Below are 57,671 nucleotides of genomic sequence, written 5' to 3' on the forward strand. Positions count from 1 at the left end.
TCACGAAGGTCACCCCGGATGACGTCATCAGCGCCCGCGCGGTGGGCGTGGATGAGGACTACCTGCGCGGGCTGAAGGCCGCCGGCTATACCGGGCTGAGCCTGGAGAAGCTGACGGAGATGCGGGCCGTGGGCGTGAAGCCGGAGACCATCTCCGAGCTGGCCAAGGCGGGCTACACGAAGCTGGACGCGGACACGCTGGTGGAGCTCCGGTCCGTGGGCGTCTCGCCCGACTACATCCGCGAGCTGCGGGAGGCCGGCCTGAAGGACCTCTCCACGGAGGAGCTCGTCGAGCTGCGCTCCATGGGCGTGAACTCGGACTTCATCCGGCAGATGCACGAGGCCGGCCTGGAGGCGCTGAACGTGAAGGAGCTGATCCGCCTGAAGAGCAGCGGCATCGACGCGGACTTCATCCGCCGCATGAAGCAGCCCAAGAAGTAGTCCGCGGTCCCCTCCCCTTCACCCTCACCTCATGCCCTCGGCCGCGCTCCCACCGAGCGCGCGCCGCAGGGCCGTGCCTTGCTCGCAGGAGCCCCAAGCCATGAACGCCCAGCAGCCTTCCCTGCCTCTCCTCGCGGCGCTGCTCCTGGCCGCCGCCCCCGTGCTCGCCGCTCCCTCGCGCACGGGCACCTGGTCCGCCAGCGTCGAGGACACCCGGCTCCAGCTCTCCCTCCGGACGAAGGGCGAGCGCGGCAACCAGATGAGCAGCCCGGTGCCGCTCACCGCCTTCCAGGGCCTGTCCACCGCCAACGGCAGCTCCGCGCCCTTCCAGCTGATTCGCGAGGCGGGCACCTTCCAGTTCGAGGGGAGCTTCTCCAACGGCGAAGGCGCGGGCCACTTCCAGTTCGAGCCGAGCGAGGCCTACGCCCGGAGCATGGCCTCCCTGGGCTACCCCAAGCTCACCCCGGACGAGCACTACCAGCTGGCCCTCTTCGACATCACCGCCACGAGGGTGAAGGAGCTGGCGGCGCTGGGCTACAAGGACATCCCCCTCGAGCAGCTGCTCCAGGTGGCCATCTTCCAGGTCACGCCCGAGTTCGTCCGGGAGATCCGGAATATGGGTTACCCGAGTGTCACCCTGGAGGACCTGGTCAAGCTGCGCATCCACGGCATCAGCCCGGAGTACATGCGCGCCCTGTCTGGGGGTAAGCTTGAGACACGCAAGAAATAATGAAATCGAGGGCACGCTCGTGCGTTCCGTGGACCGCACCGGGTGCCAGCGCGTGTAACCGCAGGGGTTCGAGTCGTGAGAACAGGGGGGGACGCTGGAATGCTGCGTCAAGGGCTGGGGCTCGCGATGCTGCTGTGTGCCATGACAGCTCACGCGGCGCTCGAGGGGCCGGGCCGCAACCAGTTCATCCAGGCCGCCCCCACCCGCGGGGACATCCACATCGACGGCAAGCTGGACGAGGAGGCCTGGAGCCAGGCTCCCGTCTTCGACGCCTTCGTCCAGCGCTTCCCCACCGCTGGCGCCGCCCCCAGCGAGCACACCGAGCTGCGCATCCTCTACGACTCGGACTACGTCTACTTCGGCATCGTCTCCCGGGACTCGAAGCCGGAGCTCATTGACAGGCGCCTGGGCCGCCGCGACAGCTCGCTCACCACGGACATGGTGCAGCTCATCATCGACTCCACGCATGACCACCGCACCGCGTACTCGTTCTCGCTGAGCGCCGGCGGCGTGCAGGGCGATGGGCTCTTCTACGACGACCGCAACTACACCTCGGACTGGGATGGGGTGTGGGACGGGGCCACGAGCAGCCTCCCGGATGGGTGGGTGGCCGAGTTCGCCATCCCCCTGGCCCTGCTGCGCTTCCCGGACGCGGAGGTGCAGACGTGGGGCTTCTCCGTGCGCCGGCAGATCGCCCGGCTCAACGAGGAGATTGAATCCGTGGACAACCCGCGCACCAGCAACGCGAACGTGTCGCGGCTGGGCCACCTCACGGGCATGAAGGGGCTGCAGTCCCGGCGCGCCGTGCAGGTGGTGCCGTACCTGGCCACGCGCGGTGTCCTCCGGCCGCAGCACTCGGACGCGGCCCTGCCCCAGCCCCGGCTGATGGACCCCACGCTGGATGTGGGGCTGGACTTGAAGGCGGCGCTCACCAGCGACTTGGCCCTCAACGCCACCATCAACCCGGACTTCGGGCAGGTGGAGGCCGATCAGCTCATCCTCAACCTGTCCACCTTCGAGGCCTTCTTCCCCGAGAAGCGGCCCTTCTTCACCCAGGGCCTGGAGCTCTTCCAGTCGGTGGGCAGTGACTTGGGGCAGGTGCCGCAGTCGCTCTTCTACTCGCGGCGCATTGGCCTGGACACGCCCATCCTCGGCGCGGCGAAGCTGACGGGCTCGGCGGCCAAGGGCGTGGAGGTGGGGGTGCTGGACGCGCTCGTCACCGGCCCCTGGCAGAAGCAGGACGAGGAGCTGCCGGACCGGCACTGGAGCCTGCACTCCAGCCGGCCCCTGCACCTGGGCCCCAACAGCTCGCTGCCGGGCAGCCCGCAGCCGCCCACCAACTTCCTGGCCGCGGTGGCGCGCTCCTCGGTGGGGCAGAACTCGCGGGTGGGCGCCAGCTTCGCGGCGGCCACGCCCCTGGTGAACGGGTGCACCCCGGAGCAGGCCGCGCTGGACGAGGAGGATCAACCCGCGCAGTGCCTGGCCCGAGGCGGCCTGGGGGGCGCGGTGGACTTCGATCTCAAGACTTCCAACAGCGAGTACGGCGTGCTGGGGCAGGTGGACTCCAGCCGCACCATGGGGGGGCTGCCCGAGCGCACGCTGCGAGACGGCACGGTGCTGCACCCGGGCTCCGCCGGCTACGGCGGCTACCTGCGCGCGGGCAAGTTCGGCGGCGAGGGCTTCCGCTGGGACATGGGCTATGACTTCTCCACGCCCACGCTGGACCTGAACGCCACCGGCTTCCAGCGCACGCAGAACGAGCACGCGCCTCGCGCCTCGGTGCGCTACCAGCGCGCCAACGGCTTCGGCCCCTTCAAGAACTTCTTCGCCAACCTCGGGGGCGGCAGCAGCTGGAGCTCGGATGGACGCGCCATCCACCGGGGGAGCTGGGTGGACGCCAACGTGGGCGTGACGCTGCCCAGCTTCGACTTCATCGGCCTCGAGGCCGGCGGGAACGCGGGCGGCTACGACATCCGCGAGCTGGACGACACGGGCGTCCCGCTGCAGCAGGAGCTCAGCTCCTTCTTCGTCTTCTTCTTCGAGAGCAACGGCAACCGGCCCCTCTCGCTCAGCGGCTTCGTGGCCCTGGGCCACCATGACCGGGGCCCGGCTCCGTCCCGTTCGGCCTGGACGGGAAACCTGGCCCTCTCGCTGCGGCCCCACCCGGCCCTGGAGACACGCCTGGAGGCGCTGACGGACCGCACCGAGTACGCGCCGCGCTTCGTGGACCGGCTGGGCGACAGCCGCTTCCTGCTGGGCAACCTGCAGTCCAACTTCGTCTCCCTCACGCTGCGCCAGCAGTGGGTCATCCGCCCGAACCTCACCCTGCAGGGCTACGCCCAGCTCTTCAGCGACTATGGCGTCTACGGCCCCTTCTACGAGGCCGAGTCCGACGCGGCACGCCGGCCCATCCGCTTCTCTGAGATGAGGCCCACCGAGGCCCAGGCGAACGACTACAACTTCTATGACGTGGCGCTCAACCTCAGCGTGGTGCTGCGCTGGGAGTACCGCCTGGGCTCCACGCTCTTCCTGGTCTACACGCGCTCGCAGCAGGGGCTGCCCACGGCCGGCGGCGAGCAGGTGCCGGCCACGGTGCTGCCTCGGCGCCTGTCCTCCGGCCCGGCCACGGACGCCGTGCTGCTCAAGTGGAGCTACTACTGGAACGCCTGAGCGGGCTGCCCGCTCAGAGATCGCACGAGTGCTGGACCTGGATGCGCGGGGCATTCATGGAGGCCGAGTCCTCCAGCACGCGGCGGCTCAGGGTGGTTCTCACTCGCTGAGCCTCCTCCGAAGGCAAGCCCGCGCTGTCCTGGTATGCGGCCGCCAGGCGGCCGTAGTCCTCGGAGAGGCGCTCCACCTTGGCACGGTAGGCCTCCACCGCCTCATGCAGCGAGGCGTCGCGGATCTCCAGCGCGCGCAGCTCCTCGGCCAGCTCGTGGAGCCTGCGCGCGTTGTGCTCGCACGCCCAGGGGTCCAGCACGTGGCGCTCGGTGCCATCCTCGGTCCGCAGCTCCTCCAGGACGTCGTCGTGGAGCGTGGTGCACGGCTCCGGCCTCAGCGTGCCGCAGGCCATCAGCGAGGTGGCTCCCCACAGGCAGCCGGTGACAAGGGCCCAGACATGAGGCGCCCGCAGGCGGCCCCGGTCGCGCGAGTTCTCCAGGTGCATGAGTCCGGTCCCCTCATCCGGATAAAGGGTGACTCTGCTCGACAGCGTCCCCCACGGCGCTGTTTTAACCAGACGCTCCCCAGCTTCTTCCTTCCCAGACAGCGACAGTATGTGAAACGTTGGAAATCGGAGGAACGCCCGAGGAGCCCTGCGGTTGCCTCAACTTCAGGCTGCCCACCGGGCGGCCCTGCCAGGCCTCCTCCTCCGAAAAGCATGAAGACTTTTTCCCCCGCCACGTCGGGGGCTGTAGGAGTCCTGAAAGGGTGGTTAGGTTTCCCGCCCCGATGAATCGTCCCGGGCGCGCCGGAGGCTCCGGGTCCAGTTGCAGGAGGAGGTAGCAAGCGATGGAGGCTCAGAAGAAGAGGCGCTGGCCCTATGTGCTCGGGGGCATCCTCGTCGTGCTGGTGGCCGCGGTGGCCATCCTGCTGTGGAGGCTCGACGCCATTCTGCTGAAGCAGGCCCAAGCCCAGGCGGCCACGCTCTCGCAGCAGCTGGGGCGCCCGGTGGAGGTGGGCGGCATCTCCACCAAGCTGTTCCCGCACGTGGGCGTGGACGTGGACGCCGTCACCATCGGCCCCGCCGAGGGCGAGGAGCTGCCGCTGACGCAGATGAAGAACCTGGACGTGCGCGTGGCGGCCATGCCGCTGCTGCGCTCCAAAGGCCAGGACATCCAGGTGCTCAACGCCGAGGTGACGGGCCTCACCGTCAACGTCATCCGCCTGCCGGACGGCACCACCAACGTGCAGCGGCTGATGGACAAGCTGGCGCAGCAGAAGAAGCCCGAGCAGCCGCCTGAAGAGGAGAAGCCGCCCACGGACTTGTCCGGCGTGCGTGTGGAGCGGGCCGCGCTCACCGACGCCACCATCCGCTTCGTGGATCGCTCGGGCGGCAAGGCGCAGGAGCTGGCCATCTCGGACCTGGACATCGAGGTGAGGGATCTGCGCGTGGGCCAGCCGCTGGAGGTGAAGCTGGCCGCGGCGGTGCTGGCGCAGAAGCAGAACCTGTTCGCCACGCTGGCGGCCGCGCCGCTGCCGCCCACGCTGGTGCCCACCCCGAAGAGCCTCACGCTGAAGGCGGAGAACATCGATCTCGCGCCGCTCGGCCCGTACCTGCCTCCGAGCGTGGGGTTCCAGGCCGGCACGCTGACGGCGGACTGGAAGGCGGAGCTGGGTGGGGCAGTGCCCGGGGGCCAGGGGCCCACGCGGCTGGAGGGCGTCATCAAGGCGCTCGGGCTGCGCTTCGCGGGCGCCGAGGGCGGCAAGGCGCTCGACGTGGTGCTGGATACGGACGTGAAGGCGGATCTCGCCGCGGGTGACCTGGCGCTCGACAGATTCAAGCTGGACTTCGGGCCGGCGGGGATCAGCGGCAAGGGCCGCGTGAAGGGGATGCTGGGAGGCTCGCCCGCCGTGGAGGGCTTCGAGCTGACCAGCCATGACTTGGATCCGGCGGTGCTCGCCGAGTACTACCCACCGCTGAAGAAGCAGCTCAAGGGGATGATCGCCGGCCCGGTGGGCCTGTCGGTGAAGGGCAGCGGCACGCAGGAGGCCCAGGCGCTCAACCTGGAGGTGGACCTCACGCCGGTGCGCCTGCGCATCCCCGAGCAGCTCTCCAAGGAGGCGGGGACGCCCATGCGGCTCACCACGAGCCTCTCGGGAGCGGCCGCCAGCGGCGGGGCCCTGCGCTTCAACGCGAAGGCGGACCTGGATGGAGCGGACCTGCGCCCCGGCCTGCTGCTGAACAAGGGGCCCGGGCAGAAGCTCGGCGTGGCCGCGGCGGGCACGTACCAGCCCACCAAGGATGGGATGAAGGTGGACCTCGGCCAGCTCACGATGAGCGTGCTGGAGGACACGCTGGGAGGCACGGCCTCGTTCGCGACGGCGGGCCAGGGCAAGAAGCAGACGACCACGTTCGCCATGGACCTGAAGACGCAGCGGCTGAACGCGGACGCGCTGCTGATGAAGGACGAGGAGATCATGGCGCGCAACAACGGCAAGCTGCCCGCTCCGACGGATGATCCCACGCGCTTCAACGGGATGCGCGGCGACATCAAGTTCCAAGCGGGCTCGGTGCACTACAGCGGCACGGACCTGTCCAACATGGTGGCCCACATCACCATGGTGGATGACCTGATCAAGATCGAGAAGTTCTCCTCGGTGGCCTACGGCGGCACGGTGGTGGCGGACGGGACGCAGGTGAACCTGGGGCCGCTGCCGGAGAAGCGGCCGTTCGTGGCCAAGGTGACGATGCAGAAGGTGGACGTGGCCTCGGTGCTGGCCTCGCGCACGCCCAAGAAGGTGATGACGGGCAAGTTCAACGGGGACGTGGACCTGCAGGGCGTGGGCTACACGCCGGACAAGCTGAAGGAGACGCTGCTGGGCGCCATCAACGGCAACCTGGAGGACAGCACCTTCCTGGGCGTGGACGTGTTCTCCAAGGTCTCCGAGCCGCTGGCCAAGGCGCTGCCCTTCGCGTCCAAGGCGCTCAAGAGCGGCGACGTGACGTCGCTGGGCGACAACCTGCCGTTCGGGGTGGAGATCAAGAACGGCGTGGCGCAGCTGAAGAAGCCCATCACCTGGACGCGGCCGGAGGGGGTGATGAACTTCGCGGGCGGCATCCGGCTGGACGGGGTGCTGGATCTCAACGGCACGGTGAGCCTGACGCCGCAGACCATCAACAAGCTCACGCTGGGCAAGGTGACGCCTACCGAGGCCATCCCGGTGACGCTGAAGGTGACCGGGCCCGCGTGGAGCCCGGAGGTGTCGGGGCTGGACGTGAAGCCAGCGGTCACGACCATCGCGAAGCAGGCGGCGGCGGGGCTGGCGGGCAAGCTGCTCGGCGACAAGGGCCAGCAGGTGCAGCAGGTCATCACCGGCGGCCAGCAAGCCGCGCAAGAGGAGGCCGAGCGCAAGAAGAAGGAGCTGGAGGCCAAGGCCGCCGAGGAGAAGGCCCGGCTGGACGCGGCCGCCAAGGCCGAGCAGGAGAAGGCGAGGAAGAAGGCCGAGGACGAGGCCAAGAAGCGCCTGCACGGCATCTTCGGAAAGTAGCCTGCCCCGTGGCCCCTGGCGCGTGACGGGGCGGCTCGTCGCGTGGGCCAGGGGCCGGGGCCTGTCCCACCGTCAGCCCAGGCGGCGCTTCAAACAGTCCGCCAGGGCGGCGCGTACCTCTTCCGGGAAGCCCGAGTACCCAGGCGTGTCGTTGCTCTCCAGCACGACGAACTCGCCGCCCTCCTTCTCGAGGAAGTCGAGCGCCAGTGTATCCGCGCGCAAGTGGTTCATCGCCGCGCGGGTCTGGTGGACGAGAACCTCTGGAGGCTCGATGACCCGGTACCTCCGCGTGTCGACATTCGCCTTCCAGCCTCGGCCCTCGCGCTCCATCGCCCAGAACCGATCGCCGACCGCCAGGCAGCGCACATCCCTCCGGTAGTCGATGTAGGGCTCGGCCGTCACGTACTCCTCGACGGCGAAGAGCAGGTCCGCCACATCCCCCCAGGACTCTTCGCCGCGCACCAGCGCCTTACCGAAGCCTCCATGGTGGTTGCCAGCCTTGACCACCAGCGGGAACCTCCGCCCGAGCCGTCGCGCCATGTCATCTCCTTGCGCGACGTCGAAGGGGATGACCTGCAACCCCGCCTCGCGCAGCTCCGCGAGCATGGAGAGCCGCTCGAAGCCGCGCAGCAGCACTTCCGCGGGGTTCACACACGGCACGCCGCTGAGCCGGATGATCTCCAGCGCCGTGCGATACCGCGGCTCGGGGCGGATGGCGCCCACTCGCCAGAGCACACCGTCCAGCCGGATCGCCGCCTCCCGGTCGATGCACCACAGCTCCCCATCCCGCAGCACCCACGCGCACTCCTGGATGCGGCGGTAGACGACCTCATCTCCAGGGAAGTAGGTGTGCCAGTACTGCTCGCCGTTGATGATCGCGATCGTGCGTCCCATGAGCGAAAGGTAGCTCCTGCAGGGAGAGTAGTCCCCGGCTCACACCCGGAACTCGGAGACGATCCTCCGGAGCTGGGACACGGTGGCGTTGATCTGCCCCACCGCCTCCTCCGCGGTGGTGGTGGCCAGCACCACGTCGCCCATCATCCCCGACAGCTGCGTCATCACGTCCGTCATCTGCGAGATGCCCGCGTTCTGCTGCGTCACCGAGGCGACGATCTGCCGCGCCGCGTTGCTGCTCTGCTGCATGACGCTGGCGATCTCCTTGAGCCTGTTCGCCGAGGAGAGCACCTGCTCGATGCCGGCCTCCATCTGCTTGCTGTCGCCTTCCGCGGAGGCCACGGCCTGACGGATGGCCGTGTTGATGTCGAGGAGGATCTTCCCGATGCGCTCGGTGCTCTGCAGCGACTGGCCGCTCAGGGTGCGCATCTCTCGCGCCACCACCGCGAAGCCGCGCCCGCCCTCGCCCGCCCGCGAGGCCTCGATGGCGGCGTTGAGCGCCAGCACGTTGCTCTGGTCCGCCAGGTCCTTCACGCTGCCGATGATCTCCCGCGCGTGGACGGCCTGCTCGGACAGCGCGCCGATGCTGCCCACCATCGCGCTCACGCGCTGGCGGATCTGCTCCAGCCCCTGCGCGCTCTGCTCAATGGTCTGATGGCTGGCGACGGTGAAGCCGTCGGCCTGCTCAGCCACCTTGAGCACCATCTCCGCGCGGCTGGAGGCCATGCTGGAGGTCTGAGCAATCTCGGCCATCGTCGTGCCGGCCTCGGACAAGCTGCGCGCCTGCTCGGTGAGGAAGTTGATCTGCTCCTGGCTCACCTTCGTCAGCCGCTCGGAGGCGGTGGCCAGCTCGCCCACCACGCCCTGCAGCGCCACCGGCACCGCGCGCAGCCGCTTGACCAGCGCATCCAGGCTGGTGGCCAGCCTGCCCACCTCGTCCCTCGCCGTCACGTCGATGGACAGCGTCAGGTCTCCCTCGATGGCGATGCGCGTGGCGATCGCCGCCAGGCTCACCAGCGGCTCGGCCACCTCGCGCACCATCCACCACGTCAGGCCCGCCAGCGACAGGATGCACAGCGCCACCAGCACGCCGATCAGCACCCGGCCTCGCGAGCCCGCCAGACTCGCCCGGAAGAAGGCATCGGACAGCCCGCGCTGATGCTCGTCCACCATGAGCTGGAGCCCCCGCTGCAGAGACTCGAAGCGCGTGCTCACCCGGGTGAGGGCCGCCTCGGCCTGCGCGTCACCTCGGATCTGAAGCTCCAGGGCCTGCTCCAGCTCCTGCTGGTACAGGCCGAAGTCCTGCTGGAGCACCATGAGGTGCTGGGGGCTCAGCACGGGGTTGCGGCGCGCCGTCTCCAGGTTGGCGGCCAGCTTGCGCGCCAGCGCCCGCATCGGCTCGAGCCGGCGCGCGTCCTTCAACATCACCGCGTCCCGCAGCTCGTGGTGGAGCGTCTGCAGCTCCGTCATCATCTCCTGGCTCTGGGCGAACGCCGGGGCGTAGCCCTGCTCGATGACGGCCTGGGCGTTGCTCGTCTTGATCCCGACCACGATGGACGAGGCCAGGATGCCCAGCAGGAACACCGCCGCCAGCACCGGCAGCAGGATCATCTTCTGCTTGAACGTCAACGTCATCACCGCTCACCCGGTACGAGGACACACGTCCCCGGGACGGGGCCACTCCCTGTGGCCTCGCTCGAACGCGTGAAGCGCGGCCCCACTCGAGGCCTGCTGCGCCAAACCATGTCTCGCTTCCTTCCAGAGCTGCCACAGCCCTTGGCTGCCACAGCGCAGGCACACCCTACCCCGCAGGATACCCAACCGCGCCCCCCACCGCTCAAGGACTCCCCACCGCGCATGCCGCACACCCAACCCCCGGCAGCACATCTCCACACAGCCCTGAGGACAGCCCTGAGGCAGCGGGGGCGAGCGTCCAACCCCGAGGGTCGCCCGGAGGCATGAGGGGCAATCAAGCGGAGGGCCTCAGGGCAGCGCATCCAGGCGCCGGCACCCGGGAATGGAGAGGACAAAGTCGGCGCCGAAGGTCCCCGCCGGGGTGAGGGCGCCCTGGGGCTTGCGGGCCAGCACCTCCTCCACCGCGCGCACGGCGGCCACGGCCGTGAAGGCGTAGCCCTCTGGCAGCTCCAGCCAGGCCTGGGCTCGGCGGCCGTCCGGTGCGCGGGCCTCGGCCCAGATCTGCGTGTGGTGCTCGTTGCGCGCGGTCTCGTTCGGCCCATGCATCCGGGACTCGATGAGGCGCTCGGCGCCGTGGCGGATGGCCTCCACCGAGAGCGCCCGCTGGAGCAGCGGATAGGTGAAGCGCACGACCCGGGCGGCGGCGCGCGGCAGGGCCATATAGGTGGTGATGTTGGGGATGCCCGTGGTGTGCCAGGCCGTCACCAGATCGCCCCAGGGGATGGGCGCCACGGTGCGCTCCGCATCGGTGAAGCGCACGCGGCGCAGGCCCTTGCCCATGGGCCACGGCAGCAGCGCGCCGCCGCGGCGCACGCGCCCGCCCGAGGGCACCTGCTCCAGCATGGACTTGGCGGTGCCGGGGCTCGCCTGGCCGGAGAAGACGATGGCCAGATCCAGCTCATGCGCCCCGGGCACGCGCTCGGCCACATAGCGCGCCATGCAGTCGGTGGGCACCACGTCGAAGCCCACCCCGGACATGAGGGCGATACCGCGGGCGCGCGCCTCCGCGTCATGGTGGAAGGTGTTCTCGAAGACGGGGATCTCCCCGGTGATGTCCAGGTAGTGCGCGCGGGTGGCCAGGCACGCCTGCACCATGGACTCGCTGGTGCGGATGAAGGGACCGGCCGCGTGGAGCACCAGGGGCAGGCCCTCCAGCGCGCTCACCAGGCCGCGCATCTCCTCCAGCCCCACGGCGGCCAGCTCAAGCCCCAGCCGCTCGGCCAGGGGCGCCAGCTTCTCGCGGGAGCGGCCGGCGAGCACGGGCCGGTGGCCCCGGCGCACGGCCTCTTCAGCGATGAGTTGGCCCGTGTAGCCGGAGGCGCCGTACAGCATCCAGCGAGGGGCGGAGGACGGAGGAGCGCTCACGGGCCGAGGCTATCACCCCTGGCGCCAGGGGCTGAACGGGGGCCCTTTCAGAGACGCTCAGTGCGTGGAGCCCTGGAGCGAGGGCGCCAGCTCCGCGCGGCAGGCCTCATCGCACTGGGGGAAGAGCAGGAGGAACTCGGCCCGCTGCCGGCATTTGCCCTCGGGATCGACCGGACCGGCGTCCCCGAGACAGTTCGCGCGCTGATCCGCCCACGCCTCTTTATAGAGCGCGTCGCGCTGCGCCGGAGCCATGGCCCGGATGGCCCCCCCGGTCGAGCTGTGGACCCACACCCACGCGCCAATGGACACCGCCGCGACGATGCCCAGCACCAGGGCCCGCCGCCACCAGGGCGAGCGAGCCGGTACGGCGAGATCTCGCGAGAAGAGTCCGTCACCCGATGGATCCGAGCCGTCCGTCATCTCTTGCTCCAGAGCATGCCCTCTCATGCCGCAGCGGGCGGGCGGTTGCCAGGACTCTCGACGCCGGGTGTGCGAGAGACGTCAGCCGAGCCCCCAGACGTACCTCCGGTGAATAAGATGAACACATGGACCCCCGGCTGGAAGTCACGCCTGTCGAGCCCAGCCCCATGCGGGTGCTGGTGGTGGACGACGAGCGCAACATCCGCAGCACCCTGCGCATCTGTCTGGAAGGCTTCGGCTGTACCGTACGCGAGGCCACCACGCCCGAGGCGGCCCTCGCGGCGCTCGCCCAGGGGCCGGCGGATCTGGCCTTCGTGGACCTGCGGCTGGGGACCGCGAGCGGGCTGGACCTGGTGCCTCGGATGCTGGCCGAGTCTCCCCACCTCGACATCGTCCTCATCACCGCCTACGCCACCTTCGACACGGCGGTGGAGGCGGTGAAGCGCGGGGCGCGCGACTACCTGCCCAAGCCCTTCACGCCCGCGCAGATCCGCCACGTGGTGGACCGGGCGCGGGCGCACCGCGAGCTGAGCTCCCGGCTGGGAGACCTGGAGGGGCAGCTGGCGCAGACGGTGCCGGAGGCCACGCTGGAGACGGCCTCGCCCGCGATGCACGCGGCCATTGGCCTCATCTCCCGGGCGGCGGCTTCAGACGCGGCGGTGCTGCTGCGCGGCGAGAGCGGCACGGGCAAGGGGGTGCTGGCGCGGGCGCTGCACTCGATGAGCCCGCGGCGGCGGCGGCCCTTCGTCACGGTGAACTGCCCCACGCTGTCCGAGCAGCTGCTGGCCAGCGAGCTGTTCGGCCACGTGCGCGGCGCCTTCACCGGAGCGGTGAGGGATCAACCCGGGCGGGTGGAGCAGGCGGAAGGGGGCACCCTCTTCCTGGACGAGGTGGCGGAGATGAGCCCGGCCCTCCAGGCGCAGCTGCTGCGCTTCCTCCAGGAGAAGCAATTCGAGCGGCTGGGCGAGGGGCGCACGCGGCGCGCGGACGTGCGGGTGGTGGCGGCCACCAACCGGGACCTGGAGAAGGACGTGGCCGAGGGCCGCTTCCGGGAGGATCTGCTCTACCGGCTGAACGTGGTGGAGGTGACGCTGCCCGCGCTGCGAGAGCGGCCGGAGGATCTCCTTCCCCTGGCGAGACGGTTCGTGGCCTTCTTCGCGCGTGCGGCGAAGCGCCCGCTGCCGGAGCTGTCGCCCGCGACGGAGCGGATGCTGCTGGCGTACGGCTGGCCGGGCAACGTGCGCGAGCTGCGCAACGCCATCGAGCGGGCGCTCATCGTCTGGCCAGCGAACGTGCTGGAGCCCCAGGCCTTCCCGGATCGGATCGCCGCGGCCTTGGGCTCGGGGGTGACGCTGGGCGGGCCGCACACGCTGGAGGAGGTGGAGCGCGAACACATCCTCCGGGTGCTGGCCAGCGCGCCCACGCTGGATGAAGCGGCGCGGATCCTGGGAATCGACGCGTCCACGCTGTGGCGCAAGCGTAAGAAGTACGAGTCCCCGCCCACCGAGTAGGGCCTCGGCCCGAGGATCAGCTCTCAAAGAGGCTGCGGCAGGGTGAACCAGAAGGTGCTGCCCAAGCCCGGCTCGCTCACCACGCCAATCTCCCCTCCGTGCGCCTGGACGATGTCTCGCGCGATGGACAGGCCCAACCCGGCCCCCCCGGCCGGAGCCCCAGGGGCCCGGTAGAACTTCTCGAAGATGCGGGCATGCTCCTCGAGCCGAATCCCCTCGCCCGTATCCTTCACCTCGAAGCGCACCCGCTGGCCCTCACGTGTCACCCGCACCGTCACCTCTCCTCCCGAGGGCGTGTGCCGGACCCCGTTGCCCACCAGGTTCGACAGCACCAACTGCACCCGGTCGGCGTCCACTTCGAGTTCCTCCGCCTCGGGCGCAATCTCCTGCTGGAGCCTCACGCCCCGGTCCTCCGCCGCGACCCGATGCACCCCCAACGCCTGCGCCACCAAGTCCCCCGTGGAGACCCGCTGGAGGTTCAGCGTCAGCCGTCCCGCCTGGATGCGAGACAGGTCCAGCAGATCATCCACGATGCCTTGCAGCCGCTCGCAGTCCTCGCGTGCCGCGAACAGCAGATCCGCCTGTTTCTCCGTCACCGGCCCCACCACCCCCTCCGCGCACAGGTGGATGGCCATGCGCAGCGACGTCAACGGCGTGCGGAACTCGTGCGCCACCGTGGCCACCAGATCATTCTTCAGCTCGTCGAAGCGGCGCAGGCGCGTCACGTCCTGGAGGATGACCGTGGCGCCCACCACGTCCCCGCTCTCGCCGTACACGGGACTGCCGCGCGGCAGCAGCCATCGATCCCCTTCCGCGGCCGTCACCCGCACCGCCTCCTCATACCCTCGGGGCTGGTAGCCGCCCTTGCCTCCCAGGACGTGGGTGCGCACTCGCTCGAGCACCTCGCGCACCTCCGGTGAAGTGCGCCCCAGCGCGTCTCCCGCCTCCAGCGATATCCGCAACACACTCTCCGCGGCGCGGTTGACGTTGAGCAGCGTACCCCCCGCGCCGAACACCATCACCGGATCCGGCAGGCTGTCGATGGCGGCCTGCGAGGCGGCCTGGGCCTGAAGCAGCTCGCCCAGGCTGCTCTGCCGGTACTGCTGGAGCCGCTCCGCCATGGCATTGAAGTCCTGGCTGAGCTGGGCGATCTCATCCTTGCCCTCGACCACGGCGCGCGCCGCCAGGTCTCCCTGTCCCAGCCGCCTCACCGCCTGCGAGAGCACGGACACCGGCCGGAGCGCCCGGTGCGTCAGCGAGGTGGAGGCAAACAGGCCCGCGAGGAACGCGGCCAGCACCGCCGTCACCATCAGCGTGTTGACGCGCTGGCTCTGCCGGCGCAGCGAGTCGCTCTTAAGCACCATGGCGTCCTGGTTCAGGTCCAGGATGGCGGCGGCGGCCGCATTGGCCTCGAAGAAGGCAGGCTCCAGGGAGGCGAAGTAGCGCTCGCGCGCGGCCTCCGGGCTCTTCAGCGCGAGGAAGCCGTTGTACTCGGTCTGGTAGCGCGTCCAGGCCTCGCGCAGCCGGCGGGTGGCCTCCGCCTCTCCAGGCTCGGTGATGTTGGCCTCCTGCACGCGCAGCTCGGTCTCCAGCTTCGGGCGCTGCACGGCCTGCTGCTCCTGCCCACGCTGACGCTCGCCCGCGACGATGAAGAGGGCGGCGCTGTCCATGCGCTCGAGCTCCTCCGTCATCCGCTGCGTGGCCAGCACGCTGCGGTAGTTGTCCTGGAGGATCTCCTGCCCGGAGCGCCCCACCTTTCCCAACGTCAGCACGGCCACCACCCCCACCCCCACGAGCGCGAGGGCCAGCGGGGCCTGGGCCAGCAGCAGGCGGCCACGCAGCGTCATGGGCGGCGCTCCTCTTGAGGTGAATCGAACGAGACGACGTGGATGTCGAAGCCCGTGCCCTCGCGGAGCAGCCGCACATCCGCGCCGCGTCCCAGCCACTGCTTCCACCAGGGCTGGTGTGAACGCCCCACGATGATGTGGCCCACACCATGGGAGCGCGCGAAGTCCAGCAAGGCCTCCACCGGATCCCTCGCGCGCAGGCGCACCACCTCCGCGCCCAGCTCCTTCGCCTTCTCGATGTTGGCCAGCAGGTGGCGCTGCGCCTCCGCGTCGATGAGGTGGGGGGCCTCGTCCGGAGTCTCCACGTAGACGACGAACCAGTCCGTGTTGAGCCGGCCCGCCATGCGAGAACCCCGCCGGAGCAGCGTCGCCGCGCGCGGCGGGTAGCTGGAGAGCGCCACCAACACCCGGCCCCAGCCGCCGCCCTTGGCCGAGGGCTCCTCGCCTCCTCGGGTCTGCTGGCCCGTGGTGGCGCGATCCAGGCTCTCGGCCACCTCGCGCAGGGCCAGCTCGCGCAGCGTGGAGAGGTTCTCCTGCTTGAAGAAGCTCTCCAGCGCGTGGGCCACCTTCTCCGGCGCGTAGATCTTCCCTGCTCTGAGGCGCTCGTGCAGATCCTCCACCGCCAGGTCCAGGTTCACCACCTGATCGGCGCTCTTGAGGAAGCTGTCGGGGATCGTCTCACGGACGGTGACGCCAGTGGCGCGCTCCACCAGATCATTGAGGCTCTCCAGGTGCTGCACGTTGAAGGCGCCGATGACGTTGATGCCCGCGGCGAGCAGCTCCTGCACGTCCTGGTAGCGTTTGGCGTTGCGGCACAAAGGAACGTTGGTGTGGGCCAGCTCGTCCACGACGGCCACCTGGGGCTTGCGAGCCAGCACCGCGTCCACGTCCATCTCCTCCACGGTGACGTCGCGATAGGTGAAGGACTTGCGAGGCACCGCCTCCAAGCCCACCACCAGCGCCTCGGTCTCCGGACGGCCGTGCGGCTCGACGAAGCCGAGCACCACGTCCACACCGCGCTTCTTCAGGGCGTGCGCCTCCTCCAGCATGCGGTACGTCTTGCCCACGCCGGCGGCGAAGCCGATGTAGAGCTTGAGCCGGCCGCGCCGCCCCCGCTCCACCAGCTCCAGGAAGTCCTCCGCGCGTGCGCGTTGCGTCCTCACCTCGGCGTCCCCAGTGGCTCGGAGGCCCTCTGCGTGGGGACAGGGGCCACTCCCACGGAAGGTCCTGGCAACTCCGGCCGGCCGAACTGCCGGTCCAGCGCGAGATTCAGTGCAAGCACATTCACCCGGGGCTCGCCCAGCACGCCCAGGGTGCGCCCCTCAGTCTCGGTCTCCACCAGGGTGAGGATCCGCTCGGGGGCCACGCCCCGCGCCCGCGCCACACGCGCCACCTGCCAGCGGGCGCCCTCGGGAGACAGGTGCGGATCCAGCCCGGATCCAGAGGTGGTAATGAGCTCCGCGGGCACCGGGCCCGGAGCGTCCGGGTTCTCACGGCGCAGGCGCTCGGTGCCGGCCAGGACGCGCTCCCGCAGCTTCTGGGAGGTGGGGCCCAGGTTGCTGCCCGAGGACGCGGTGGCATCGTAACCGCTGCCCGCCGCCGAGGGCCGGGGCTGGAAGTACGCGGGCAGGCTGAAGCCCTGGGCGATGAGGGCGCTGCCCACCACCTGGCCCCGCTCATCCGTGACGAGCGAGCCTTGGGCCTCGTGGCGGAACAAGAGCTGGGCCCCGCCCGTGACGATCAGCGGATAGAGCCCCCCGGTGAGCACCAGGGTGACGGCACAGGCGCGCAGTGCGGTGAAGAGTGCGGACAGCATGACGGAATCCTTTCTTGCACGGGTGGGCATGCAACGCTCCCCTCTTCAGGCCAGCCCCACGGCCGTGAGCAGCACATCGATGATCTTGATGCCCACGAAGGGCACGATGACACCGCCCACGCCATAGAGGAGCAGGCTGCGCCGCAGCAGCGCCGCCGCCCCCAGCGGCCGGTAGCGCACGCCCCGAAGCGCCAGCGGAATCAAGGCGATGATGATGAGCGCGTTGAAGATGACGGCCGCGAGGATGGCGCTGTAGGGCGAGGTCAGGCCCATCACGTTCAGCGGAGCGATCTCCGGGAACACCCCCATGAAGAGCGCGGGGAGGATGGCGAAGTACTTCGCCACGTCGTTGGCGATGGAGAACGTGGTGAGCGTGCCCCGCGTCATCAGGAGCTGCTTGCCCACCTCCACCACCTCCAGCAGCTTGGTGGGGTTGGAGTCCAGATCCACCATGTTGCCGGCCTCCTTCGCGGCCTGGGTGCCGGTGTTCATCGCCACGCCCACGTCCGCCTGCGCCAGCGCCGGAGCATCATTGGTGCCATCGCCAGTCATCGCCACCAGCTTGCCCTTGGCCTGCTCGGTGCGGATGAGCGCCAGCTTGGCCTCGGGCGTGGCCTCGGCGAGGAAGTCGTCCACGCCGGCCTCCTTGGCGATGGCCGCCGCGGTGCGCGGGTTGTCGCCGGTGATCATCACCGTGCGGATGCCCATGGCGCGGAACCGATCGAAGCGCTCCTTGATGCCGCCCTTCACCACGTCCTTGAGGTGGACGATGCCCAGCACCCGGGGGCCATCCGCCACGGCCAGCGGCGTGCCGCCCGCGTCACCGATCTTCCCGGCCGTCTGGACCAGCTCGGCGGGGACCCTGCCGCCCTGGCTCTGGACATGCTTGACGATGGCGTCCACCGCGCCCTTGCGGATGCTGCGCGGCTGCGGATCCACGAGATCGCACCCGCTCATGCGCGTCTGCGCGGTGAAGGGCACGAAGGTGGCATGGTGCGCCTGCAGCTCGCGAGGCCGCATCCGGTACGTGTCCTTGACTAGCGTGACGATGGAGCGGCCCTCGGGGGTCTCGTCCGCCAGGCTCGCGAGCTGGGAGGCCTCGGCCAGATCCTCCATGCGGACCCCGGGCATGGGCAGCAGCTCCGTGGCCATGCGGTTGCCCAGGGTGATGGTGCCCGTCTTGTCCAGCAGCAGCGTGTCCACGTCCCCCGCCGCCTCCACCGCGCGGCCGCTCATGGCCAGCACGTTCTTGCGCAGCAGCCGGTCCATGCCGGCGATGCCGATGGCGCTCAGCAGGCCGCCAATCGTCGTGGGGATGAGACACACCAGCAGCGCCACCACCGCCGTGCCCGACAGCCTCACGCCCGAGTAGAGCGCCATGGGCACCAGCGTCACGCACGCCAGCAAGAAAATGAGGGTGAGCCCCACCAGCAGGATGTGCAGGGCGATCTCGTTGGGAGTCTTCTGGCGCGCGGCTCCTTCCACCAGCCCGATCATCCGGTCCAGGAAGGACTCGCCCGGGTTGACGGAGATGCGCACGACGATGCGATCCGAGAGCACCTTGGTCCCCCCCGTCACCGCCGAGCGATCGCCGCCGGACTCGCGGATGACCGGAGCGGACTCTCCCGTGATGGCGGACTCGTCCACGCTGGCGATGCCCTCCACCACCTCGCCATCGCCGGGGATGAGGTCTCCCGCCTCGCACACCACGAGGTCCCCCTTGCGCAGGTTGGGCGCTGGCACGCGGTCCTCGCGCCCGCCCACGAGCCGGCGCGCGGTGGTGTCCTTGCGCATCTTGCGCAGCGCGCCCGCCTGAGCCTTGCCTCGGCCCTCGGCCACGGCCTCCGCGAAGTTGGCGAAGAGGACGGTGAACCACAGCCACAGCGTCACCCCGACGGTGAACCACACGGGCGTGCTCGCGGGCCCCGGAGTGGCGAGCTCCTTCACCAGCAGCACGGTGGTGAGCAGGCTGCCCGCCCAGACGACGAACATGACGGGGTTGCGAGCCACGTCCCTCGGGTGGAGCTTGCGCAGGCTGTCCACGGTGGCCTGCTTGAGAATCACCGGCTCGAAGAGCGAGGTGGACTTCGAGGAAGCGGAGGCCATGTCAGAACACCTTTCCGGATCCGCCGAGGAAATGCTCGACGATGGGGCCTAGCGAGAGCGTGGGGAAGAAGGTGAGCGCTCCGACGATGATGACGACACTCACCAGCAGCCCGGTGAAGAGCGCGCCGTGGGTGGGGAAGGTGCCCGGGCCCGCCGGCACCACCTTCTTGCCCACCATGGAGCCGGCGATGGCCAGCACCGGGATGATCATCAGGAAGCGGCCCATCAACATGGCCACGCCCAGGCTGAGGTTCCAGAAGGGCGTATTGGCGTTGAGGCCGGCGAAGGCGCTGCCGTTGTTGCCCGCGCCGCTGGTGTACGCGTAGAGGATCTCCGACAGGCCGTGCGGCCCCGCGTTGTTGAGCGAGGACGTGCCCTGGGGAATCACCGCCGCCACCGCGCTCAGCCCGAGGATGAGCAGCGGGAAGATGAGCACGTACAGCATGGCGAGCTTCATCTCGCGCGCCTCGATCTTCTTGCCCAGGTACTCGGGCGTGCGGCCCACCATCAGCCCGGCGATGAAGACGGCGAGCACCGCCATCACCAGGATGCCGTAGAGGCCAGCGCCCACCCCGCCGAAGATGACCTCGCCGAGCTGGATGTTCACCAGGGGCACCAGCCCGCCCAGCGGGGTGAAGCTGTCGTGCATGGAGTTGACGGCGCCGCACGAGGCATCCGTGGTGACGGTGGCGAAGAGCGCCGAGGCGGGGATACCGAAACGCACCTCCTTGCCCTCCATGTTGCCGGCCTGCGCCACCTGGGCCGCGGCCACGGCGGGGTTGCCCGAGGACTCGGCGGCGTAGGCCACGGCCACACCCACGAAGAACAGCAGGCTCATGGCCGCGAAGAGCGCCCAGCCCTGGCGCGTGTCCCGGGCCATCTTCCCGTACGTGTACGTAAGGGCCGCGGGGATGGCGAAGATGGAGACCAGCTGCACCAGGTTGGTGAGCGGCGTGGGGTTCTCGAAGGGGTGGGCGCTGTTGGCGTTGAAGAAGCCGCCGCCGTTGGTGCCCAGCATCTTGATGGCCTCCTGGGAGGCCACCGGGCCCATGGCGAGCGTCTGCTTCACTCCCTCCAGCGTCGTCAGCTCGCGGTAGGGAGCGAAGTTCTGCAGCACCCCCTGGGACACCAGGAAGAGCGCGTACACGACACACAGCGGCAGCAGCACATAGAGCAGGGACCGGATGAGGTCCACCCAGAAGTTGCCCAGCGTCTTCTGCCCCTCGGGCCCGGGGCGGCGGGTGAAGCCGCGCGCGAGCGCCAGCGCCACCCCGATGCCCGCGCCCGCGGACGTGAAGTTGTGCCACACCAACCCCACCATCTGGGTGAGGTAGCTCAGGGTCGACTCGCCCGCGTAGGACTGCCAGTTGGTATTGGTGGTGAAGCTGGCCGCGGTGTTGAAAGCCAGCGCCGGCTCCACGGGCGGAAACCCCTGCGGGTTGAGCGGCAGCACGTGCTGAAGCCGCTGGAGGGCATAGGTGATGAGGAGGCCGAGCAGGCTGAAGGCCAGCAGCGCCAGCGTGTACTGGCTCCAGCGCTGCTCGTGCTTCGGGTCGGCCCCACACAGGCGAAGCAGCAAGCGCTCCACCGGGCCGAACAGCCGTGGCAGGGGCTGGCGCTCTGCCTCGAACACCCGGAAGAGATACATGCCCAACGGCTTCGTCAGCGCGAGCACGAGCGCGAAGAACAAGAGGATCTGCAACCAACCGATGAGGCTCATGGCGAATCCCTAGAAGTGCTCCGGGCGGAGCAGGGCGTAGACGAGGTAGGCGGCGAGCAGCACCGACAGCACGGCACCGGCCGCGTATTCGAAGGTCATGGCGCGAGGTCCTTTCGCTCGTGTCACAGGCAGTCAGAGCATCCGCCGTACCAGGGTGCAGGCCTGCGCCGAGCAGCGGATCCGCGAGGTTGCGAGGCCTCCTGGCCCTTGCCGGTTGCAATCTGCAAGACCGGGGCAGCGGGGTCGTGCACGGTGAAAGCCCTGACAAGCGCGCGGAGTCACCGCAGAGGGCCAGCCAGCAGGGAGCGGCTCAGCGGCTCGCCCGATTGCTGAAGGAGTCAACCTGCTGACGGCAGTCCTCCTGGCATTCGGGAAACTCCTTGAGGAAGCGAGCCTGGTCGCCGCAGCGAGATACAAGGCCCGGATCCGCTTGCCCCTGACAGAGCAGCTCGAAGCCCTTCCACGTCTGTTGGAAGAGGAGCGCTCGCTCCTGAGGGGCCATCCGCTCGACGGCTCGCCGCTCTGACAGGGCCCCCCAGGTGATGAGGACCAAGAGCAAGGCGACCAGCAGGATCCCTATCAGCAGGAGCCGCTGCCACGGCCAGTCCTGGGGCGTTCCTTCCATGTCTCTACTGGAGGGGGGATGCGGGACCTGAATCGATGGAAGGAAGGGCATGCGCATGAGCCTCGATGACTGCAAGTCACGCGCCGACAGGGGAAGCGGTGCCCCCAAGGGAGCCGATCCGGTCAGGATGCGGGCGCTCCACCTCCCGCTCCGTAAGCAGCATCGATCCGGAACGCTCCGCGCTCCCTGGCGCTCACGGTCCGCTCACACGTCGGGCGAAGGGTCCCACCCATAGAAGCGCTTCAGCTCTTCGTACAGGTCCGGTGTCTTCTCCTTCATCTGCAGGGGCTTCTCGAAGAAGGACTCGGTGGCCACCGCGAAGAACTCCGCCTCGTTCTTCGCGCCGTAGTCGTCCAGCACCTTGCGCTCCACGGGCCGGCCCTGCCGGAGCGCCTGGAAGTGTTCACCCATCACCGAGGCCCACGCCCGGTAGTGCGAGTACTGCCGCAGCCTCGGGGTCCCATCGAAGGACCCGTCCGCCCCGTCGAGCGCATGGGCGAATTCGTGCGCCGCCGTGTCGTGCCCGTCTCGCGGGTTGCTCAGCCCAGCCAGCACGGCTGGCCACGAGAGGATGACCTGGCCCCAGTGCTTGGCCTCTCCGAGCACCACGCCGGTGCGCTCCGGCAGCATGAAGGCTCCAGGGTAGACGATGATCTCGCTCAGCCGATCGTAATACCGGAGGTCCAGGTAGAGGATGAGCTGCACCGCGGTGGCGCCCACCACGGCGCGGACCTCATCGGTGATGACGAACCCGTTGGCGCCGATGAACTCCTTCTCCCAGACGAACACCTTGAGCATGTCGAGGAAGCGCTGGCGCAGCGGGCGAGATAGCGTCCGGAAGAAGGGCACGCGCGCCTCGAGAGGGCCGAGCCACTCGGGAGGGAACGGGCGGCGCATCAACCGGCGGCGCCGGAGCCAGCGGAAGGGACCTGACATCGCCGAGGCAGCTTGCCACCCCGCCCCGGCGTCCACCACCGTCAGCAAGAACTACTGAACGTCCAAGATGCGGCCTTGACCATCCACCGCATAGACAGCTCCTCCATCAAGAATGATGTCTTTGACGCCGCATCAGGAATTCGGAAACTTTACTCGTGCCGCTTCTTCAGGCGTGGCCCACACGGCTTTCTCGTGCTTGTAATACCCGAAGAACGTACAGCCAGTGAGTGCGGTGGCACAGCAAAACGCGGCCCAGAAAGAATGCCTCATCACGGTCATACAAATATCACGGGCCACTGATGTTCTGGGCCTGTGAGCCGCTCAGGCTCCCGTTGGACGCTGAGAGCGTCACCGCGCCGGGCTGAGTCGCTTTGAAGTAGAAGGTCGCCGCGGCCTCGGGCGTGGACAGGGCTACCGAGTTCACCGACGTCCCTGCGCACGCTGCATCCGTGTAGAAGGCCAGCCCCTGGGCCGCGGCCCCGCTCGCCGTGAGGTTGAACGTCGCTGGCGTGGGCTTCGACAGGTTGCCCTTCGAGTCCTGGCCCTGCACCACCACCCGGCCGGAGCACGCCCCCACCGCTACCGCTCCGGGTGGAGTCAGGAACGCTACCTGGGACGCCGGCCCCGCCACCACGTCCACATCGAAGGTGGCGCCCGGCTGCGTGGTGGGATCGTACCCCGCGCCGATAATCGTATTGGAGTGGATGATGTTGCCGCCTCCCAGGTCCGAGATCCCCGCCTGATACGGCAACGCGTTCGTCACCCCATCGTTCCGCAGCGTGTTGTCGAGCACCTGGATCCGCGTGGGCGTCGCCAGCTCGCTGCCATCCGCCTCGGCCTGATCGAGATAGATGCCAACGTCGTTGCCCGTCAGCGTGTTGCCCTGAACGAGCGCGTCCTGCACCAGCGCGATGCCGTAGTAGGGTCCGCCCGCCACTATCAGTCCCGAAGCCACATCAGTGCCCCCGGTGTATGCGTATGCGTGGTTGGAGATCTGATTCTCCGTCACCTGCCCCGTCGCGCCGTCGCTCAGCTGCACACCGTTTTGCGCGATGTACGCCACCGGTCCCGCCCCCGTCACCGTGTTCTGGGCAATCGTGGCGTTCACGCGCCCGGCCACCAGGATGCCCACCTTCTGGTAGCCATTCACGCGGTTACCCCGAATCTCCACTTGCTGCTGCACGGAGGCATCCCGGTTGCGCACCTCGATGGCGTGCCCCTCCTGACAGCCTCGCGGCTCGCCCTCCGGAGAGCTCGCGGCAGGCTGGTTGCGGTGGATGTCCAGCACCTCGCTGTCCACGATGGATCCAGAAGCCCCCAGCCACAGGATGCCGCGCAGCCGGTCATCTCCCGCATCGCACGGCCCGTCCTTCAAGAGCCCTTGGGCCCTCAGCCTCAGATTGCGCACATGCGCCGTCGCTCCTTGATTGCGCAGGATGGCGCCGCGAAAGGAGCTGCTCGCTGGATCCACCGCCACCAGCTCATGCCCCGATCCATCCAGCATGAGCCCATCCGGGATGAACACCGGCGTGTCCGTGGTGCAGTCGGTCTGCAGCGTGAGCTCAGGCTGAGAGCGCTGATCGAGCTGAACGCTGCACGGGGGATGGCTACAGGCCGGCCCATTCCAGTTCACCTGGTAGCGGATGCGCACGCTGAGCCCCACCGAGTTGGTGACCGTCACCTCGATCGTCGGCGTGACTCCCGTCGGGACGCAGGACAGCGCTGTCCACGGCACCTCGCTCGTGTCCCCCGTCTGCACCGGGACTCCCAGAACGCCGGTGTTCGCCGTCCAGCGGTACGTCAACGCGCCACCGAAAGGATCCTCGGCCGAGATGCTCAGCTTCAACAGCTCTCCAGGGGTGGCGCTCAGCGCCGTGGCCGAGGTGCTCCGAATCGTGGGCGGTTGCAGGCTCTTCACGCACAGGCCCAGGCTGTAGCTCGCGCTCCCACCGTAGGCGTCCTCGATTTGCACGCTCACCTGGCAGTTGTCACAGGTCGTGGTGTCTCGAGGCAGCGTGGGAAGGAAGCGGAACATCGCGCCCGAGCCGTCCACCCGGCTCCCCTCGCACGTCGCCGTCCACTGGTAGGTGAGCGGGTCCGAGTCCGCATCCCCCGCTCCCTGGAGCTCCAACGTCACCTCCTGCCCCACGCCAACAATGCGCGGCGACAGAGAGACCAGACCTGCCGCTGCCGGCCACCGGTTGAGGACCACCGGGCCTTGCTGGTTGAAGCTCGCGGCTTCCGAGACCTCGAGCGTGAAGAGCAACGAGGTGACGCCCCCGCGCGAGTCCCTCACCACCAGCATCACCGTCTGCTGTCCCCCTGAAGCGGGGGCTGTCCACGTGGGTGCCACGGCGGAGGCATCATCGAAAGTGCCCTCGCCCGGCTGCCATGTGTACGAGAGCGCATCGTCCGCATCCGGATCGCGCGCCACGGCCCGCAGCCGGATCGTCTCTCCCGGTGCCACGGACGCCCTCGAGCCCACCACGGCCGAGATGGACGGAGGTGAGTTGCCCGAGGACGGCACGGCGGCGCTGGAGTCATCTCCCGCCAGGATGATCAGCCCGGGCCTGCTCGATTCGAGCGGCTCACGGGTCACCTCGGCCTGGAAGCGGCGCGTCCCCGAGGAATCGAAGGCCTCGGCCTGGAAGCCGGCGAGTGGGCCACCGGGGAGGGATGTGAACCAGCCCTGCCACAGAGTTCCCGAGCCCTGCAGCTCCACGGACTGGGCGCCCTGGTCCCCATGGGCGGTGGCCGTCACGCGCGCCACGGCGCCCTCGGGCGTGGTGCGTGGCAGCACGAACACCACTCGCGCCGAGCCCGGGCGCTCCACCACCTTGGGAGGATGACTCTCCTCACAGCCTGATCCGATCAGCATCCACAGCCCGACCAGCAACGACAGGTGCCTTGTGTCGACTCGGATCATGTCTCTCCGCCCCGGCTCAGTGCTCCGAGATGGAGCCACGATATGGGTCGGGTGCCACGCGTCAAAGATTGCCCCTGGGCCCCCATGTCGGTGGTTTGACTTCCCTAACGCCCAGTGACAGAGCTTCCGTCCATGCGAGTCCTCGTCACTGGCAGCTCGGGGCAGCTCGGCAGGGAGGTGTGCAGGCAACTCTCGGAGGCGCACACGGTGACGGGGTTGGACGCCGTCCCGGGTCCCTTCACCCAGGTGCTGGGCCTCGTGGAGGACCGGGCGCTGGTCTTCGAGCAGGTCTCCCGGGTGGACGCCGTGGTCCACGTGGCCTCGCTGCACGCGCCCCACAGGGATCAGCTCCCGAAGGCGCGCTTCGTCGACGTGAACGTGCAGGGCGCGCTCCACCTGCTCGAGGCCGCCGTGGCGCATGGCTGCCGGCGCTTCGTCTACACCAGCACCACGTCCGTGTACGGGCGCGCCATGGAGCCGCGCGGGGAATCCGCCGTCTGGGTCACCGAGGAGCTCACGCCCGAGCCTCGCGACATCTACGACGTCACCAAGCTGGCCGCCGAGCAGCTCTGCCGCCTCATCCACCAGGAGCACGGCCTGCCCGTCATCATCCTGCGCACCTCGCGCTTCTATCCGCAGCCGTACGAGGTGCTCGCCATTCACCGGCTCCACCGGGGGTTGGATGTGCGGGACTGCGCGGAGGCCCACCGGCTGGCGCTCGAGTCCCCGGTGCCGTTCGGCCTCTACAATGTCTCCGCGCGCTCGCCCTTCCAGCGCGAGGACCTGGTGGCCTTGTGGCACGACGCCGCGGGGGTCATCCAACGCAGGGCTCCGGAGGTGGCCGAGCTGCTCGCCCGGCGCGCCATTGCCCTGCCCTCGCGTCTGGATCGGGTCTACGTCATCGGCCGGGCCGAGGCGGAGCTGGGCTTCCACCCACGCTTCAACGCGCTCGAGTTCCTTCACGAGGGCTGAGCCAGCCCCGGACCGGCGGCCGGCTCATGGCTCCTCGGAAATCAACGACGGATCAGCGCACCGCGGCCAGCTGGTGGCTGCTGCTGGGGCGCGAGGCGAAGTTGCGGCGCCGGGTGGCGTCCCGGTCGGACAGCAGCGCCATCAGCGCCTGCATCCGCGTCTCGTGCTGGTTCACCGGGTGGCCGTGGAGCACGCCGCTGGTGCTGAGGAACATCCGCGTCATCTCGTCGCCGCCGTAGCTGTACGCGCGCTGGGTGTAGCGCTCCAGCACCTCGCGCCGGGCCTGCCCGAAGAGGCGCCCCGCGGTGAACGTCACCTCGAGCCCATCCAGGTCGATCAGCAGATCCACCTTGCGGCCGAACGGGGACAACTTCTCCTCCATGTCCGCCTTCCACTGCTGCACGTCCGCCGCGCTCACCAGCAGGTAGCGCGTGAAGCGCGCGTGCACCACGTCGTTCTGGGGGTCGTACTCGAAGGACATTCTCCCGGACATGGCTTCTCCTCCTCGGAGTCTTCAGGGCCAGAGAGTGCTGAGCCCATGACCACTGAAAGACGGTTTTACAGAAGAACCCTGACATGCAGCGAGTCACGGTAATTCCTGATTCCATTGTTTAACTCGTTTTGAAGGGGCGATCAACAGCCGCTGGCCGGATCAATTCATGAGCAGATCAGGGCATAGTGTGTGCGTCATGTCCCCTCGATGGGTGCTGCTCCTGCTGCTGAGCCTCTGCGGGTGCGCCGCGCTGACACTGCCTCCGAATCAGCCGCTGGCCCGGCCCGTGCTCTTCCGTGGCGCCTACGAGGAGTTCCCCAGCGGGCTGCGGCTGGTGGTGCACGAGGATCCGCAGGCTTCGCGGGTGGCGATGGACGTCTCCTACCGTGTGGGAGCGACGGATGAGCCCGAGGGGAAGGAGGGCCTGGCGCACCTGGTGGAGCACCTCACCTTCCTGTGCCGGCCCGGCGGGGCGCGAGCGCCTCGGCTGACCAGCCGGCTGCTGGCCTCGGGCGCCGAGTCCAACGCCTTCACCTCCTATGACGGGACGGACTACGTCTTCACCGCGCCGCCGGAGCAGCTCCCCCTGCTGGTGGCGCTGGAGGCCGCGCGGCTGAGGCAGCCGCTGGAGAACGTCACCGAGGAGGAGTTCCGGGTGGCGCGAGACGTGGTGGTGGCGGAGCTGCGCCAGCGCTACGAGACGAGCCCGGATGGAGCGCAGCAGCGGTGGCTCCACGAGGTGCTGCTCTCGGGGAGCGCGTACGGGCGCACGTCGGGCGGCACTCCCGAGTCCCTCCAGCGCCTCACCCTGGAGGACGCGCGGGCCTTCGTGAAGGCGCACTACACGCCGGCGCACGCGGTGGTGGTGGTGTCCGGCCCGCTGTCCTCGGAGCAGGTGCGGGGCGAGGTGAGGCTCGGCTTCGCGGAGCTCACGGACACGCGGCAGGGCCAGCCCGAGCCCCCGGTGCGCCGCGAGCCGCCGGCCTTTCCTCAAGAGTGGCCCCAGCGCTCGCCCAGGGTGGTGCGGCCCGGCGCCGTGGAATACCCGCGGCTGTGGCTGACGTGGACGCTGCCGGGGTTGTACTCGGGCAAGACGCCTCAGGCGCTCGCCGCGCAGGGCATGTTGCAGAACCGGCTGGTCACCCGGCTGTCGCGAGAGGACCGGGTCTACGACAGCGCCGTGTCCCTGGAGGTGATGGATGGCGTGTCGCTGCTCATCGCTCGCATTGATCTCATCGACGCGGAGGACGCCGACGAGGTGGCGGAGCTCGCGATGGATCAGCTCGTCGATCTGTTCAGAGACCCTCGGAGGCTGAAGGGGCTCACCGGCAGCGCGAGCTCCATGCTGCTCACCGAGGCCTTCTCGGACCTGGAGCACTTTCCGGTGAGAGAGGCGGCCCGCTTCCTGCGCGCCACCGGCCAGGCGGACTACGTGACGGGCTGGCCGCAGCAGATCCGCGAGGCGCTCTCCAAGGATCTCGGCCCCTACCTCTATCAGTACGTGCGGCGGGATCGCGCTCGGCAGCTGCTGGTGGTGCCGGAGGCGGGTGGGCCGGGGCGCTCCCAGGTGGCGGAGCGCTTCGCGCCATTGGCGGGCCCGGAGGACTTCGGAGACGAGGAGCTGAGCCTCCCGCCGGGAACACTGGACGTGAGACAGGTGGCGCGCGCCCCCGGGCTGGACAAGGCCGAGCGCTTCGTCCTCGGCAACGGACTGCGGGTGGTGGCGCTGCGCCGCGGGAGCATGCCGCTGGTGGAGGCCCGGCTCTGGGTGCACACGCAGACGCCTGGCCTCGAGGGCAACTCCCTCTCGCTGACGCGGCTGGCGCTGCACAGCTCGTACATGTCGGCGGCCCGCGCGTGGCGCCATGGAGAGAAGGTGGGCGCGCGCACGCAGCTCCAGCTCCGGGACGAGACGCAGCCGGTGCTCTCCGTGGCCGCGCCCTCGGGGAATTTGATCCACGTGCTGGAGGACATGCAGCAGTGGGTGCGGGACTCGGAGGTGGAGCTGCTGCCCTTCGAGGACATCCACGACTGGCAGGTAAGGCTGCTCGAACGAGAGGCTTCCCGCTCGGACACTCGCGCGGACCGGGTCTTCATGGCGCGGCTGTTCCCAGGCCACCCGTATGGCCTGGCGCCGAGCGTGGAGGAGGCCCAGGCGCTCACCGCCTCGCAGGCCAACGCGTGGGTGGACGCCGAGCTGAACCCGGACCGGACCACGCTCTTCCTGGTGGGGGAGCTGCCGCCGGCGCCGAAGCTCCGTGAGCAGGTGGCGGAGATGCTCGGGGGATGGCGCGGCAGGGGCGGACCGGTGAAGCCTCCGCCGGAGCCGCCGCTGCCGGCGCGGCGCACGGTGGTGGTGGTGGATCGCCCAGGCGCCTCCCAGGCGGAGCTGCTGGTGGGGCTGCGCTGGCCGGAGCTGTCGGTGCAAGAGGACGCGACGGCCAGCGCGCTGACGTGGCTGCTGGAGCACCGGCTGGATCAACAGCTCCGCGAGCGGCTGGGCCTCACCTACGGCGTGCGCGTGTCACACGAGCCTCGTCCCCGGGCCTCCGTGCTGAGGATCCGCGCGGCGGTGGAGCGGAGCGCGACGGCGGGCGCGGTGGAGCAGATCCTCGCCGAGCTGGGCACGCTGGAGGCGGACCTGCTGCCTCCCGAGGTGGTGAAGCGGGCCCGCTGGCAGGTGGCGCGCGGTTACGACTTGCGCTTCCAGACGGCCGCCCTGGTGGTGGAGCGGCTGCTGGAGCTGGAGCGCCTGGGCCGCCCCGCGGACTTCTGGGAGCAATACCCGGCGGCCATCGCGGCGGTGACCCCGGAGGCCGTGCAAAGTCTGGTGAAGCGGCTCGACCTCGGCGCGGAGGTGGTGGTCATCCTCGGGGACGCGGCGGCGCTGCGGCCCCAGCTCGAGAGCGCCGGCTTCCAGCTCGAGGTGCTGGCGCGCCCCCCGCCGCCGAGCCCCTGAGCACCGGCGCCCGCCTGGATTCGAGGTTTGACGGCTCGCCGGGGGCGCCCCATCCTGCGCGCGCCCCAGACGGGCGGGAGGACACGTGGCGGAGCACGGCGCGGGTGGAGGAGCGGAGCAGCCCGAGGGCCAGCGGACGGTGGAGTGCGCCGACGCGCTCGCGTGGCTGTCGGGCCGCCAGACGCTGGCGGGGTGCTCGATCATCACCTCGCTGCCGGATGTGTCCGAGTTCCCCTCGCTCTCGCTGGCCGAGTGGAAGCAGTGGTTCATCCGCGCGGCGGCGCTGGTGATGGCGAAGGTGCCCGCCGAGGGCGTGGCCATCTTCTACCAGACGGACGTGAAGAAGGCCGGCGCGTGGGTGGACAAGGGCTATCTGATCAGCAAGGCCGCCGAGGAGGCCGGCTGCGAGACGCTCTGGCACAAGGTGGTGTGCCGGCGCGCTCCGGGGACGGTGACGTTCGGACGCCCGGCGTACTCGCACATGCTCTGCTTCTCGCGCGGCGTGCGCGTGGACCTGGGCCGCGCCACACCGGACGTGCTGCCCGAGGCGGGCGAGGTGACCTGGACGCGCGGCATGGGCGTGCAGGCCTGTCTGGCGGCGTGCCGCTTCATCCAGGAGCACACGCCCACGCGCACGGTGGTGGATCCGTTCTGCGGCCACGGCACGGTGCTCGCGGTGGCCAACGCGCTGGGGCTCAACGCGGTGGGGGTGGAGCTCAGCCGCAAGCGCGCGAAGAAGGCCCGGGCCCTGCGAGTCGCGCTGGACGCGGGCATGCTTCCAGATCCAAACAAAGAGGCTTGAGCCAATTCAAAGAGTGACTTTCTCTCCTCCTCAAGGGAGGGGTTGTGCTGACCCGTCTCCACTTTCAAGCACTTGGAGTGGCACAGCTGCCCCCTGGCAAACACTTTCAGCGACCAGGTGGTTTGACGAATCCGTCAAGATTCAGGTCTCATTCCATCCTCAATCAGGGAGCTCTGCCTCGCAGAGCGCAGAAACGTCTTTGGCACTGCAGCTGGACCCGGGGGGGAACCAGCATGAAGCCTCAGGACATCTGTAGCCATGCATCCTCGCTTCTCGTCGCCACCGGCGAGGAGCCGGGCCCTGTCGTCGCGCGAGGCACTTCCGCTTGTCTTCACCACAAGGGGGCACCGCATGAACACGGGCAGCGAGGATCCCAACGTCATTCAACTCTCCTTCTCCGCAGCGCTCGCGCAATACCTCGAGCGGGTGCGCGAGCTGGGCGCCGTGGAGGGCTTGCAGGGAGCCATTCAGATCAACCCCACCCTGATGCCTGTCCTCAATGCGATGCACCACGTCCTCGCGGGCGGAGAGGTGGAGGTGCGCATTCTGCGGGGCGGGCAGCAGGAGATCGTCCAGGAGTTGCAGCAGCGCGCGGTCCAGGCAACACAAGAGGCCAACGCCATCAATCAGCCTCCCGGCGGAGTGGTCGTCACGGCGGTATGAGCGCGCTCTCCTCCATGCGAGGCACCCTCCGGACTGCCTTCCGGCGCTGGGTCAATGCCCAGAATGTCCCGGAGCTGCTGGCCGCCAGCAGCGTCGGCTCGTGGCTGGGGCTCATCGCGCTGGTGCTGGTGCTGCTCGCGGCCACCCAATGGGCTCCACACGCCGAGGAGCTCTTCGCCCTGCCCCTGGGCACCGCGCTGCTGTGCTTCGCGCCCGCCCTGGTGGACTTCGTCTTCGCCCTGCTGCACCGCGGGCGCCAGCACATCGAGACGTGGGGGTGGCTGCTGTCGCTCACCGGCACCACCTGCCTCCAGTTCTTCGTGGCGAGCCTCATGGCGCTGTGCGCCCCCACGGGCGCCACCATCTTCGGCGGCTTCTTCCTCTTCACCGCGGGCTTCCACGGCCGGCTCTTCCGGGTGACGCCTCGCACGCCCTTCCTCGCGGTGGGCACGGTGCTGGCGTTGGCGGTGGCCGCGCTCCTCTTCGGCCACTGGGACGACGTGGCCCTGTTCGCCGTCATCGGTCCGGCCTCGCTCATGGCCGAGCTCTACCTGGGCGCCTTCGCCCTCCAGCATGACCAGACCGCCGCCGAGGCCGAGCGGCTCCGCGCCGCCATCCAGGCGCAGATGCTGTCCCAGCAGGAGCGCGACGTGGGCCGCATGTCCCAGGCCCTCACGGACATCATCGCCCACACCGAGGACATCCGCGAGGCGCTGCTGAAGGCGGGCACCGCCGCGGATCTGCTCACCGGCCAGCTCGCCCGCAGCACGGCCTTGAGCCGCGGCGAGCCGGCGCGGCTGATCCGCGAGCTGCACCAGAACCTCTCGCACATCCGGGACCGGGTGATGGAGATCCACCAGAAGGGCCGCCGCTACGTCGGCAGCGATCCGGAGGTGGTGGACCTGGTGCCGGTGCTGGACTCGGTGCGTCAGAGCGCGGGCCTGCGCTTCCCCGAGGTGGACATCGCCGTGCAGGTGGACCGGGGTGAGCCCCTGCGAGCGTGGGTCCGCGGAGGCGTCACCACGCTGCGGCGAGTCGTCGAGAACCTGGTGACCAATGCCTGCGAGGGGGACGGGTTGCGCGCCGCGGGGTGCGTGCGTATCTCGGCCCGCACCGAGCCGTTGAGTGGGAGACTGGAGATGATCATCTCGGACGATGGTCCAGGTTTCCCGCCCGAGAGGCTGGCGGCGCCCATCCAGGGCCTGTCCACCACCAAGCCGCGGAGCACCGGCCTGGGGCTGTACACCTCCGAGTGCTTGATCCGCGCCAGCGGCGGCACCCTGGAGCGGCAGAACGCGAGCGAGGGCGGCGCGGTGCTGCGCGTGCTGCTTCCCCGGGAGCTGCGCTCATGAGTGGCGGCTCCATCTACCAGGAGGCGCTCCGGGTGCTGCGGCGGCTGGGGCTGCCAGAGCAGGCCGAGCGGGATGTGCTGACGGCCCTGGAAGTGGCCCAGCCGGGCCCGCTGGCGCTCCTGTACGAGGCGGGAGTGGAGGCAGGGCTCTCGCGCGGGACGCTGCTGGTGCGCGGCTCGGGAATCTTCCTCAGCTTCGCCGCGGGCAACCTCGCGGACGATCTCAGCGACGGGGAGTGCACATACTACGCGCATCCGGTACGGGTAGCGCCCTACGTGCAGTTCCTCCTGCAGAACCTGGCCTGGGCCACGCTGGCCCGGGCGCAGGTGCCCGAGGAGGCGCTGGCGGAGGCGGCACGTGGGTTGGCGGAAGCGGCGGGGCCCCAGGCGCTGGAGGTGAGGACGCAGGAGTGGACGGCGCCCCTCTTCCGGCGAGTGGCCGAGGGCCTGGCGGGCCGGCAGTGGGCGGCATACCTGCACCTGCTGTGGGCGGGGACTGCGCTGGCGGATCGCTCGGCGGCGGGCCACGGGCTGGGAATCGCGGCCCACGTGGCCGAGGACATCCGCTCGAAAGATCGACGCTTCTTCAGCATGCCGGAGGCGGACCAGCGCGAGGTGGTGCGCTGGGCGCGGGCGGGAATGGATGGCGTGCGACGTCAGGGACTGAAGTGCCTGGATGCAGCGCTCAGGCGCATTGATCCGATTCTTCCGGAGGTAGTGCCATGAGGATGGAGCCGTTGCGAGAAGGAACCGTGCGCGACGAAGTCGCCGCATACTACGACGCCAAAACGGAAGGCATCCTGCGGCGTTATGGGCCTGGGCCACGGGTGCACTACCACACGGGCCTCGTGGATGAGACGCCGCCCCCGGGAATGTCGGCCGAGGCGCTGAAGGTGCTGATCCACGAGTCCCAGGAGGATCTGCTGCGGGAGCTGGCCCTCTCGGTGGGCGAGCCGCTCCGGGGCCGCGAGGTGCTGGACGTGGGCTGCGGGCTGGGCGGTGGCTCGCTGTATTGGGCGTCCGTTCACGGGGCGCGCGTCACCGCCATCACCATTGCTCCTTCCCATGTGCCGCACGTGCAGCGCTTCGCCTCCATGGTGGGGGTGGCGGACCGGGTGACGCCCATGGTCTGCGACGCCATGGAGGTGCCCGGCCAGGAGCGCTTCGACTTGGTGGTGGCGGTGGAGAGCTCATGCTACCTGGCGCGCCGCCAGTGGTTCCGCAAGCTGCACTCGCTGCTGCGCCCGGGTGGCATGGTGGCCATCGCGGACTGCTTCCTCGGCCGGCCGGAGCTGGCGGCGCCGTTCGACCGGTACTGGCGCACGCATATCGGCACCGTGGAGGAATACTTCCGCTCGGCGACCGCGGAGGGCCTGGAACTGGAGCTGCATCAGGACATGTCCGGCCGGGCGGTGAACTTCTGGACGCTGACGTTGGATCTGCTCGCGCGGGAGCGCGAGGAGGCGCTGCGCAGCGGCCAGCGCGTGGGGCGCAGCGAGTCCCAGCGCGAGCACCTGCGGCTCCAGCAGGCCTTCCTCGACGGAGGCCTGCACTACGGGATGATGGTGCTCAAGAAGCCGGCCTGAGCGATCGCCATGGGGGCGTGGGCTTCTACCCATCTGCCCCAGCGCCGGGAGCGCCAGCGCTCGTCTCCTCGGCTGGGCCCGGAGCATGTAAGAGTTTCCGCGCCTTTGTCCGATGCCTCCCGGGTGGAGCAGCCCAAGCATTGAGGGCAACTCCAACCACGGGAGACAACGATCATGTTCAAGCGAATGATGGTGTTGGGTGCGGTGGCTTCTGCGCTGGTGTTCACCGGGTGCCAGAGCCGCAGCCGGCAGGATCAGGGCGTCCCAGGTGAGACGAACCAGACGACGCAGGGTACGGGAGGCTCGGGAGGCACGGGAGCCAGCAGCACGGACTCCACCATCCCCGGCAGCAGCGACACGCTGGGCGGCACGCGCCAGGACACCGCGCGGCCTGGGACGGAGCTGGGTGGCACGGGCTCCAGCGGTGGCTCGATCAACGACAACAGCGGCGCTGGCGGCTCCGGCTCCCTGAATGATCAGGGCGGCACCGGCGGCTCCGGCTCCCTGAATGATCAGGACAGCTCCGGCTCGCTGGGCGGCTCCGGCTCGGTGCGGGATCAGGGCACCTCGGGCTCGCTGGACAACAGCGGCACCGGCGGCTCCGGCTCGCAGAGCGATCAGAGCTGGACGGGCAGCACCGGCTCCGTGAACAGCCAGGACACCTCGGGCTCGCTGGACAACAGCGGCACCGGCGGCTCGGGGAAGACCTCGAACGCGGGCAAGAAGGGGCCGCGGGACGCGGGCACCCCGGGCAACGACGCGGGGATGTAGCCGGACGCGCCTGAGCTGGCGCTTCACCAGCGCTTCGTAAGACATGAGGCCCGAGGCATGAGCAGCTCGCATGCCTCGGGCCTCGCACTTTTGCTCCGTTCGTCGCCTCCCGGACGCTCGGATGCGGGCAGCCAGCCGTGGAAGGGCGCGTTGTCGGGAGGCGTGGGAATGCCGAACCTCTCAGGCACGGTCTTGGGTTTCTTCCGGAGGAGCGGGATGGCTCGTCAGCAGGGGCGGTCGCGGGGCATGAGGCGGCGGACGAAGAAGGCGGAGCGGCAGATTGGCTACGCCGTGGTGGGGCTGGGGCACTTCGCGCAGGACGCCATCCTGCCGGCCTTCGAGCACGCGACGGACAACTCGCGGCTGGTGGCGCTGGTGACGGGGGATCCAGAGAAGGCGCGCGAGCTGGGCGAGCGCCACCGGGTGCCGGTGTTCAGCTACGAGCGGCTCGAGGAGTGTCTGGCGATGCCCGAGGTGGACGCGGTCTACATCGCCGTGCCCAACGCGCTGCACGTGGAGTACGCGGTGCGCGCGGCGAGGGCTGGCGTGCACGTGCTGTGCGAGAAGCCGCTGGCCATCACAGTGGAGCAGTGCCGGGAGATGATCCGCGCCTGCGAGGAGAGCGACGTCCGGCTGATGACGGCATACCGGCTCCACTTCGAGCAGGCCAACCTCACGGCGGTGGAGGCGGTGCGCGAGGGCAAGATTGGCGAGCCGCGCCTGTTCACCTCGACGTTCTGCTTCCAGGTCCAGGCGCCCAACATCCGCATCGAGGCGGACAAGGGCGGCGGGGTGCTCTGGGACATCGGCGTGTACTGCGTGAACGCGGCGCGCTACCTGTTCCGCGCCGAGCCGGTGGAGGTGTTCGCCTTCTGTGACAAGAGCCAGGATCCGCGCTTCACGGAGACGGAGGAGTCCGCCTCGGTGGTGATGCGCTTCCCGGAGGGGAAGCTGGCGGCCTTCAACGTGAGCTTCGGCGCGGAGGCGGTGGCCACGTACCAGCTGGTGGGAACCCAGGGCACGCTGAAGCTCGACAATGCCTACGAGTACAAGGGCGAGCTCCGCTGGGAGCTCATGTCCGAGGGCAAGACGAAGAAGGGCAAGGTGTCCGAGCGGGATCAGATCGCCCCGGAGCTCCTCGAGTTCAGCGACTGCATCCTGGAGGGCCGCGAGCCCGAGCCGGACGGCTGGGAGGGGCTGGCGGACGTGCGCATCATCTCCGCGCTCTACGAGTCGGCGCGCACGGGGCAGCCGGTGAAGCTGGAGCCCATCGAGCGGCCCCGGCGGCCGACGATGGAGCAGGAGGAGCACCGCCCCAAGCAGGATACGCCGGAGCTCATCAACGTACAGGCGCCGTCGTCGTAGCTCGCGGTGTCGGGCGGCCCCTCCTGGCGGAATCCGTCCGGGGGGCGCCCCGGGAAAGCTGCGCCCGCCCTCCTGCCCGTGGGGCGGAGAGGCTCCTGGGCTTCACGCATTGCTCACATCGCCCACGCGCCGTGTCCATCCTTGCCGGGGGCCGACCATGCCGCGAAGCTTTGCCATCACCACATCCGCACCCTCGGTCGAGCTCAATGGCTCGGGCCAGGGTGAGTTCACCTTCACCGTCTCCAATGCCCTGGGGCGGCCCGTCCGGGTTCGCGCTGTCATTGAACCCGAGGGACAGCTCCAGCGGGGCTGGCTGGCACTCGCGGGAGAACCCGAGAGGGACCTTGCTCCTGATGGCACCCAGAGCTTCACGGTGAAGGTCTCCACGCCACCGGGCGCTCCCGCGGGCAGCCAGGCGTTCCACCTGGTCGTGGTGAACGTCGCCAACCCGGACGAGGAGTTCGCCGCCGGGCCTTCGGTCAGCTTCCAGGTCCGGCGCCCCGTGGTGCACGCCCCCAAGAAGTTCCCCATGTGGATCGCCTTCCTGACGGCCGGCGTGCTGCTGATCATCCTGGGCGCCGTGGCCACGGGGCTCGCCTTGCGGCACCGGGAGGGCTCCGGTGGCGCGGGGAGCGAGCCCACGGTGTCCCTGGCCTTTGATGGTCAGGGCTCCTTCGTTGATCTCGGCCGGCCCGCCGAGCTCGACTTCACCGGCCCCGTCACGATCGAAGCCTGGGTCCGCGCGAAGACCACGGGCGGCTTCCACAACATCCTGTCCCACGGGTACACCGCGAATCCGCCCGGTGAGCTCGTCCTGCGCATCTTCTCCGGCCAGTATCAGGTGGGCTCCTGGGACGGGATGAACCACTTCGCCGTCGCGCCCATCCCCGCGGAGGACACGGGGAAGTGGGTGCACCTTGCGGGCGTCTATGACGGAGCGCGCTGGCGCCTCTACCGCAACGGACAGGAGCTGGCCTCCAACCCGGATCCCGTGGGGGTGCTCCCCGTCAATGCTCCCTGGGCCATCGGGGCCCGCGGCGGCGGCGGGGAGCGCGTCTTCGATGGGGACATCGCCGAGGTGCGCCTGTGGAAGGTGGCTCGCACGCCGGAGCAGATTCGCGAGGACATGCACCGCGAGCCCAAGGAGGACGCGGAGGGGCTCGTCGGCTCCTGGCCCTTGAGCGAGGGCCAGCGAACCATCGCCGGGGATCGCTCCAGGAGCCAGGCGCACGGCGTCCTCCGGGATACGAGCTGGAACACCCGGTGAATGGGTTGTGCTAAACCCGCGGTATGGCTCCGAGCGAAGAGCTGAGCACCGCAGACCTCCAACGGCTGGCCCGCGCCGAGGCGCCGGATCTGGCCGAGGCCATCACCGCCTTCCTGGCCCAGCCGGAGAAGGCTCCCGAGAAGCCGCTGCCCGAGGGCGCCGTCAACTTCCAGGGGCTGAAGCAGCTGCTGTGGCAGGCGCAGACCCGCCACGGCGCCGAGGACCGCCGCGCCGCCTCGCACGAGGCCTGGCAGCGCTTCCTCGCCCAGAAGGATGTGCCGCTGCCTCCGCGCTTCGCGCTGGCGGACCTGCTGGTGGCCCTCTACGAGCGCAACACCGACGCCAGCCGCGCCGCCCTCTTCCAGCTCGTGCGCACCGCGGAGCTCCACTTCGGCCTGTGGGGCGGGCTCAAGCGCATCTACAAGCTGGCCGAGCAGCGCCACGACGCGGAGCTGTTCGGCGTGCTCGCCTGGCGCTTCGACGTGGAGAAGGACACCCACTCCACGCGCGAGGTGTCGCTCGGCACCCTCATCTACCTGCGCCGCCGCGCGTGGCGCTACCTGCGGCACCTGGGCGCCGCCGTGCCGGAGCTCTACCCCCAGTTCGCCGTCGAGGTGCTGCGCCACTACTCCAATGACACGCGCTGGCGGCAGGCGTGGGTGGGCATGCACATCTGCGCCCACGGCACCGGCAAGTACAACCCCTACGGCTTCACCACGGATGTGCCCTCGGATCTGGTGAAGCACCGCGCCTTCCCGGACGCGTGGAAGCGCTCGCCGGACGCGCTCATGCGCCTGCTGGACACCTGCCAGTCGGACCCCGCCGCGCGCTTCGCCATCCAGGGCCTGCGCAAGGACTTCCCCGAGGTGCTGCGCGGCCAGCTGACCCCCGCGTGGCTGGAGCGGCTCGCCCGGAGGCCGCTGGCCAGCGCCCATGAGTTCCTCGTGGAGACCCTGCAGGGCTCGCCCGAGTTCCACCAGGGCAAGCTGCGCGGGCTCGGGCTGCACGAGGCGGTGCTCGCGCTGCTCGTGTCTCCCAGCGCCAAGGCGCGCACCTACGCCATCGAGTACGCGCGGGCGCACGCGCAGGACTTGCCGGCCGAGCGGCTGGCGGAGCTGCTCACCTCGGGCTTCTCGGACACCACGGCGTTCGCCGCCGCCGTGCTGGAGAAGCGCAGCCCGCGCGAGCTGGGCGCGGACTTCCTCGGGCGGCTGCTGTCCTTCAAGGCCACGCACGGCTTCGCGGCCAAGGCGCTGGAGCAGGCCTTCGACAGGGCCGAGCTGTCCCACCGCTTCCTCATCGACATGTTCTACGGGAGCAGCGAGCAGCTCTCGTGGGTGAAGGGCTACATCGAGTCCAAGTACGCCGCCGCCGAGCTGCCCGTCTCCTTCTACAAGGAGCTGCTCGCGGATGCGCGGCACGGCAAGTTCCCCACGTACTACGCCAGCCCCGTGGAGCAGTTCGCCCTCAAGGCGCTGGGGGCGTACTCGCCCGCCGCCATCGGCGCGGACTGGCTGCTGGACAACGCCATCCACCCGCGCCTGGGCAACACCATCCAGAAGTGGCTCATGCGCGCCGAGGCGCTGCCGGGCCTGGACGTGGAGCGGGTGAAGGGGCTGGTGTTCAACGCGAAGTACCGCGAGGTGGCGCTGGCGCTGCTGGGCAACCGCAAGCTCTTCACCGCGCGGCAGCTCACCGTGCCCTGGCTGCTGGCCCTGGCGCGGCGCGCGGACCCCGAGCTGCACGAGTTCGCCCACCGCTACCTGCTGGAGAACCTGTCGCCCGCGGACTTCAGCGAGTCCGGGGATGCCGCCGCGGGCCTGGAGCGCCTCTTCGAGCTGGCCTTGGGTGCCAAGCAGCCTGCGCCCGTGCGCCAGTTCGCGCAGACGTACCTGCGCTGCCACCACCCCGTCATCGGTCCCGAGCAGCCCGAGTCCAAGTCCTACCAGCTCAAGCCCAAGGCCCCGCGCAAGGCGTACACGGCCGAGCGGCTGTGGCCGGCCCTGTTCGACACGCGGGATGACGTGCGCCGGTTCGCCCTGGCGATTGCTCGGGCGGAGCTGCGCGCCTGGGGCTACCACGTGCGCGTGTACGAGCTGGCCGAGGCGGACGCCAAGGAGGTGCGCAACCTGGCCTACGACGCGCTCTTGCACGCCGGGGAGGCCGGCGCGGACGAGCGCTGCACGCTCAAGCCCGAGGAGCTGGACGCGGTGAAGGTGTTCACCCTCACCGAGAGCGCCAAGCGCAGCACGCGCGAGGTGGCGGTGGAGCTGATCCGCCGGCACTACGCGCGGCTGGGCGGGGCCGAGCGGCTGGCCTGGCTGATGGAGAGCGCGGACCGCGAGGTGGGGCTGTTCGCCGTGCGGCTGCTCTGGGAGAAGCACCGCCCCACGCACCTGCCCGAGGGGTGGAAGCCAGCGGGGGCCACGGAGGCTGTGGCGGTGGGGGGCTCGGAGCGCTTCGCCAACGTGGAGGCGCTGCGCACCTTCCTGCGCCGCATGCTCTTCGGGCTGCCGCCGGGCCGCTCCAAGGAGGGCCGCGAGGGCATGGTGCAGCGCCGGCTGTCGGCGAGCACCGCCAAGCGCCGCATCATCGAGCTGGTGAGGGATTTGGGCCTGGAGGATTCGGCGTTCGCCCGAGTGGTGGCGCCGGTGCTCAACGAGTTCACCGGCTCGCTGGCCAAGGGCGAGTGGCAGAGCTGCCTGGCCTCGCTGGTGCAACTGCGCTCGGCCCACCCCGGCGTCCCGTTGTGAGCGAGGCTTGCGCGGAGCTGGGGGACCGAGCGCTGTTTGCTCAAGGATGATCCCACGAAATTCCACTAGGCACAGGCGGGGAATACATTATAAGCCCGGAATCCCCTGATTTGATGGAGATCCGCATGGGCACCCCCCTGAGAAGCTCTTCCTTGAAGTGGCTGGTCCTCGTGGCGCTGGCGGCGGGCTGTGGCGGCTCGGAGTCCGTGGAGAGCGTCGAGCTCAAGGGCGCGGATGAGCTGGCCACCCGCTCCAGCGCGCTCACCGGCTGTCTCAACTACAAGTCCACGCTCTCCGTCACCGCCACCAGCCTCAACCTGCGCAGCGGGCCGGCGACGACCTACGGCATCGTCGCCGTCATGCCCAATGCCGCCACCGTCACCACCTGGGACAACCCGAGCTGCGATAGCGGCGGCTGGTACCACGTCTACTGGGGCGGCGTCACCGGCTGGGCCTCCGGCACCTACCTGAGCGTGGTGACTCAGACGGCCTCCGTGCGCAACGAGGCCATCACCCGCGCCGAGGGCGGCACCCTGGGCGCCTCGGGCGGCGGCGTGGGCTTCTCGTACTGGTGGGGCCACGGCGCCTGGGACCCCAACGGCGCGCCCGGCGCGTGCTCGGGCAACTGCGGCGCCTGCACCCACACCGGCAGCTACGGCGCGGACTGCTCGGGCTTCCTCGCCAAGGTGTGGCAGGTGCCCAGCACCAACACCAACGTCACCGTGGACTCGCACCCCTACAGCACCGCCAACTTCAACGTGGACGCCAGCCAGTGGTTCACCGTTGATCGCGGCGCCCTGCTGAAGGCCGACGCGCTCGTGTACAACGACGGCACCGGCGGCCACACCTTCGTCTACGAGTCCGGCGACGGCTGGGGCAGCATGGTGGCCCATGAGTGCAAGGGCTGCGCGTACGGCTGCGTGAAGGACACCCGCACCGCCACCACCGCCTACCACGGCATCCGTCACTACTGAGCCCCACCCCCGCGGTGCGGGCTCAGCGGCAGCCCGCCCGCATCAGCGTGACGCCGTTCTCGGTGAGGTGCCGGTAGAGGATGCCGCCCTCGTCGAGCACCGCGAAGTCGCGGAAGGTCTCCTCGGGCAGGGTGTTGATGGGCAAGTCCGTCTGCCCCAGCACCTTGCCCTCGAGTGAGTCGATGCAGAAGACGCGGACGCCCAGCTGCGCGGACGTCGAAGCCGAGAGCGAGGGCAGCTCGCCCGCGACGCCCAGGTAGAGGGTTCCGGAGAGATCCGAGTCCAGCAGGGTGATGGACATCACCGGAAACTCGAGCCGGTACTCGCGCGTGTAGCGGTGCTGGCCGCTCTGGCGATCCACGGCGTTGAGGAGCACCCGGCCGCTCTTGTGGTCGGTGATGCTGGCCAGCACATACGAGCGCCCATCCCGCGTGGGGCGGCCGGGGATCTCCGGCCGGTCCGGGTCAGCGTTGCCGGAGGTGTCGCCGATGCGGACCAGCGCGCCGTGCTCGCGCTCGACGTAGACCGAGTCCCCATCCACGAAGGCGCCCGTCACGAGCCCCCCTTCGGGAATGCCCTTTCCCTCCACGCGCAGCTCGCCGCGCGGCGCGCCCGTGTCCGGGTTGAGGATGGCCACGGTCTTGTCCCGCAGCCGGTCGAGCACCACCACGGAGCCATCCTTGGCCAGGGTGACGTCCTGCGGCGCCTGCTGCGTCACGGGGAAGCTGCCCACGGGCTTGCCCTCGGGATCCAGGCGGAGCAGCCGGCCATTGGTCTGATCCAGCACCACCGTGTTGCCCAGGATGTCCACGGCCATGGACATGGGCGCCTCGGGGTTGCCCTCCTGGGGGTGGCTGCGCCCGAGCTCGGAGGGGCCGCTGCCCCAGCGCAGCTCGGCCACCACCTCCGATTTCTTGGGAGCGCCCTGGGGAGCCTGTGCCTGCGTCCCGCTCGCCGGTGAGCCCGCGCCCGAGCGGGCGGGCGTCGTGGCTGTCGCGCCCGGGACCGCCGACGCCTGACCGGAGCTGCCTCCCCCCTGGGAAACCGGCGCGTTCGCGCCACGCCCCGAGCGCAACAGGAAGAGCACGACACCGATTGCCACCAGCGCTCCGAGTCCCAGAAGAGCGCTTCGCCTGCGGACCGCCATCCCGTTGCCTCCGCTACGCCAGTCGAGGCGGCGCAGTAGAGCACACGCGGTGGAGGGGGAGAACTCGTGAGGCACTCGGGCAGGCGTGGCGTCCGCCCCCGGGAATTCGTCTGGCGAGGGTCTATACTCCGCGCCCGCCATGAAGAAGGAAACGCTCAGGGAACAGCTCCGGCGCACGTTGAGGCGCGACCTGTGGATCGCCATCGCCCCCGCGGCGCTCCTCATCAGCGCCGCGTTCGCCGTGACGCTCTACTTCGTCAAGCCCGCGCCGCCCAAGAAGCTGGTCATCGCGATGTCGCCGGACGAGGGCGGCTTCCGGTACTACGCGCGCAAATACCAGGAGGCGCTCGCGCGAAGCGGCATCACGCTGGAGCTGCACCCGACGCAGGGCTCGGTCAACAACGTGCAGCTGCTGGCCGACGACAGCGCGGGGGTGGACGTGGCATTCGTGCAGAGCGGCACGGTCGGCGGAGAGAAAGAGAAGGTGGAGCACATCGTCTCGCTCGGCAGCCTCTCGTACGTGCCGCTGTGGGTCTTCTACCGGGGCGAGCCGATCGACGATGTGGCGGGACTGAAAGGCAAGCGCATCGCGGTCGGCCCCGCCGAGAGCGGGACTCGGGCGCTGGCCCTCACGCTGCTGGGAGCCAACGCCGCGGACAAGGCGCCCACGGAGCTGCTGCCGCTCGGGCGGGACGAGGCCATCGAGCAGCTCAAGCAGGGCCAGATCGACGCGGCGTTCCTCGTCGCGCCCGCCGAGTCGCCGGCGATCCACAAGCTCGCCGAGGTCCCTGAGGTGCGGCTGCTCAGCTTCGCTCGCGCGGACGCCTACGCCCGCCGCTTCCCGTACCTGTCGAAGCTCGTGCTGCCCCGAGGGGTGTTCAACCTCGCGGCGGACATCCCAGGGCAGGACGTGGTGCTGCTGGCGCCCACCGCGAACCTGGTGGCGAGGGACTCGCTGCACCCGGCGCTCGCGTACCTGCTCATGCGCACCGCGAGCGAGGTCCACGGCAGCGCCGGACTGCTCGACCGGCTGGGAGAGTTCCCCGCGCCACGAGAGACCGGCTTCCCGCTCAGCAGCGAGGCCCGCCGCTACTACCAGACGGGAGTGCCGTTCCTGCAGCGCTACCTGCCCTTCTGGGCCGCCAACCTGGTGGATCGGCTCTGGGTGATGTTCGTGCCCATCATCGCCGTGTTGGTGCCGCTGGGGCGGGCCGTGCCGGCGCTGTTCCTGTGGCGGGTGCGCCGGCGCGTCTTCCGCTGGTACGCGCGCCTGAAGGAGATCGAACTCCAGCTCGAGGAGAACCCGGACCGGGAGATGCTCGAGGACATGCTGAAGCGGCTGGATGAGACCGAGCACGCGGTGAACGGCATTCCCACGCCGCTGTCGTACGCCGAGAACCTCTACTTCTTCCGCGAGCACATCGACGTCGTGCGCCGGAGGCTCGTGCGGCGGCTGTCGGAAGTGTCCGGGAGTCACAAGGAGCTCGGGGCGCAGCAGGCCGGCTGAACCCGGGCGCAGACATGGCCCTCCGGTCGTGCTTTCTTGGCGCCAATGTCTCGCCGCTCCTCCTCCCTCCTTGCCCTGCTCCTGCTCGCCTCGAGTGCCGCGCTCGCCCGAGGCAAGCCCTCTCCCCGGCTCGGTGACACCCCGGACACGCTCGACGACCTTCAGCTCGTCGGGTGGTCGAAGGACGAGAAGCGGTTCGCGGTCCGCGTCTACAACCGGACCGACCCGGCTGGCGATGCGCTGAGCGAGCCCGAGCCGTACTGCCCCGGGTACGTGGACCACCGGGGGAAGAAGTTCCGCGGCGGCCTCATGCTCCAGTCCCATGATGGGGCCCAGTTCACGGGGACCTGGCACCTCCAGGACACCGGCCAGTGCACCCCGCCCGAGACGATGCGCGACCGGCTCGCTCAGGCGAAGACGGCGCTCTCGGAGCAGGGAATCGAGCTCACCGCCGTCGGCTCGACCGTGCTCGTGCCTCGGAAGCCTGGAAAGACTCCGAGCCCCCGCTTCAAGCTCGGCACGAGCCTCTCCACGACGTGGCTGGCGCTGCCCTCCGGCCCCTGGGCCAAACAGTTCGTCGAGGTCACCTGCCGCGTGGAGACGCGGTACAAGGTCAAACCCAAGGACAACCCGAAGGGCTCGATGAGCTCTCGTGCCACCTTCACGGTGCGCCTGCGCTCCGGGAAGAGGCCCCTGCCGCTCGGCGAGTTCAGCCTGGGCCCCGCGGAGTGGATCGCGGCGATGGGCGGACAGTGGACCCCCAGCGTCGATCGCCTCTACCTGTCCCCGAGCGGAAAGAGCCTCGTGCTGATCGCGCGCCTGGACGATGGAAACCCGAGCAGCCTCTCCTCCTCCAGCGTCGTCCTGGGGCGGGTGGAGCTCCCCGAGCGTCCCGAGTCCTCATCGCGCCTGAGCGCCTCGGCCGCCGAGCCCTGAGCCCCCGCTCATGCGCCAGACCCACCGCCCGCTGACCACTGTCGCCCTCGCGCTCAGCCTGTTCATGGCCGCCCTGGAGATGACCGTCGTCTCCACCGCCATGCCCACCGTGGTGAGCGATCTGGGCGGCATCCAGCACTACGCCTGGGTCTTCACCGCGTACATGCTGGCCTCCACCATCACCGTCCCCATCTTCGGCAAGCTGGCGGATCTCTACGGGCGCAAGCCTGTCCTCCTCTTCGGCATCGGCCTGTTCCTCGTGGGCTCGGTGGCCAGCGGCCTGTCTCCGTCCATGGAGTGGCTCATCGCCTTCCGCACGCTGCAGGGGCTGGGGGCGGGCGCCATGCAGCCCATCACGCTGACGGTGATTGGCGACATCTACAACCTGGAGGAGCGCGCCAACGTGCAGGGTGTCTTCAGCGGAGTGTGGGGCCTGTCCGGCCTGCTGGGGCCGCTGGCCGGTGGCCTCATCGTCAAGTGGCTGTCCTGGCACTGGGTCTTCTACATCAACGTCCCGGTGGGCCTGGGCGCGGCGGTGCTGCTCGTCACCTTCTTCCACGAGCGCATCGAGAAGAGGCGGCCCTCACTCGACATCGGCGGCGCCGTGCTGCTCTCCCTGGGAGTGGTGGCGCTGCTGCTCGGGGCGCAGGGCGAGGGCAACCCCGTGGTGCCGCTGATGCTGGCGGCGGTGCTGCTGGTGGCCTTCGTCCTCGTCGAGCGCAAGGTGAAGGAGCCGCTCATGCCTCCGGCCATCTTCGCGCGGCCGGCCATCGCCATCGCCTCGGTGTGCTCGGCGCTGTTCGCGGCGGCGATGTTCGGCGCCACCACCTACGTTCCCCTCTTCGTCCAAGGAGTCCTGGGCGGCACGCCCACGCAGGCCGGCGGGATGATCACCCCCATGCTGGTGGGGTGGCCGGTGTGCTCGCTCATCAGCGGGCGGTTGATCGTGAAGGTGGGGTTCCGGCCGCTCATCCTGGGAGGGCTGGGGCTGGCGGCCGTGTCCAACGTGGTCATGGCGCTGGTGCTCAAGCCGGGCGCGCCGCTGCTGCTCCCGGAGGTGGCCATGGGCCTGTTCGGCTGCGGGCTGGGGTTCACCGCCACGGCGCTGCTCATCGCGGTGCAGACGAGCGTCGGCTGGGAGCTGCGCGGCGTGGTCACCGCCAGCAACATGTTCTTCCGCACCATCGGCGGAGCCATCGGCGTGGGGGTGATGGGCGGGGTGCTGGTGGCGCGGCTGACGGCGGATCCGCGCGTGCCGGTGAGCGCGGCCAATGAGCTGCTCGGCCCCGAGCACGGGCGCGGGCTGGCTGAAGCGGTGCTGCGGCAGCTGAGCGGCTCGCTGGCCCAGGGGCTCGCCATCAACTTCTGGATCATGGCGGCGACGTCGGTGCTCGCGTTCGGCTTCAGCCTGTTCTTCCCTCGGGTGATGCCTGCCGCGAGCCCCAGCACGGGCGAGACCCTGATGCACTGAGGCACGAGAAGGGCTCGCGCTCATGGCCCTCCGGAGCCCGCGCTTGTGCTAGACCAGGGGCTCCACTCGGAGGAATCTAGAGCGTCATGGCCAACCTCGCGATCGGCAACATCGAGAAGGTGCGCGCTCTCGCGGCCAATGGCCGCGTGCTCCTGGCTGGCGGTGCCCGTGTGGCCCCCGCCAGCCGGCTCACCGCGTACGACTTCGCCGCCAACAAGGTGCTGTGGAGCGTGGAGCTGCCCTCCGCCGTCCTGGCCCTGGCGCTCGCGGGTGAGCGCTGGGTGGCCGCTGGGGCGGACGGCACCGTGCGCGTGGGCTCGCTGGGCGAGGGGAAGGTGGAGCGCGAGCTGAAGGGCGCTCACCCCGGCGGCTGTACCGGCGTGGCGCTCAGCCCGGACTCGCAGCGCCTCTATACGGTGGGCGCGGATGGGTTCCTGCGCGGCTGGGTGCTGGACTCGGGGAAGAAGGTGCACGAGTGGCAGGCCTCTCCGCAGCCACTGCGGGCCGTGGCCGTGGATCCGGGCCACACCTTCGTCGCATGCGCGGGCGATGACGGCGTGGTGCGCTCCTTCACCGTGGCCACTGGCGCGCGCCGGGACATGGCCGGCCACGAGGGCCCCGTGCGCGCCCTGGCCTTCACCCCTCGCGACGGGCGGCTGGCCTCCGCGGGCGATGATGGCCGCATCCGCATCTGGTACCTCGTCGGCGCCGTCGAGTTCGAGGTGCGCGGCGACAAGGACTCGGGGCACGCGGGGCCGGTGCTCGCGCTCGCCTTCCCGCCCACGCCCACCGCCGAGCCCGGCGAAGAGCCGAGCGACCGGTTCTGGACCGCGGGCGCCGATGGCAAGGTGAAGGTGTGGCGCCTGGACGAGCGCCGCAAGCCACGCACCCTCGACTGCGGCAGCAAGCCGCTGCACACGCTCGCCTTCGCTCCTCCGCCCAACGCGCGGCAGGCCAAGCAGATGCTGGGCCACGTCTTCACCGGCGGCGACGAGCGCCGCGTGTACCGCGTCACCGTGGAGCCGGATGGCAAGCCGGGCGATGAGCAGGTCGACTACGACCACGGCTTCGACGCGTTCACCGAGGCCCTGAGCGGAGGCCGCCCCAAGCGCGAGGCCGCCGTGCGCGAGGCCGTGGCGCTGGAGGAGCCCGAGGCGCTGGAGTTCGTCCTCGGGGTGCTCTCCACGGACCGCGATGCCGAAGTCCGCAGGCTCGCGGCCTCCGAGCTGGCCGCCCGAGGCCGGACGGGCGCTCGCTCCAAGCTGCGCGAGCGGCTGGATGATGATCACCCCACCGTCCGCACCGCCGCGCTGGAGGCCCTGGCCACGCTGGAGGAGTCCCCGCTGGCCGCTCCGCGCGCCGCGCTCGACTCCCGCTTCGCGGACGTGCGCATCCTGGGCCTGCGGCGGCTGGCGAAGCTCGCGGGCACCTCGCCGCTGGTGCCGGGGCTCATCTCCGGAAAGCTCACGGACACCGACGCCAACGTGGGCCTCGCCGCGCTGGATGCCCTCACCGAGGTGTCTCCCGCTGGCAGCACCGAGCCGCTGAAGACGGCCTTCGAGCGTGGCCCCGCCCACATCAAGGTCGAGGTGCTCATTCGCGCCGCCAGCGCGGGACAGCTCGGCGCCGCGCAGTTGCAGCCGCTGGTGGCTCGCGCGCTGGATGACGCGGACGCGGATGTGCGCCGCGTGGCCTTCACCGTGCGCGTGCTGGAGCGCCGGCCCCTGGCCCAGGTGCTGGAGAAGAAGGACGAGGACTTCCGCCTCGCCGTGCGGGATGTGGCTCGCAGGTCCGTGCTCTCGGCGAAGCGCGCGTCCGCCGAGGGACAGGCGGGGAAGTTCTCCACCGAGGCAGAAGTCACCGCCGCCCGCGACAAGCTGCTCGAGAAGCTCATCGGCTCGGGACAGCCGGGCGCGGCGCTCTCCGAACCGGACCTGGAGCCGCTGCTCGCCGCCATGGCCTGCCGTACGGCGGACACGGCGGTGCGTGGGGCCCGGGGGCTGGCGCAGGTTGGAGATGCTCGGGCCCTGGGCGCCTTGCTCCAGCTCTCGCGCGAGCCGGACGCTTCCATCCGCCGGCAGGCGGCCACCGCGCTCCAGGCGTTGCAGGATCCTCGCGGCCGCGAGCGGCTGGTGTGGATGCTGGATGACGCGGACGCGGACGTCCGGTCCTCGGCGCTCGATGCGGTGGTGGCCCTGGACACGGAGGCGCCGCTCTCCAGCGCCGAGGCCGCGCTGCGCTCGGGCTTCGAGGACGTGCGGGTCCGGGGCCTCGACCGGCTGGTGAAGATCGGCGCGCAGGGCAAGCGTCCGGAAGGCGCGGAGCCGCTGCTCGGCAACGCACTGGAGGACGAGGCCGCCAAGGTCCGCGGCGAGGCCTTCCGTACCCTCTGGGCCTGGAACGAGAAGGAGCCGCAGAAGGCGCTGGATCGCGCGCTGGCGGGCCGCTTCCCGGATCTGCGCCTGCGGGCCGTGGAGGAGCTGGTCTCGCGCGCCAAGGAGGACTGGGCGCTCGAGCGGCTGAAGAAGGCCGTGCAGGACCGGGACGCGGGCGTGGCCACCGCCGCCTACGAGGCGTGGGTGAAGCTCGCCGGCAAGGAGAAGCCCGAGCCCCACCTCGCGGCGCTGGAGACGGCCCACGCCTCGCTGCGCACGCTCGCGGCGAAGAACGCCGTGCACGCTCCGGCCGAAACCGTGCGCTCGCCGCTGCTCAAGCTCATCCAGGACGAGGAGCCCACCGTCCACCTCCAGGCGCTGGAGTCGCTGGACAAGCTCATCCCGAACGAGAACGGGCCGCTGCTGGCGGGCCTGCTCTCGGCCGCCCTGCCGCTGAAGGTGCGCGCCGCGGAGCTGCTCGCCGCCCGGGGCGCCGAGGACATCATCGAGCCGATGCGCGTCCTCATCACCGACAAGGAGCTGGAGCGCCGCTACCCGCCCGCGTTCCTCAACCCGCTGCGGGCCCGGGCCGCGAGCGCCCTGGCCACGCTGGGCTCTCGCCGGCTGCTCTCCTTCTACTCCACCACGGAGCTCAAGCATGAGCTGGCCGAGGTGCGCGAGCAGGGCGGCCGAGGCCTCGCCACCGCCTGCCGCCGTGGAGACGAGGGTTATCTGTTGGATGCGCTCGGCCACGCGGATGTGGCGGTGCGCTCCTGGGCCGCGGATGGCCTCTCGCGCCTGGGGGATGCGCGCGCCCTGCCCGTGCTCACCGGCACGCTGCGGCATGATCACCTCCCCATCCGCCTGGGAGCCATCCTCTCCTTCGCCGCGCTCGGCGCCGAGGGCGAGGGCGGCATGCTCCATGGCCTGGAGGATCGCGCCCGCGAGGTGCAGGAGATGGTATTCGCCATCATCCTCGCCAGAGACTTGCGCGCCTCGCGTCGGGGCGAGCCGCCGGATCTGCTCACCAGCGCCCTCTCCAGCGCCCGGCCCGAGGTGCGCTACGCCGCCGCTCGCGCCCTGGAGCTGCGGGCCGACCCCGAGGCGTATCAGTCCCATCTGGTCGAAGTGCTGCTGCCGCCCAAGCCGGAGAAGGCCGGCGACATGAAGGAGTGGCCCGCCGAGGACGAGCGCGCCCGCCGCATGGTGGGGCTGGCCGAGGCGCTCGCCAGCGACGTCTCCGAGCAGCGCTACGCCGCCGCCCAGGTGCTCAACCTGCGCCAGAAGCCGCTGGACTACTTCCGCGAGGCCCAGAAGGTCGCGCGCCCGCGCTCGCTGGAGCAGCCGTGGAAGCCGGAGACCACGCCCAAGCCTCGCCCCGAGGCGGAGAAGCCCGCCAAGAGCTGGCTGCGGCGGCTGTTCTCCACCGGCAAGGAGGCCACGCTTTCCCCCGAGGCGCTCGCCTCCGCCGAGCGTCAGCACCTGCGCCGTCTGGCCTTCGGCGCTTATGTCGGCCTGCTGCGGCAGGTGTCCGCCGGAGATGACGAGGGCCACCGCGTGCGCCGCGATGCCGTGGATCGCGTGGTGAAGCTCACCCAGGAGGGCTTCGCCGGACAACCCGCCGCCGTGGCCGCGCTCCTGCGCGCGCTGGAGGATCCACACCAGCTCGTGCGCAAGGCGGCCCTGGCGGGCCTCAAGGAGCTTTACCCCGCGGGCTCGGATGAACCGCTGGCGCTGGCGCTGGCCTCGCTCGCGCAGGATGTGGCTCGCGCGGCGCTGGACGAGCTGGCCTCGCGCGGAGATGCCGCCCGGCCTCGCATCACCGCCGCGCTCAACTCGCCGCTGCCGGACGTGCGCAAGTACGCCTTCGAGCTGCTGGAGAAGCTCAGCCCCGCCGGGAGCCTCGAGCCGCTGCTGGCCGCGCTCTCCAGTGAGCACTCGGATCTGCGCATCGGCGTCATCGAGCGGCTGTCCGGCGCCAACGACTCGCGCGTCACCGAGGCGCTCGGCCGTGCCATGGCCAGCGAGCACGAGGACCTGCGGCTGCGCGCCTCGGAGCTGCTCGCCTGGCGCAAGGACGATCGGGCCGTGGAGGTGCTGGGCACCTTCCTGCGCTCGGAGAACGCGGCCAATGCCAGGCGCGCGATGGAGGCCCTGGCTCGGCTGGCCTCTCCCGCCGCGGTGGCCGCGCTCGCGGGCCGGCTGCGCACCTCGACGAGCCTGGATGAGCGCAACAACCTCGTGAGCGCCCTGGGCCGCACCCTGCACCCGGATGCGGTGGACGTGCTGGCCCGGCAGGTGCTGGAGGATGAAGCGCCCAGCGTGCGCCTGGCCTGCATCACCGCCACCATGGCGGTAGCGGACCGGAACGTGAAGCTGTTGCCGGATGGCACCCGCGACATGAAGCTGCGGGACGCGGCGCTGGCGGTGCGCTTCCTCCGCTCGGCCGCGCGCTCCTCGGACGTGGCGGTGCGGCAGGCCGTCCCGCGCGAGCTGGAGCACGGCGCCGACGCGGGCCAGGACGCGCTGCTCCTGAGCCTCTTCACGGATCGAGACGTGACGGTGCGCCGCGAGGCGGTGGCTCGCTACGCACTGCGCGTGGTGCACCAGGGCGCGAAGGTGGAGCCCATCGAAGAGGTGCTCCGCGCCGGGGCTCGCGAGCTGATGCTGCCCGCCGCCGAGGCCGCGGCCTCCAAGAAGCTCCCGAGCGCGCTGCGCCCGCTGCTGCTCTATGTGCGCGCCGGTGAGGTGGGAGAGCGCGAGCGGGCCCTGCTGGCGCTCGGCACGCTGGGAGACGCCCGGGCACTGAGTGAGCTGGAGACGGTGGCCGCGGGAGGAACCCCCGAGGCCCCCGCCGAGCCGAGCATGGTGGTGGCCGCCCTCGAGGGCCTGGGCCGGCTGGCCGCGAAGCTCCCCGAGGGCGAGGATCGCAGGCGCATCGAGGAGAAGGTGGAGTCCGCCGCGCTGGACACGGGCTCCTACGAGCAGCAGCAGGCCGGCGTTCGGGGCCTGCGGTACATCGGCGGCGAGCGGGCGCGGGTGAAGCTCGAAGCGCTGCTCGCCGATGAAGACACCGAGAGCCTGGTGCGCCTCACCGCCGCGACGGAGCTGGGCAAGCTGGGAGACGTGGCGGCCGAGCCCGCCCTGGCCTCGGTGCTCGGCTCGGAGGACGACGAGCTGCGCAAGGAGGCTCGCAAGGCGCTCGACGTGCTCTTCCCGAAGGATCGGGTGCGAGTGGAGTTCCTCGCCGTGGCGAGCCCGTACCCGGACATCTCCGAGCCGGCCGCGACGTACCTCGCCGAGGAGGCCGACCCCACGCAGCTCGTCCCCCGGCTGGCCACGCTGAAGGAAGAGCCGCTGCGGCAGAGGCTCCGCCGGGGCCTCGCACGCCGCGGCGCCCTGCCCATCCCGGAGCTCACCGCGCTGCTGGCGCACGAGCTGCCTCAGGCCCGCGAGGAGGCCGCCCTCGTCATCGGCACGTGGACGGGCGAGCCTCGCACGCCGCTGTCTGACACGGAGCTGGCCAAGCTCTCCTCGGCGGTGGTGAAGGCCGAGCGGCGTACCTCCTCCGAGTGGGCCTCGGCGCCCGGCCCGAAGCGGCCCCCGCTGGCCCGCGCGTGGGATCGACTGCTGTGGGCGGGCTCACGGCTGGGCGTCGCGGAGCTGGCGACGGGGGCTCGCACCATCCTCCAGGGTGGAGAGGCGGGAGCTCCGGCGGAGGTGCGCCAGGAGGCGGCTCGCGCGCTGGGCCACCTGGGCACGGCGGCACAGGGAGCCAAGCCTGTGCTCTCCACGCCCAAGGAGCGCACCTCCGCGGCCGAGGCCCTCCGCGCCGCGCTCGCGGATCCGGACACTGGAGTGCGGGAGGCCGCCGCGGACTCCCTGGCCCGGCTGGCTCCGGAGCGCTCCGACTGGGCGCTGACGGTGAAGCCGTTCGATCCCGTGGCCGTGGGCCCCATGGGCGCGGGGCTGCGAGACTCGAAGTCGCTCAGCTCCTCCGAGGGCCGCCGCGTCGCGCTGCCCGCGATGATCGCCGCGCACCAGCTCGAGCCCCTGCGCCCGCTGGCCACCGGCGGCGCGCCCGAGGTGAAGCAGGACGCCATGGCCGCGCTGGGCCGCATGGGCGGCGATGACGCCGCGGAGCTGCTGCGCGCCCAGGCCTTCGACAAGAGCCAGTCGGTGGAGCTGCGCAAGGCGGCCTACCGCGCCCACAAACGTGCACGCCGGGCCGCCGAGCGCGCCCGGAAGGGAGGAACCCCGTCGTGACGACCGCAACCCGCCACCCCGTCGAGCTGCGCTATGCCACCGCGAGCGACGTGGAGGCCCGCCCGGACACCTCTCGCGTGCTGCTGGCCCTGGAGGGCTCCCGTGGCACCGTGGGCCTCCGCGGCCGGGTGCGCGAGCCCGCCCTCTTCCGAGACGCGCTGGCCGCCGCGCTCGGCGTGCTCGCCAGCGACTTGCGCTACCGAGGCAAGGATCGCACCGCGTACCTCGCCTACCTGATGAAGCAGGGCAAGCGCGCCACCGCGCAGATCTGGGAGGCGCAGAAGGCGTTCCTGGATGCCTCGCTCCAGACCGAGGAGCAGAAGGACACGGTGTTGGATCCGGTGCTCACGGTGGATCCGGATCAAGTGTCCCTGGAGGTGTTCTCCCGCGACGAGAGCGCCTACGCGCGCCTGGCCTTCGACAACGGGCTGTTCGACGGGCGCGAGGCGGCGCACGGCTCCACCTTCCTGGACGTGCCCGCGGAGCTGATGAACAAGGTGGACCGGCTGCGCACCTACGTGCCGCTCTCGCTGGAGGCGCACGTGGCGCTGCCCTCGAAAGAGGCCCGCGCCCCGCGCAACGTGGAGGTGCCTCACGCCTGGCTGCGAGGCTTCCTCCAGGTGCAGTCAGCCGCCACGCTGCCAGCGAACACGTGCACGCTGGCGCCCATCGATCTGTACAACCTGCTGTTCGCGCTGCGCACCCGGAAGGCGAAGAAGGCCCCCCGCGCGCTCCGGTTCGAGCTGGTGCCCGGAGCCCCGCCGCGGCTGGTGCTGGAGCCGTGGGAGCTGGTGCTGGAGAGCCACGGCTCCGTGTACACGGGCTCGGCCCCGGCGGTGGTGCGGACGTTTGGACGCCAGCGCCTGGTCGCCCTGGCCCGGCTGCTGCCCCACGCGCAGAGCGTCCGGGTGCAGCTGCTCGGCCCCGGCCTGCCGGTGTTCTGGGTGGTGGACATGGGCCCGGCCACGCTCACGCTGGCGCTCACGGGCTGGACGGAGAGCGGCTGGTCCAGCGCCGCGGCCTTCGATGTGCTGATGCCGCGCGCCGTGCCGGAGGGGCTCTCGGAGAAGCTGCGCCAGCGGCTGCGCTCGGACGGCCCGCTCTCCTTCGAGACGCTGGTGGCCACCTCGGGAGCACCGAAGGACGCGGTGCGCGCGGCGCTGCAGCTCGAGTGCCTGCGCGGGCGCATCCTCTATGACGTCGCCCGAGGCACCTACCGGCCCCGCGAGCTGATGCCCACGCCGGTGGACGAGGCCTCCATCCGCTTCGGCACCGAGCTCGAGGCGCGCGCCCACCGGCTGCTGGGAGACAGCGGGCCGGGAGCCGGGGAAGTCAAAGTCACCAAGGTGCACGAGGTGGTGGGCGAGGGCACCCGCATCCACGGCGAGGTGGTGGATCGCGAGGCCGTGCGCAGCTTCTTCCCCGCCTTCACGATCGACTTGGAAGGCCGCGTGAAGGAGGCCAGCTGCGGCTGTCCGCACTTCCGGCGCTCGGGGATGCGCGAGGGCCCGTGCGAGCACATGCTGGCGCTGCGGCTGGCCTACGCCCGGCAGCGCGCGGCGGAAGAAGCGCTGCGTCAAACCCCGGAGGGCCGCAAGCTCATCCGCGCGGAGACGCGCTCGTACGTGCGGCGCGAGGCCTCCGGCAAGGAGCAGGTGTACCGCGTCTCGCTGGATGGCAAGCTGGTGGCGGTGGAGTGGGGCCCGCGCCTGGGCGAGCCGCGCCGGCAGAAGCTCTGGTTCGACACGGATGCCGAGGCGCGCGCGGCCTATTTCTCGCGCCTGGAGTCGCTGGCCTCCGAGGGCTATATCGACGCAGCCTCACAGCTGGTGTAGAAAACCGGACTGTCCGGGTGTTTGCTTCACGTCCAGAAAGGCGGGTGCGACAGAGCGAGCTTCCACAACGCGAACGATCGAGAGAGGTCCCAACTCATCAGCCTCAGCGCCTCGAGCGCGGGAGCGGCGCTGCGCCGCTCTGGATGCAATGCAGGACACTCTCCGCAAGGTAGCCTGTTCTTGGCTCTCTTCCCTCCGGCCATCACTAGCTGGGACGGAGAGCTGAGCCAACGACGCAACCGCCGTTTCTCCATCCCAGCTAGTGATGGCCGGAGGGGAGAGCCGGTGAGGCTACCGTGCCCCAGGTGAGCAGGTGGTGCTTTTGGGGCCTCCCTCGATCGCTCGCAGCTCTGTTGCCCCCGCCCGCAGCCGCGCCGCCGTCAGGAGCTGCCCATGGCTTCCAAGCTGGAGTCGTACGTCCCCGCCGCGCCGCCGCAGCCCGCCCCTGACGCCCTGCCGCCCCCGCCCGCCACGCCCGCGCAGCGCGAGGCCCGCCGCCAGCAGCTCGAGGCGCTCCTGGCGCGGTGGAAGGCCATCCAGGAAGCAGGCGGCATCGAAGAGTGGGTGCGCGCCCAGCTCGTGGCCAAGGGAGTAGCCGCCGAGGAGGTGGACTTCGACGAGCTCTCCGAGAAGCAGAAGTCGGCCTGGAAGGAGAAGAAGAAGGCGGAGGCCACCGAGCGCCGCGCGCTGGAGCGCCAGGCCTGGGAGGCCTGGAAGGCCACGCATGTCGATCACCTGGGCGCGGGGGTGCACTGGGACGAGCAGGGCGGCCCGGACAAGTTCGACGTGCCCAACCGCGAGGAGCGGGCGAAGGCCAACGGCCTGCCGGAGCTGGACTCGGCGGAGGCGCTGGCGAAGGCGCTCGGACTCACGGTGTCGCGGCTGCGCTGGTTCGCCTTCCACCGCGAGGTGGACACGGGCACCCACTACGTGAGCTGGCAGATCCCCAAGCGGGACGGCGGGCAGCGGACCATTACGGCGCCGAAGAAGGAGCTGAAGGCGGCGCAGCGCTGGGTGCTGACGAACGTGGTGGAGCGGCTGCCGGTGCACGGGGCGGCGCACGGCTTCGTGGCGGGGCGCTCCATCCTCACCAACGCGCTGGCGCACCGGGGCGCGGAGGTGGTGGTGAAGGTGGACGTGAAGGACTTCTTCCCCTCGGTGACGTGGCCGCGGGTGAAGGGGCTGCTGCGCAAGGGCGGGCTGCCGGAGAGCGCGGCGACGCTGCTGTCGCTGCTGGCCACCGAGGCCCCGCGCGAGCAGATTCAGTTCCGCGGCAAGCTGCTGTACGTGGCCAAGGGGCCGCGGGCGCTGCCGCAGGGAGCGCCCACCTCTCCGGCGCTGACGAACGCGCTGTGCCTGAAGCTGGACAAGCGCGTGTCGGCGATGGCCAAGCGGCTGGGCTTCATCTACACGCGCTACGCGGATGACCTGACGTTCTCGTGGCGGCGCGCGAAGGGCGCCAAGGGCAAGACGCAGGCGGACGCCCCGGTGGCGCTGCTGCTGGCGCGGGTGAAGAGCATCCTGGAGGCCGAGGGCTTCACCCTTCACCCGGACAAGACGCGGGTGCTGCGCAAGGGCACACAGCAGCGGGTGACGGGGCTGGTGGTGAACGAGGCCCCCGAGGGAGTGCCCGCCGCGCGGGTGCCACGCGAGGTGGTGCGCAGGCTGCGCGCGGCGATCCACAACCGGGAGAAGGGCAAGCCGGGCAAGGAGGGCGAGTCGCTGGCTCAGCTCAAGGGCATGGCGGCCTTCATCCACATGACGGATCCGGCCAAGGGCCGCGCCTTCCTGCAGCGGCTCGAGGCGCTGGAGAAGGGCGAGCAGCCCTGAGCCGCCGCGGCTGACTTCCTGGGTTGATTCCGGGGTTGACGTCCTGCCACGTCCTCCGTAAACGCACCCCACAAGGAGCCGCCATGACCACCAGCCGCCACGTCACCCTGTTCCACAATCCGCAGTCCCGCTCCGCCGGGGTGCGGATTCTCCTCGAGGAGCTCAACGCCGACTACGAGCTGCACGTCCTCAACTTCAAGACGGGAGACACGCGCAAGCCGGAGTATCTGGCCATCAACCCGATGGGCAAGGTCCCGGCCATCACGCATGGGGATGTGCTGGTGACCGAGCAGGCCGCCGTCTACATGTACCTGGCCGAGCTCTACTCCGAGGCGCGGCTGTCCCCGGCCATGGGCGAGCCGCTGCGCGGGCCGTACCTGCGGTGGATGGTGTTCTACGGCTCGTGCTTCGAGCCGGCGATGCTGGATCGCTCCGCGAACCGCGAGCCCATCCCCGCCTCGCGCTCCGCCTATGGCGACTTCGACACGGTGCTCGGGCTGGTGACGAAGCAGCTCTCCAAGGGTCCCTGGTTCCTGGGCAGCACCTTCACGGCGGCGGATGTGCTCTGGGGCGCGGCGCTGACCTGGATCACCGGCTTCAAGCTCATCCCCGAGCTGCCGGAGATCAAAGCGTATATCGATCGCTTCAACGCCCGCCCGGCCGTGGTGCGAGCACGCGCGAAGGACACGGAGCTCGCCGCGAAGCTGGGCTGAGGCTCGGGGCGCCTGTCCCTACTCCCGGGACTCTTCGTCCTCGTCCCCCTCGCGGGGCTCGGGCTCCAGGCGGGCCTGACGCTCACTGGCCTGCCATGACTCCTGGGCGTCGCGTGCGTGCACCTGCGCGGCGGCCTCGTCATCCTGCTGGCCGGTCCACGTGGTGTGGCCTCCCGCGAAGCCTTCCAGAGGCCGGGGCCCACGCTGGGCCTCTATTTCCAGATCCTTCTCTTCCTGCTGGCGCAGCCGCTCCCGCTCCTGCACGCGCTCGCGCTGGTGCTGTCTCTCGATGGGTTGATCCGCCATGGTGAGCACCTCCTGTTCCAAGGTGCGCTCCGTCCACGCGCATGTCATCCGGTGGTCCGCTCGTACGGCCGCATGCCCTGCCAGGGGG

At 70.3% G+C, this 57,671-nt stretch carries 41 protein-coding genes (1 of these 41 running past the window's edge); 24 read left to right on the top strand and 17 right to left on the bottom strand.

The annotated features are described in order from the left end of the window. The 3 genes from ACJ8AT_RS23555 to ACJ8AT_RS23565 form a co-directional block, all read left to right on the top strand. Positions 1-440, top strand: the 3' portion of a protein-coding gene (locus ACJ8AT_RS23555) for a M56 family metallopeptidase (RefSeq protein ID WP_407740074.1). Its footprint begins 1,630 nt before the window's first position; only the last 440 of its 2,070 coding nucleotides appear in the window; its start codon lies off the left edge, out of view; it ends in the stop codon at positions 438-440. Positions 441-540: 100 nt separating this feature from the next. After that, complete coding sequence (locus ACJ8AT_RS23560) at positions 541-1,170, top strand: hypothetical protein (protein ID WP_407740075.1); 630 nt, start codon at positions 541-543, stop codon at positions 1,168-1,170. Between the two features lie 99 nt (positions 1,171-1,269). Further along, a complete protein-coding gene (locus ACJ8AT_RS23565) occupies positions 1,270-3,840 on the top strand; it encodes a DUF5916 domain-containing protein (protein WP_407740076.1) in 2,571 nt (856 codons plus the stop codon). A 13-nt stretch (positions 3,841-3,853) separates the two neighbouring features. On the opposite strand, the gene ACJ8AT_RS23570 is transcribed toward ACJ8AT_RS23565, so the two are convergent. After that, entirely contained in the window at positions 3,854-4,336 is a 483-nt protein-coding gene (locus ACJ8AT_RS23570) for a hypothetical protein (RefSeq protein WP_407740077.1), read from the bottom strand. Positions 4,337-4,680: 344 nt separating this feature from the next. Here ACJ8AT_RS23570 and ACJ8AT_RS23575 point away from each other — a divergent pair, with 344 nt between their 5' ends. Beyond that, positions 4,681-7,380, top strand: a complete 2,700-nt coding sequence (locus tag ACJ8AT_RS23575) for an AsmA family protein (RefSeq protein ID WP_407740078.1) — start codon at positions 4,681-4,683, stop codon at positions 7,378-7,380. A gap of 72 nt (positions 7,381-7,452) precedes the next feature. Here ACJ8AT_RS23575 and ACJ8AT_RS23580 read toward each other — a convergent pair whose 3' ends face one another. The 4 genes from ACJ8AT_RS23580 to ACJ8AT_RS23595 form a co-directional block, all read right to left on the bottom strand. After that, positions 7,453-8,274 carry a RimK family alpha-L-glutamate ligase gene (locus ACJ8AT_RS23580; protein WP_407740079.1) on the bottom strand — a complete coding sequence of 274 codons (822 nt, stop codon included), beginning with the start codon at positions 8,272-8,274 and terminating at the stop codon, positions 7,453-7,455. A gap of 39 nt (positions 8,275-8,313) precedes the next feature. Beyond that, entirely contained in the window at positions 8,314-9,909 is a 1,596-nt protein-coding gene (locus tag ACJ8AT_RS23585) for a methyl-accepting chemotaxis protein (RefSeq protein WP_407740080.1), read from the bottom strand. A gap of 348 nt (positions 9,910-10,257) precedes the next feature. Beyond that, positions 10,258-11,334, bottom strand: coding sequence for a saccharopine dehydrogenase family protein (locus ACJ8AT_RS23590; RefSeq protein ID WP_407740081.1), 1,077 nt, complete (start codon positions 11,332-11,334; stop codon positions 10,258-10,260). Between the two features lie 57 nt (positions 11,335-11,391). Further along, complete coding sequence (locus tag ACJ8AT_RS23595) at positions 11,392-11,781, bottom strand: hypothetical protein (RefSeq protein WP_407740082.1); 390 nt, start codon at positions 11,779-11,781, stop codon at positions 11,392-11,394. A gap of 140 nt (positions 11,782-11,921) precedes the next feature. On the opposite strand from ACJ8AT_RS23595, the gene ACJ8AT_RS23600 reads away from it, so the two are divergent. Then, positions 11,922-13,265 carry a sigma-54-dependent transcriptional regulator gene (locus tag ACJ8AT_RS23600; RefSeq protein WP_407740124.1) on the top strand — a complete coding sequence of 448 codons (1,344 nt, stop codon included), beginning with the start codon at positions 11,922-11,924 and terminating at the stop codon, positions 13,263-13,265. A 23-nt stretch (positions 13,266-13,288) separates the two neighbouring features. On the opposite strand, the gene ACJ8AT_RS23605 is transcribed toward ACJ8AT_RS23600, so the two are convergent. The 9 genes from ACJ8AT_RS23605 to ACJ8AT_RS23645 all read right to left on the bottom strand — a co-directional run bounded on the left by ACJ8AT_RS23605 (position 13,289) and on the right by ACJ8AT_RS23645 (position 25,241). Continuing rightward, a complete protein-coding gene (locus tag ACJ8AT_RS23605; RefSeq protein ID WP_407740083.1) occupies positions 13,289-15,112 on the bottom strand; it encodes an ATP-binding protein in 1,824 nt (607 codons plus the stop codon). Next, positions 15,109-16,275, bottom strand: a complete 1,167-nt coding sequence (locus ACJ8AT_RS23610) for a sensor protein KdpD (protein ID WP_407740084.1) — start codon at positions 16,273-16,275, stop codon at positions 15,109-15,111. Before ACJ8AT_RS23610 ends, ACJ8AT_RS23605 begins: the two co-directional genes overlap by 4 nt. Then, the gene (gene kdpC / locus ACJ8AT_RS23615; RefSeq protein ID WP_407740085.1) at positions 16,272-16,928 is read right to left on the bottom strand and encodes a potassium-transporting ATPase subunit KdpC; all 657 of its coding nucleotides are present in this window, start codon (positions 16,926-16,928) and stop codon (positions 16,272-16,274) included. Before kdpC ends, ACJ8AT_RS23610 begins: the two co-directional genes overlap by 4 nt. 45 nt (positions 16,929-16,973) lie before the next feature. After that, complete coding sequence (gene kdpB / locus ACJ8AT_RS23620) at positions 16,974-19,034, bottom strand: potassium-transporting ATPase subunit KdpB (protein WP_407740086.1); 2,061 nt, start codon at positions 19,032-19,034, stop codon at positions 16,974-16,976. Between the two features lies 1 nt (position 19,035). Beyond that, positions 19,036-20,754: a potassium-transporting ATPase subunit KdpA gene (gene kdpA, locus ACJ8AT_RS23625; RefSeq protein WP_407740087.1), complete on the bottom strand. Its 1,719-nt coding sequence runs from the start codon at positions 20,752-20,754 to the stop codon at positions 19,036-19,038. A 9-nt stretch (positions 20,755-20,763) separates the two neighbouring features. Beyond that, on the bottom strand, positions 20,764-20,853 hold the full coding sequence (gene kdpF, locus ACJ8AT_RS23630) for a K(+)-transporting ATPase subunit F (protein ID WP_407740088.1): 90 nt from the start codon (positions 20,851-20,853) through the stop codon (positions 20,764-20,766). A 211-nt stretch (positions 20,854-21,064) separates the two neighbouring features. Further along, on the bottom strand, positions 21,065-21,379 hold the full coding sequence (locus ACJ8AT_RS23635) for a hypothetical protein (protein WP_407740089.1): 315 nt from the start codon (positions 21,377-21,379) through the stop codon (positions 21,065-21,067). A gap of 204 nt (positions 21,380-21,583) precedes the next feature. Continuing rightward, positions 21,584-22,315 (bottom strand): M90 family metallopeptidase, encoded by a 732-nt coding sequence (locus tag ACJ8AT_RS23640; RefSeq protein WP_407740090.1) that lies wholly within the window; start codon positions 22,313-22,315, stop codon positions 21,584-21,586. 286 nt (positions 22,316-22,601) lie between these two features. Further along, a complete protein-coding gene (locus tag ACJ8AT_RS23645) occupies positions 22,602-25,241 on the bottom strand; it encodes a PKD domain-containing protein (RefSeq protein WP_407740091.1) in 2,640 nt (879 codons plus the stop codon). Positions 25,242-25,373: 132 nt separating this feature from the next. On the opposite strand from ACJ8AT_RS23645, the gene ACJ8AT_RS23650 reads away from it, so the two are divergent. After that, entirely contained in the window at positions 25,374-26,213 is an 840-nt protein-coding gene (locus ACJ8AT_RS23650) for an NAD-dependent epimerase/dehydratase family protein (RefSeq protein WP_407740092.1), read from the top strand. Positions 26,214-26,265: 52 nt separating this feature from the next. Here the strand turns inward: ACJ8AT_RS23650 and ACJ8AT_RS23655 are convergent, their stop codons facing one another. Then, positions 26,266-26,706, bottom strand: coding sequence for a hypothetical protein (locus tag ACJ8AT_RS23655; RefSeq protein WP_407740093.1), 441 nt, complete (start codon positions 26,704-26,706; stop codon positions 26,266-26,268). A 196-nt stretch (positions 26,707-26,902) separates the two neighbouring features. Between ACJ8AT_RS23655 and ACJ8AT_RS23660 the strand changes: the two genes are divergently transcribed. The 11 genes from ACJ8AT_RS23660 to ACJ8AT_RS23710 all read left to right on the top strand — a co-directional run bounded on the left by ACJ8AT_RS23660 (position 26,903) and on the right by ACJ8AT_RS23710 (position 41,197). Then, positions 26,903-29,665, top strand: coding sequence for a M16 family metallopeptidase (locus ACJ8AT_RS23660; RefSeq protein ID WP_407740094.1), 2,763 nt, complete (start codon positions 26,903-26,905; stop codon positions 29,663-29,665). Between the two features lie 85 nt (positions 29,666-29,750). Continuing rightward, entirely contained in the window at positions 29,751-30,467 is a 717-nt protein-coding gene (locus ACJ8AT_RS23665; protein WP_407740095.1) for a DNA methyltransferase, read from the top strand. 351 nt (positions 30,468-30,818) lie between these two features. Beyond that, positions 30,819-31,130, top strand: a complete 312-nt coding sequence (locus tag ACJ8AT_RS23670) for a hypothetical protein (RefSeq protein WP_407740096.1) — start codon at positions 30,819-30,821, stop codon at positions 31,128-31,130. 14 nt (positions 31,131-31,144) lie between these two features. Further along, complete coding sequence (locus tag ACJ8AT_RS23675) at positions 31,145-32,482, top strand: sensor histidine kinase (protein ID WP_407740097.1); 1,338 nt, start codon at positions 31,145-31,147, stop codon at positions 32,480-32,482. Then, entirely contained in the window at positions 32,479-33,207 is a 729-nt protein-coding gene (locus tag ACJ8AT_RS23680; RefSeq protein ID WP_407740098.1) for a hypothetical protein, read from the top strand. Before ACJ8AT_RS23675 ends, ACJ8AT_RS23680 begins: the two co-directional genes overlap by 4 nt. Positions 33,208-33,233: 26 nt before the next feature. After that, entirely contained in the window at positions 33,234-34,067 is an 834-nt protein-coding gene (locus tag ACJ8AT_RS23685; protein WP_407740099.1) for an SAM-dependent methyltransferase, read from the top strand. A 174-nt stretch (positions 34,068-34,241) separates the two neighbouring features. Then, positions 34,242-34,838: a hypothetical protein gene (locus ACJ8AT_RS23690; protein WP_407740100.1), complete on the top strand. Its 597-nt coding sequence runs from the start codon at positions 34,242-34,244 to the stop codon at positions 34,836-34,838. Positions 34,839-35,054: 216 nt separating this feature from the next. Then, the gene (locus ACJ8AT_RS23695) at positions 35,055-36,203 is read left to right on the top strand and encodes a Gfo/Idh/MocA family protein (RefSeq protein WP_407740101.1); all 1,149 of its coding nucleotides are present in this window, start codon (positions 35,055-35,057) and stop codon (positions 36,201-36,203) included. Between the two features lie 157 nt (positions 36,204-36,360). After that, positions 36,361-37,470 (top strand): LamG-like jellyroll fold domain-containing protein, encoded by a 1,110-nt coding sequence (locus ACJ8AT_RS23700; RefSeq protein ID WP_407740102.1) that lies wholly within the window; start codon positions 36,361-36,363, stop codon positions 37,468-37,470. 23 nt (positions 37,471-37,493) lie between these two features. Further along, a complete protein-coding gene (locus tag ACJ8AT_RS23705) occupies positions 37,494-40,223 on the top strand; it encodes a hypothetical protein (protein ID WP_407740103.1) in 2,730 nt (909 codons plus the stop codon). A gap of 152 nt (positions 40,224-40,375) precedes the next feature. After that, entirely contained in the window at positions 40,376-41,197 is an 822-nt protein-coding gene (locus ACJ8AT_RS23710) for an SH3 domain-containing protein (protein WP_407740104.1), read from the top strand. A 22-nt stretch (positions 41,198-41,219) separates the two neighbouring features. On the opposite strand, the gene ACJ8AT_RS23715 is transcribed toward ACJ8AT_RS23710, so the two are convergent. Then, the gene (locus tag ACJ8AT_RS23715) at positions 41,220-42,299 is read right to left on the bottom strand and encodes a hypothetical protein (protein ID WP_407740105.1); all 1,080 of its coding nucleotides are present in this window, start codon (positions 42,297-42,299) and stop codon (positions 41,220-41,222) included. Positions 42,300-42,483: 184 nt separating this feature from the next. Between ACJ8AT_RS23715 and ACJ8AT_RS23720 the strand changes: the two genes are divergently transcribed. From ACJ8AT_RS23720 to ACJ8AT_RS23750, 7 genes are all read left to right on the top strand, one after another. Then, positions 42,484-43,851: a TAXI family TRAP transporter solute-binding subunit gene (locus ACJ8AT_RS23720; RefSeq protein ID WP_407740106.1), complete on the top strand. Its 1,368-nt coding sequence runs from the start codon at positions 42,484-42,486 to the stop codon at positions 43,849-43,851. Between the two features lie 45 nt (positions 43,852-43,896). After that, positions 43,897-44,787, top strand: coding sequence for a hypothetical protein (locus ACJ8AT_RS23725; RefSeq protein WP_407740107.1), 891 nt, complete (start codon positions 43,897-43,899; stop codon positions 44,785-44,787). A gap of 10 nt (positions 44,788-44,797) precedes the next feature. After that, positions 44,798-46,258: an MDR family MFS transporter gene (locus ACJ8AT_RS23730; RefSeq protein ID WP_407740108.1), complete on the top strand. Its 1,461-nt coding sequence runs from the start codon at positions 44,798-44,800 to the stop codon at positions 46,256-46,258. An 86-nt stretch (positions 46,259-46,344) separates the two neighbouring features. Further along, positions 46,345-52,899 carry a HEAT repeat domain-containing protein gene (locus ACJ8AT_RS23735; protein ID WP_407740109.1) on the top strand — a complete coding sequence of 2,185 codons (6,555 nt, stop codon included), beginning with the start codon at positions 46,345-46,347 and terminating at the stop codon, positions 52,897-52,899. After that, positions 52,896-54,734, top strand: coding sequence for an SWIM zinc finger family protein (locus ACJ8AT_RS23740; RefSeq protein ID WP_407740110.1), 1,839 nt, complete (start codon positions 52,896-52,898; stop codon positions 54,732-54,734). Before ACJ8AT_RS23735 ends, ACJ8AT_RS23740 begins: the two co-directional genes overlap by 4 nt. A gap of 393 nt (positions 54,735-55,127) precedes the next feature. Continuing rightward, the gene (locus ACJ8AT_RS23745; RefSeq protein WP_407740111.1) at positions 55,128-56,564 is read left to right on the top strand and encodes a reverse transcriptase family protein; all 1,437 of its coding nucleotides are present in this window, start codon (positions 55,128-55,130) and stop codon (positions 56,562-56,564) included. Positions 56,565-56,647: 83 nt separating this feature from the next. Next, positions 56,648-57,277 (top strand): glutathione S-transferase family protein, encoded by a 630-nt coding sequence (locus ACJ8AT_RS23750; RefSeq protein ID WP_407740112.1) that lies wholly within the window; start codon positions 56,648-56,650, stop codon positions 57,275-57,277. A gap of 18 nt (positions 57,278-57,295) precedes the next feature. Here ACJ8AT_RS23750 and ACJ8AT_RS23755 read toward each other — a convergent pair whose 3' ends face one another. Beyond that, the gene (locus tag ACJ8AT_RS23755) at positions 57,296-57,583 is read right to left on the bottom strand and encodes a hypothetical protein (protein ID WP_407740113.1); all 288 of its coding nucleotides are present in this window, start codon (positions 57,581-57,583) and stop codon (positions 57,296-57,298) included. Positions 57,584-57,671: the final 88 nt, after the last annotated feature.

This window comes from Hyalangium sp., from assembly GCF_045802625.1.
Classification (GTDB): domain Bacteria; phylum Myxococcota; class Myxococcia; order Myxococcales; family Myxococcaceae; genus Hyalangium.

Excerpts from the sequence above, each read along its gene's own strand:
- ACJ8AT_RS23695 (WP_407740101.1), top strand. The coding sequence starts at position 35,055 with ATGGCTCGTCAGCAGGGGCGGTCGCGGGGCATGAGGCGGCGGACGAAG.
- ACJ8AT_RS23680 (WP_407740098.1), top strand. The coding sequence starts at position 32,479 with ATGAGTGGCGGCTCCATCTACCAGGAGGCGCTCCGGGTGCTGCGGCGG.
- kdpC (WP_407740085.1), bottom strand. The coding sequence starts at position 16,928 with ATGCTGTCCGCACTCTTCACCGCACTGCGCGCCTGTGCCGTCACCCTG.
- ACJ8AT_RS23745 (WP_407740111.1), top strand. The coding sequence starts at position 55,128 with ATGGCTTCCAAGCTGGAGTCGTACGTCCCCGCCGCGCCGCCGCAGCCC.
- ACJ8AT_RS23660 (WP_407740094.1), top strand. The coding sequence starts at position 26,903 with ATGTCCCCTCGATGGGTGCTGCTCCTGCTGCTGAGCCTCTGCGGGTGC.
- ACJ8AT_RS23645 (WP_407740091.1), bottom strand. The coding sequence starts at position 25,241 with ATGATCCGAGTCGACACAAGGCACCTGTCGTTGCTGGTCGGGCTGTGG.
- ACJ8AT_RS23750 (WP_407740112.1), top strand. The coding sequence starts at position 56,648 with ATGACCACCAGCCGCCACGTCACCCTGTTCCACAATCCGCAGTCCCGC.
- ACJ8AT_RS23690 (WP_407740100.1), top strand. The coding sequence starts at position 34,242 with ATGTTCAAGCGAATGATGGTGTTGGGTGCGGTGGCTTCTGCGCTGGTG.
- ACJ8AT_RS23585 (WP_407740080.1), bottom strand. The coding sequence starts at position 9,909 with ATGACGTTGACGTTCAAGCAGAAGATGATCCTGCTGCCGGTGCTGGCG.
- kdpF (WP_407740088.1), bottom strand. The coding sequence starts at position 20,853 with ATGACCTTCGAATACGCGGCCGGTGCCGTGCTGTCGGTGCTGCTCGCC.
- ACJ8AT_RS23605 (WP_407740083.1), bottom strand. The coding sequence starts at position 15,112 with ATGACGCTGCGTGGCCGCCTGCTGCTGGCCCAGGCCCCGCTGGCCCTC.
- ACJ8AT_RS23565 (WP_407740076.1), top strand. The coding sequence starts at position 1,270 with ATGCTGCGTCAAGGGCTGGGGCTCGCGATGCTGCTGTGTGCCATGACA.
- ACJ8AT_RS23670 (WP_407740096.1), top strand. The coding sequence starts at position 30,819 with ATGAACACGGGCAGCGAGGATCCCAACGTCATTCAACTCTCCTTCTCC.
- ACJ8AT_RS23700 (WP_407740102.1), top strand. The coding sequence starts at position 36,361 with ATGCCGCGAAGCTTTGCCATCACCACATCCGCACCCTCGGTCGAGCTC.
- ACJ8AT_RS23755 (WP_407740113.1), bottom strand. The coding sequence starts at position 57,583 with ATGGCGGATCAACCCATCGAGAGACAGCACCAGCGCGAGCGCGTGCAG.
- ACJ8AT_RS23640 (WP_407740090.1), bottom strand. The coding sequence starts at position 22,315 with ATGTCAGGTCCCTTCCGCTGGCTCCGGCGCCGCCGGTTGATGCGCCGC.
- ACJ8AT_RS23735 (WP_407740109.1), top strand. The coding sequence starts at position 46,345 with ATGGCCAACCTCGCGATCGGCAACATCGAGAAGGTGCGCGCTCTCGCG.
- ACJ8AT_RS23725 (WP_407740107.1), top strand. The coding sequence starts at position 43,897 with ATGTCTCGCCGCTCCTCCTCCCTCCTTGCCCTGCTCCTGCTCGCCTCG.
- ACJ8AT_RS23580 (WP_407740079.1), bottom strand. The coding sequence starts at position 8,274 with ATGGGACGCACGATCGCGATCATCAACGGCGAGCAGTACTGGCACACC.
- ACJ8AT_RS23705 (WP_407740103.1), top strand. The coding sequence starts at position 37,494 with ATGGCTCCGAGCGAAGAGCTGAGCACCGCAGACCTCCAACGGCTGGCC.
- ACJ8AT_RS23595 (WP_407740082.1), bottom strand. The coding sequence starts at position 11,781 with ATGAGAGGGCATGCTCTGGAGCAAGAGATGACGGACGGCTCGGATCCA.
- ACJ8AT_RS23635 (WP_407740089.1), bottom strand. The coding sequence starts at position 21,379 with ATGGAAGGAACGCCCCAGGACTGGCCGTGGCAGCGGCTCCTGCTGATA.
- ACJ8AT_RS23575 (WP_407740078.1), top strand. The coding sequence starts at position 4,681 with ATGGAGGCTCAGAAGAAGAGGCGCTGGCCCTATGTGCTCGGGGGCATC.
- kdpB (WP_407740086.1), bottom strand. The coding sequence starts at position 19,034 with ATGGCCTCCGCTTCCTCGAAGTCCACCTCGCTCTTCGAGCCGGTGATT.
- ACJ8AT_RS23720 (WP_407740106.1), top strand. The coding sequence starts at position 42,484 with ATGAAGAAGGAAACGCTCAGGGAACAGCTCCGGCGCACGTTGAGGCGC.
- ACJ8AT_RS23730 (WP_407740108.1), top strand. The coding sequence starts at position 44,798 with ATGCGCCAGACCCACCGCCCGCTGACCACTGTCGCCCTCGCGCTCAGC.
- ACJ8AT_RS23570 (WP_407740077.1), bottom strand. The coding sequence starts at position 4,336 with ATGCACCTGGAGAACTCGCGCGACCGGGGCCGCCTGCGGGCGCCTCAT.
- ACJ8AT_RS23675 (WP_407740097.1), top strand. The coding sequence starts at position 31,145 with ATGCGAGGCACCCTCCGGACTGCCTTCCGGCGCTGGGTCAATGCCCAG.
- ACJ8AT_RS23600 (WP_407740124.1), top strand. The coding sequence starts at position 11,922 with ATGCGGGTGCTGGTGGTGGACGACGAGCGCAACATCCGCAGCACCCTG.
- kdpA (WP_407740087.1), bottom strand. The coding sequence starts at position 20,754 with ATGAGCCTCATCGGTTGGTTGCAGATCCTCTTGTTCTTCGCGCTCGTG.
- ACJ8AT_RS23650 (WP_407740092.1), top strand. The coding sequence starts at position 25,374 with ATGCGAGTCCTCGTCACTGGCAGCTCGGGGCAGCTCGGCAGGGAGGTG.
- ACJ8AT_RS23560 (WP_407740075.1), top strand. The coding sequence starts at position 541 with ATGAACGCCCAGCAGCCTTCCCTGCCTCTCCTCGCGGCGCTGCTCCTG.
- ACJ8AT_RS23655 (WP_407740093.1), bottom strand. The coding sequence starts at position 26,706 with ATGTCCGGGAGAATGTCCTTCGAGTACGACCCCCAGAACGACGTGGTG.